Annotated in this window: 56 protein-coding genes, 1 tRNA gene and 1 other RNA gene (2 of these 58 only partly in view); 25 read left to right on the top strand and 33 right to left on the bottom strand. The window is 65.8% G+C overall.

The annotated features are described in order from the left end of the window. The 5 genes from GWK50_RS10635 to folC all read right to left on the bottom strand — a co-directional run. Positions 1 to 918 carry the 5' portion of an O-succinylhomoserine sulfhydrylase gene (locus tag GWK50_RS10635; RefSeq protein WP_162016484.1) on the bottom strand. It extends 294 nt beyond the left edge of the window, so 918 of the gene's 1212 nt are visible here — the first part of the coding sequence; it begins with the start codon at positions 916 to 918; its stop codon lies beyond the left edge, outside the window. A 57-nt stretch (positions 919 to 975) separates the two neighbouring features. Then, on the bottom strand, positions 976 to 2484 hold the full coding sequence (purF, locus tag GWK50_RS10640) for an amidophosphoribosyltransferase (RefSeq protein WP_162016485.1): 1509 nt from the start codon (positions 2482 to 2484) through the stop codon (positions 976 to 978). A gap of 28 nt (positions 2485 to 2512) precedes the next feature. Further along, complete coding sequence (locus GWK50_RS10645) at positions 2513 to 3001, bottom strand: CvpA family protein (protein ID WP_162016486.1); 489 nt, start codon at positions 2999 to 3001, stop codon at positions 2513 to 2515. A gap of 7 nt (positions 3002 to 3008) precedes the next feature. Beyond that, complete coding sequence (locus GWK50_RS10650; RefSeq protein WP_162016487.1) at positions 3009 to 3827, bottom strand: SPOR domain-containing protein; 819 nt, start codon at positions 3825 to 3827, stop codon at positions 3009 to 3011. 289 nt (positions 3828 to 4116) lie between these two features. Further along, positions 4117 to 5439: a bifunctional tetrahydrofolate synthase/dihydrofolate synthase gene (gene folC / locus GWK50_RS10655; protein ID WP_162016488.1), complete on the bottom strand. Its 1323-nt coding sequence runs from the start codon at positions 5437 to 5439 to the stop codon at positions 4117 to 4119. A gap of 47 nt (positions 5440 to 5486) precedes the next feature. On the opposite strand from folC, the gene GWK50_RS10660 reads away from it, so the two are divergent. The 4 genes from GWK50_RS10660 to argG all read left to right on the top strand — a co-directional run bounded on the left by GWK50_RS10660 (position 5487) and on the right by argG (position 8479). Then, positions 5487 to 5864, top strand: a complete 378-nt coding sequence (locus tag GWK50_RS10660) for an ArsC family reductase (RefSeq protein WP_162016489.1) — start codon at positions 5487 to 5489, stop codon at positions 5862 to 5864. Between the two features lie 118 nt (positions 5865 to 5982). Then, entirely contained in the window at positions 5983 to 6627 is a 645-nt protein-coding gene (locus GWK50_RS10665) for a glycine zipper 2TM domain-containing protein (RefSeq protein WP_162016490.1), read from the top strand. 170 nt (positions 6628 to 6797) lie between these two features. Beyond that, a complete protein-coding gene (locus GWK50_RS10670) occupies positions 6798 to 7115 on the top strand; it encodes a pyrimidine/purine nucleoside phosphorylase (protein ID WP_162016491.1) in 318 nt (105 codons plus the stop codon). A gap of 26 nt (positions 7116 to 7141) precedes the next feature. Beyond that, positions 7142 to 8479, top strand: a complete 1338-nt coding sequence (argG, locus tag GWK50_RS10675) for an argininosuccinate synthase (RefSeq protein WP_162016492.1) — start codon at positions 7142 to 7144, stop codon at positions 8477 to 8479. 113 nt (positions 8480 to 8592) lie between these two features. On the opposite strand, the gene murB is transcribed toward argG, so the two are convergent. Further along, positions 8593 to 9666, bottom strand: coding sequence for a UDP-N-acetylmuramate dehydrogenase (gene murB / locus GWK50_RS10680; RefSeq protein WP_162016493.1), 1074 nt, complete (start codon positions 9664 to 9666; stop codon positions 8593 to 8595). Positions 9667 to 9732: 66 nt separating this feature from the next. Between murB and GWK50_RS10685 the strand changes: the two genes are divergently transcribed. From GWK50_RS10685 to GWK50_RS10695, 3 genes are read left to right on the top strand one after another with little or no spacing between them, the layout of a single operon-like run. Next, positions 9733 to 10218: a YajQ family cyclic di-GMP-binding protein gene (locus GWK50_RS10685; RefSeq protein WP_162016494.1), complete on the top strand. Its 486-nt coding sequence runs from the start codon at positions 9733 to 9735 to the stop codon at positions 10216 to 10218. 26 nt (positions 10219 to 10244) lie between these two features. Next, complete coding sequence (locus GWK50_RS10690) at positions 10245 to 10898, top strand: TIGR02281 family clan AA aspartic protease (RefSeq protein ID WP_162016495.1); 654 nt, start codon at positions 10245 to 10247, stop codon at positions 10896 to 10898. After that, positions 10898 to 11893, top strand: coding sequence for an HD domain-containing phosphohydrolase (locus GWK50_RS10695; RefSeq protein WP_162016496.1), 996 nt, complete (start codon positions 10898 to 10900; stop codon positions 11891 to 11893). The genes GWK50_RS10690 and GWK50_RS10695 overlap by 1 nt, the downstream gene beginning before the upstream one ends. 13 nt (positions 11894 to 11906) lie before the next feature. On the opposite strand, the gene GWK50_RS10700 is transcribed toward GWK50_RS10695, so the two are convergent. The 7 genes from GWK50_RS10700 to GWK50_RS10730 all read right to left on the bottom strand — a co-directional run bounded on the left by GWK50_RS10700 (position 11907) and on the right by GWK50_RS10730 (position 16850). Continuing rightward, a complete protein-coding gene (locus tag GWK50_RS10700; RefSeq protein WP_242455351.1) occupies positions 11907 to 12893 on the bottom strand; it encodes an LD-carboxypeptidase in 987 nt (328 codons plus the stop codon). Positions 12894 to 12995: 102 nt separating this feature from the next. Further along, positions 12996 to 13310 (bottom strand): CcdB family protein, encoded by a 315-nt coding sequence (locus tag GWK50_RS10705; RefSeq protein ID WP_162016498.1) that lies wholly within the window; start codon positions 13308 to 13310, stop codon positions 12996 to 12998. A gap of 6 nt (positions 13311 to 13316) precedes the next feature. Further along, on the bottom strand, positions 13317 to 13601 hold the full coding sequence (locus GWK50_RS10710; protein WP_242455352.1) for a type II toxin-antitoxin system Phd/YefM family antitoxin: 285 nt from the start codon (positions 13599 to 13601) through the stop codon (positions 13317 to 13319). 72 nt (positions 13602 to 13673) lie between these two features. After that, positions 13674 to 15065 (bottom strand): tRNA adenosine(34) deaminase TadA, encoded by a 1392-nt coding sequence (tadA, locus tag GWK50_RS10715; protein ID WP_162016499.1) that lies wholly within the window; start codon positions 15063 to 15065, stop codon positions 13674 to 13676. 57 nt (positions 15066 to 15122) lie between these two features. Then, complete coding sequence (locus tag GWK50_RS10720) at positions 15123 to 15347, bottom strand: hypothetical protein (protein ID WP_162016500.1); 225 nt, start codon at positions 15345 to 15347, stop codon at positions 15123 to 15125. A gap of 1 nt (position 15348) precedes the next feature. Then, positions 15349 to 15978, bottom strand: coding sequence for an FMN-binding negative transcriptional regulator (locus GWK50_RS10725; protein ID WP_162016501.1), 630 nt, complete (start codon positions 15976 to 15978; stop codon positions 15349 to 15351). A gap of 50 nt (positions 15979 to 16028) precedes the next feature. Beyond that, positions 16029 to 16850 (bottom strand): type IV pili methyl-accepting chemotaxis transducer N-terminal domain-containing protein, encoded by an 822-nt coding sequence (locus GWK50_RS10730; protein ID WP_162016502.1) that lies wholly within the window; start codon positions 16848 to 16850, stop codon positions 16029 to 16031. A gap of 150 nt (positions 16851 to 17000) precedes the next feature. Here GWK50_RS10730 and moaA point away from each other — a divergent pair, with 150 nt between their 5' ends. From moaA to GWK50_RS10750, 4 genes are all read left to right on the top strand, one after another. Then, complete coding sequence (moaA, locus tag GWK50_RS10735; protein ID WP_162016503.1) at positions 17001 to 18137, top strand: GTP 3',8-cyclase MoaA; 1137 nt, start codon at positions 17001 to 17003, stop codon at positions 18135 to 18137. 9 nt (positions 18138 to 18146) lie between these two features. Next, positions 18147 to 18803 (top strand): molybdenum cofactor guanylyltransferase MobA, encoded by a 657-nt coding sequence (mobA, locus tag GWK50_RS10740; protein ID WP_162016504.1) that lies wholly within the window; start codon positions 18147 to 18149, stop codon positions 18801 to 18803. A 248-nt stretch (positions 18804 to 19051) separates the two neighbouring features. Further along, positions 19052 to 19615, top strand: a complete 564-nt coding sequence (locus tag GWK50_RS10745) for a c-type cytochrome (protein ID WP_242455353.1) — start codon at positions 19052 to 19054, stop codon at positions 19613 to 19615. A 39-nt stretch (positions 19616 to 19654) separates the two neighbouring features. Beyond that, the gene (locus tag GWK50_RS10750) at positions 19655 to 20323 is read left to right on the top strand and encodes a hypothetical protein (RefSeq protein WP_162016506.1); all 669 of its coding nucleotides are present in this window, start codon (positions 19655 to 19657) and stop codon (positions 20321 to 20323) included. 6 nt (positions 20324 to 20329) lie between these two features. Here GWK50_RS10750 and GWK50_RS10755 read toward each other — a convergent pair whose 3' ends face one another. Continuing rightward, entirely contained in the window at positions 20330 to 21712 is a 1383-nt protein-coding gene (locus GWK50_RS10755; RefSeq protein WP_162016507.1) for a phenylacetate--CoA ligase family protein, read from the bottom strand. Positions 21713 to 21994: 282 nt separating this feature from the next. Between GWK50_RS10755 and GWK50_RS10760 the strand changes: the two genes are divergently transcribed. Beyond that, positions 21995 to 23794, top strand: coding sequence for an alpha/beta fold hydrolase (locus GWK50_RS10760; RefSeq protein WP_162016508.1), 1800 nt, complete (start codon positions 21995 to 21997; stop codon positions 23792 to 23794). Positions 23795 to 23852: 58 nt separating this feature from the next. Here GWK50_RS10760 and GWK50_RS10765 read toward each other — a convergent pair whose 3' ends face one another. The 4 genes from GWK50_RS10765 to GWK50_RS10780 all read right to left on the bottom strand — a co-directional run bounded on the left by GWK50_RS10765 (position 23853) and on the right by GWK50_RS10780 (position 29544). After that, complete coding sequence (locus GWK50_RS10765; protein ID WP_162016509.1) at positions 23853 to 26948, bottom strand: efflux RND transporter permease subunit; 3096 nt, start codon at positions 26946 to 26948, stop codon at positions 23853 to 23855. A 21-nt stretch (positions 26949 to 26969) separates the two neighbouring features. After that, entirely contained in the window at positions 26970 to 28133 is a 1164-nt protein-coding gene (locus GWK50_RS10770; protein WP_162016510.1) for an efflux RND transporter periplasmic adaptor subunit, read from the bottom strand. 172 nt (positions 28134 to 28305) lie between these two features. Continuing rightward, positions 28306 to 28752 (bottom strand): ribonuclease HI, encoded by a 447-nt coding sequence (gene rnhA, locus GWK50_RS10775; protein ID WP_162016511.1) that lies wholly within the window; start codon positions 28750 to 28752, stop codon positions 28306 to 28308. Further along, entirely contained in the window at positions 28753 to 29544 is a 792-nt protein-coding gene (locus GWK50_RS10780) for a methyltransferase domain-containing protein (protein WP_162016512.1), read from the bottom strand. It abuts the gene before it with no gap. Here GWK50_RS10780 and gloB point away from each other — a divergent pair. Next, a complete protein-coding gene (gene gloB, locus GWK50_RS10785) occupies positions 29543 to 30319 on the top strand; it encodes a hydroxyacylglutathione hydrolase (RefSeq protein WP_162016513.1) in 777 nt (258 codons plus the stop codon). The genes GWK50_RS10780 and gloB overlap by 2 nt on opposite strands. Next, a complete protein-coding gene (locus GWK50_RS10790) occupies positions 30316 to 31848 on the top strand; it encodes a transglycosylase SLT domain-containing protein (protein WP_162018084.1) in 1533 nt (510 codons plus the stop codon). The genes gloB and GWK50_RS10790 overlap by 4 nt, the downstream gene beginning before the upstream one ends. A 24-nt stretch (positions 31849 to 31872) precedes the next feature. Here GWK50_RS10790 and GWK50_RS10795 read toward each other — a convergent pair whose 3' ends face one another. From GWK50_RS10795 to dnaX, 6 genes are all read right to left on the bottom strand, one after another. After that, positions 31873 to 32025 (bottom strand): DUF3096 domain-containing protein, encoded by a 153-nt coding sequence (locus tag GWK50_RS10795; RefSeq protein ID WP_162016514.1) that lies wholly within the window; start codon positions 32023 to 32025, stop codon positions 31873 to 31875. Positions 32026 to 32097: 72 nt separating this feature from the next. Next, the gene (locus GWK50_RS10800) at positions 32098 to 33144 is read right to left on the bottom strand and encodes an ABC transporter substrate-binding protein (RefSeq protein ID WP_162016515.1); all 1047 of its coding nucleotides are present in this window, start codon (positions 33142 to 33144) and stop codon (positions 32098 to 32100) included. A 175-nt stretch (positions 33145 to 33319) separates the two neighbouring features. After that, on the bottom strand, positions 33320 to 33742 hold the full coding sequence (locus GWK50_RS10805) for an MAPEG family protein (RefSeq protein ID WP_162016516.1): 423 nt from the start codon (positions 33740 to 33742) through the stop codon (positions 33320 to 33322). A 238-nt stretch (positions 33743 to 33980) separates the two neighbouring features. After that, positions 33981 to 34571, bottom strand: a complete 591-nt coding sequence (gene recR / locus GWK50_RS10810) for a recombination mediator RecR (RefSeq protein WP_162016517.1) — start codon at positions 34569 to 34571, stop codon at positions 33981 to 33983. 159 nt (positions 34572 to 34730) lie between these two features. Next, positions 34731 to 35063, bottom strand: a complete 333-nt coding sequence (locus GWK50_RS10815; protein WP_162016518.1) for a YbaB/EbfC family nucleoid-associated protein — start codon at positions 35061 to 35063, stop codon at positions 34731 to 34733. A 40-nt stretch (positions 35064 to 35103) separates the two neighbouring features. After that, positions 35104 to 37104: a DNA polymerase III subunit gamma/tau gene (gene dnaX, locus GWK50_RS10820; RefSeq protein ID WP_162016519.1), complete on the bottom strand. Its 2001-nt coding sequence runs from the start codon at positions 37102 to 37104 to the stop codon at positions 35104 to 35106. Between the two features lie 224 nt (positions 37105 to 37328). On the opposite strand from dnaX, the gene ffs reads away from it, so the two are divergent. From ffs to GWK50_RS10835, 3 genes are all read left to right on the top strand, one after another. Beyond that, positions 37329 to 37425: signal recognition particle sRNA small type (gene ffs / locus GWK50_RS10825), an RNA gene on the top strand. A gap of 56 nt (positions 37426 to 37481) precedes the next feature. Then, entirely contained in the window at positions 37482 to 39047 is a 1566-nt protein-coding gene (locus GWK50_RS10830; protein ID WP_197905002.1) for a L,D-transpeptidase family protein, read from the top strand. A 16-nt stretch (positions 39048 to 39063) separates the two neighbouring features. Further along, the gene (locus tag GWK50_RS10835; protein WP_162016520.1) at positions 39064 to 39621 is read left to right on the top strand and encodes a DUF882 domain-containing protein; all 558 of its coding nucleotides are present in this window, start codon (positions 39064 to 39066) and stop codon (positions 39619 to 39621) included. Between the two features lie 39 nt (positions 39622 to 39660). On the opposite strand, the gene plsY is transcribed toward GWK50_RS10835, so the two are convergent. The 3 genes from plsY to GWK50_RS10850 form a co-directional block, all read right to left on the bottom strand. Next, positions 39661 to 40350 carry a glycerol-3-phosphate 1-O-acyltransferase PlsY gene (plsY, locus tag GWK50_RS10840; RefSeq protein ID WP_162016521.1) on the bottom strand — a complete coding sequence of 230 codons (690 nt, stop codon included), beginning with the start codon at positions 40348 to 40350 and terminating at the stop codon, positions 39661 to 39663. 89 nt (positions 40351 to 40439) lie between these two features. Then, positions 40440 to 40943 (bottom strand): Cys-tRNA(Pro) deacylase, encoded by a 504-nt coding sequence (gene ybaK / locus GWK50_RS10845; RefSeq protein WP_162016522.1) that lies wholly within the window; start codon positions 40941 to 40943, stop codon positions 40440 to 40442. Positions 40944 to 41013: 70 nt separating this feature from the next. Beyond that, the gene (locus GWK50_RS10850) at positions 41014 to 42075 is read right to left on the bottom strand and encodes an aldo/keto reductase (RefSeq protein WP_162016523.1); all 1062 of its coding nucleotides are present in this window, start codon (positions 42073 to 42075) and stop codon (positions 41014 to 41016) included. A 130-nt stretch (positions 42076 to 42205) separates the two neighbouring features. On the opposite strand from GWK50_RS10850, the gene GWK50_RS10855 reads away from it, so the two are divergent. The 5 genes from GWK50_RS10855 to GWK50_RS10875 all read left to right on the top strand — a co-directional run bounded on the left by GWK50_RS10855 (position 42206) and on the right by GWK50_RS10875 (position 48230). Continuing rightward, positions 42206 to 43129 carry an alpha/beta hydrolase gene (locus GWK50_RS10855; RefSeq protein ID WP_162016524.1) on the top strand — a complete coding sequence of 308 codons (924 nt, stop codon included), beginning with the start codon at positions 42206 to 42208 and terminating at the stop codon, positions 43127 to 43129. A 151-nt stretch (positions 43130 to 43280) separates the two neighbouring features. Further along, positions 43281 to 44385, top strand: a protein-coding gene (prfB, locus tag GWK50_RS10860) for a peptide chain release factor 2 (protein WP_162016525.1) whose coding sequence is annotated in 2 segments (ribosomal slippage) — positions 43281 to 43361 and positions 43363 to 44385 — 1104 coding nt in all. Because the reading frame shifts where the segments join, the coding sequence is not laid out codon by codon here. Between the two features lie 11 nt (positions 44386 to 44396). Then, positions 44397 to 47123 (top strand): aminopeptidase N, encoded by a 2727-nt coding sequence (pepN, locus tag GWK50_RS10865; protein WP_162016526.1) that lies wholly within the window; start codon positions 44397 to 44399, stop codon positions 47121 to 47123. 11 nt (positions 47124 to 47134) lie between these two features. Then, positions 47135 to 48142 carry a class 1 fructose-bisphosphatase gene (locus tag GWK50_RS10870; RefSeq protein ID WP_162016527.1) on the top strand — a complete coding sequence of 336 codons (1008 nt, stop codon included), beginning with the start codon at positions 47135 to 47137 and terminating at the stop codon, positions 48140 to 48142. Positions 48143 to 48154: 12 nt separating this feature from the next. Beyond that, positions 48155 to 48230, top strand: a tRNA-Thr gene (locus tag GWK50_RS10875). A gap of 167 nt (positions 48231 to 48397) precedes the next feature. On the opposite strand, the gene GWK50_RS10880 is transcribed toward GWK50_RS10875, so the two are convergent. Beyond that, positions 48398 to 48640: a hypothetical protein gene (locus GWK50_RS10880; protein WP_162016528.1), complete on the bottom strand. Its 243-nt coding sequence runs from the start codon at positions 48638 to 48640 to the stop codon at positions 48398 to 48400. 240 nt (positions 48641 to 48880) lie between these two features. Continuing rightward, complete coding sequence (locus GWK50_RS10885) at positions 48881 to 49405, bottom strand: hypothetical protein (protein WP_197905003.1); 525 nt, start codon at positions 49403 to 49405, stop codon at positions 48881 to 48883. Between the two features lie 44 nt (positions 49406 to 49449). On the opposite strand from GWK50_RS10885, the gene GWK50_RS10890 reads away from it, so the two are divergent. Continuing rightward, positions 49450 to 49974 (top strand): FKBP-type peptidyl-prolyl cis-trans isomerase, encoded by a 525-nt coding sequence (locus GWK50_RS10890; RefSeq protein WP_162016529.1) that lies wholly within the window; start codon positions 49450 to 49452, stop codon positions 49972 to 49974. 39 nt (positions 49975 to 50013) lie between these two features. Here GWK50_RS10890 and GWK50_RS10895 read toward each other — a convergent pair whose 3' ends face one another. The 4 genes from GWK50_RS10895 to coaBC all read right to left on the bottom strand — a co-directional run bounded on the left by GWK50_RS10895 (position 50014) and on the right by coaBC (position 52842). Continuing rightward, complete coding sequence (locus GWK50_RS10895) at positions 50014 to 50514, bottom strand: glycine zipper 2TM domain-containing protein (RefSeq protein ID WP_242455354.1); 501 nt, start codon at positions 50512 to 50514, stop codon at positions 50014 to 50016. Between the two features lie 142 nt (positions 50515 to 50656). Further along, entirely contained in the window at positions 50657 to 51106 is a 450-nt protein-coding gene (gene dut / locus GWK50_RS10900; RefSeq protein ID WP_162016531.1) for a dUTP diphosphatase, read from the bottom strand. Continuing rightward, complete coding sequence (locus GWK50_RS10905; protein ID WP_162016532.1) at positions 51103 to 51600, bottom strand: hypothetical protein; 498 nt, start codon at positions 51598 to 51600, stop codon at positions 51103 to 51105. The genes dut and GWK50_RS10905 overlap by 4 nt, the downstream gene beginning before the upstream one ends. Before the next feature lie 30 nt (positions 51601 to 51630). Further along, positions 51631 to 52842: a bifunctional phosphopantothenoylcysteine decarboxylase/phosphopantothenate--cysteine ligase CoaBC gene (gene coaBC / locus GWK50_RS10910; RefSeq protein WP_162016533.1), complete on the bottom strand. Its 1212-nt coding sequence runs from the start codon at positions 52840 to 52842 to the stop codon at positions 51631 to 51633. Positions 52843 to 52943: 101 nt separating this feature from the next. Here coaBC and GWK50_RS10915 point away from each other — a divergent pair, with 101 nt between their 5' ends. Continuing rightward, positions 52944 to 54599, top strand: coding sequence for a CTP synthase (locus GWK50_RS10915; protein ID WP_162016534.1), 1656 nt, complete (start codon positions 52944 to 52946; stop codon positions 54597 to 54599). An 11-nt stretch (positions 54600 to 54610) separates the two neighbouring features. After that, positions 54611 to 55437, top strand: the 5' portion of a protein-coding gene (gene kdsA / locus GWK50_RS10920; RefSeq protein ID WP_162016535.1) for a 3-deoxy-8-phosphooctulonate synthase. Its footprint extends 31 nt past the window's final position; the window shows 827 of its 858 coding nt (coding positions 1-827); the start codon lies at positions 54611 to 54613; its stop codon lies off the right edge, out of view.

The raw sequence follows: 55437 nt of genomic DNA on the forward strand, positions 1-55437 counted from the left end.
CTGCTGGCGCATCGCCAGAGCATGCTGCGGGTGCGAGGTCAGACCGGGGTAATACACCCGCGCCACCTGCGGTTGGGCTTCGAGCCACTGCGCCAGCGCCAGGGCATTGGCGCTCTGGGCTTCCATGCGGATGCGCAGGGTTTCCATGCCCTTGAGCACCACCCAGGCATTGAAGGGCGAAAGGTTGACGCCTGCGCTGCGGATCAGCGGCGCGAGCTTGTCGTCGATGATGGAACGCGGGCCGCAGACGGCGCCCGCCATCACCCTGCCCTGGCCGTCCAGGAACTTGGTGCCCGAGTGGATGACCAGATCGGCCCCCAGCATGGCAGGCCGCTGCAACGCGGGGGAGGCAAAGCAGTTGTCCACGGCCAGCAGCACGCCCGCATCGTGGGCAATCGCGGCCAGCTCGGCGATGTCGCACAGGTCGGTCAGCGGGTTGGTGGGCGTCTCGGCAAACAGCAGCTGGGTGTTGGGGCGCAGGGCTGCCTTCCAGGCGCTGCTGTCGGTCTGCGGCACAAAGCTGGATTCCACGCCGAAACGCGCCAACTCCCCACCAATGAGCTTGATGGTGGAGCCGAACATGGACTGCGAGCACACCACATGGTCCCCGGCCTTGAGCAAGCCCAGGCACATCAGCAAGATGGCCGACATGCCGCTGGCCGTGCCGATGGCCGACTCCGTGCCCTCCAGTGCTGCCAGGCGCTGTTCAAAGCTGGTGACGGTGGGGTTGGAGGTGCGGGTGTAGGTGTAGCCGTCCTCCTCGCCCGCAAAGCGGCGCGCGGCGGTTTCGGCATCGGGCTGAACAAAGCTGCTGGTCAGGTACAGCGCCTCGGAATGTTCACCATAGACGCTGCGCGGCAGCGCCTGGCGCACCGCCAGGGTGTCGGGGTGCAGGTCTTGTGGCTGGGCTGGGTTCATGCGGAAAAGCCTTGTGGGGAACCGGGCGCACCCCAAGAAGGCACGCCCGGTCCGTTGTCAATGTTCGTAAGCATTGGGCAGGGCCAGGCGCGAGGTGTCCTCTTCGCCCTCCTGCGCCTGTTGGGCACGGCCTTCGTTGAGCTGCTGGATCTGCTCAGGGCTCACGTCCCCGGTCACGTACACGCCGTCAAAGCAGGATGCATCAAAGCCCGATAGACGTGGGTTGAGCGATCCGATGGCCTTCTTCATGGCTTCGACATCCTGGTAAATCAGGGCGTCGCAGCCAATGATCTGGCGCACTTCGTCGAGCGTGCGGCCATGGGCCACCAGCTCGCTGCTGGTGGGCATGTCGATGCCATAGACGTTGGGGTAGCGCACCGGAGGGGCGGCACTGGCCATGTACACCTTGCGCGCCCCAGCCTCGCGCGCCATCTGCACGATCTCACGGCTGGTGGTGCCACGCACGATGGAGTCGTCCACCAGCAGCACGTTGCGGCCCTTGAATTCGCTGCCGATGACGTTGAGCTTCTGGCGCACCGACTTCTTGCGCACCGCCTGCCCCGGCATGATGAAAGTGCGGCCCACATAGCGGTTTTTGACAAAACCCTCACGGTAGGGAATGCCCAGCAACTGCGCCAGTTGCATGGCGCTGGGGCGGCTCGATTCCGGAATGGGGATGACCACGTCGATTTCGTTCGGCGGCACGGTGGAGATCACGCGCTTGGCCAGCGTCTCGCCCAGGTTCAGACGCGCTTGGTACACCGAGATGCCATCGAGCACCGAGTCAGGACGTGCCAGGTACACAAACTCAAAAATGCACGGATGCAGGCTGGGCTGCTGCGCACATTGGCGCGCGTGGACCTGGCCGTCGAGCGTGATGAACAGAGCCTCGCCCGGCTCCACGTTGCGCTCGAACTGGTGCCCCGTGCCCTCCAGCGCCACAGACTCGCTGGCCACCATCCAGGTGCCATCGCCGCTGCGCCCCATGGCCAGGGGACGGATGCCGTAGGGGTCACGAAAGGCCACCATGCCATGGCCTGCGATCAGGGCGATCACGGCATACGAGCCCCGGATGCGCTTGTGCACCGCCTGCACGGCCGCAAACACATCGTCGGGCTGCAAGGGCACGCCACGGCTGGCCATTTCCAGTTCGTGGGCAAACACGTTGAGCAGCACTTCCGAGTCGCTCTCGGTGTTGGTGTGGCGGTGGTCGATGCTGAACAGCTCGGCGCGCAGGGCCTGGGCGTTGGTCAGGTTGCCGTTGTGCACCATGACGATGCCAAAGGGCGCGTTCACATAGAACGGCTGCGCTTCCTCTTCGCTGAAGGCGTTGCCCGCCGTGGGATAGCGTACCTGCCCCAGGCCCGCGTTGCCCGGCAGAGCGCGCATGTTGCGGGTGCGGAACACGTCACGCACCATGCCCTTGGCCTTGTGCATGAAGAACTTGCGGTCCAGCTGCGTGGCAATGCCAGCCGCATCCTGGCCGCGGTGCTGCAGGAGCAGCAGAGCGTCATAGATCAACTGGTTGACGGGGGACGTGCTGATCACGCCGACGATTCCACACATAGTTGCCTTCCATCCCAAAAAATCCGCATCACGCGGGCAAATGCCTGCCCAGCTCCTGCGGCAACAGCGGCTTGAGTTCCTTGACCCAATCCGACAGCAGCACCGCGCTGCGCGCCTCCTGCCACCAGGGCGCCTGGTCCAGTCCGGTCAACCCGGCCATGACTACCAACACCAGCAGGATCAATACCCCACGCAACACACCAAACACAGCACCCAGCGTCCGATCCACCGGACGCAGGCCGATGGCCTCGACGAGCTTCTTGCCCAACCAGGCCAAGAATCCGCAGGCAAACACCGTGACGATGAACACCAGTATGAACCCGGCGGCATAGCGCACGGTTTCCTGTGCCTCGTCAATGGGCAGCAGGGCCGCCGCATCCTGGGCAAACCACTGCGCCACCACAAAGGCCACGACCCAACCCGCCAGCGACAAAAACTCGTACACCAGCCCGCGCCAGGCACCCATCAGCATGGATGCCAGCAACAGGGCCACAAAAATCCAGTCCAGGGCCGCCATGCGCGCGTCACAACTGCAGGATGGACACCGGCAGGTTCAGCGCCTTGATCTTTGCAGCAGCCTTGTCGGCCTCGGCACGGCCCTGGAACGGCCCCACGCGAACCCGGATGCGCTTGCCGTCGGCCGTCTCCACCACCTGGGTGTAGGTCTTGATGCCCGCACGCTCCAGTTTGAGGCGCACCTCGCGGGCCTTGTCAGCCTCGGCGTAGGCACCGATCTGGGCGATGAAACGCCCCTCGTCGGCTGCCGTGGGCTTGGCGGGTACGCTGCGCCCCTCCAGCAGCGCGCGGGCGCGCTCGGCCTCATCGGTCGCGCTCGGACGCGCGGGCTCGGCCACCCTGGGTTGCGCAGGCTGTGGCGGTGCAACTTCAGGCTTGCGCGCCGGTGCCGATGCGGGCTGGAAAGCAGGTGTCGCCACAGTCCGCGCTGGCGTGGACGCCGGTGCGGCAGCAGTCGCAGGTGCAGGTGCGGACGCCGCTTCTGGTGCGCGGGCAGGCGCCACCGCAGGTGCTGCACTGGCAGGGGCAGCCGCCGCCTCCTGGGCCGAACCACCCTGCGCCGACGGTGCGACCAAGGGCGCGACCCGATTGCGGTCCGGGATTTCGATGGGAATATCGACGGGAATCGGCCTTGGCTGGCTATCGAACAGCAGCGGAAAGCCCACCACACCCAGCAACACCAGCACGGCCGCACCGATCAACCGGTGCCTGGCCCGGCGACGCATGGTTTCGATGCTCTCTGCGGGCGCGGCCCGGGAGGATCGGGCCGGTTTGGCCTTGACTTCCTGCCCCTTCTGGCCGGGCCACCGAAACTTGAAAAACGCCATGAGCTTTAGAACTTGTCCGTAAATTATTTGGTGCCGCGCAGCGCTCTTTTCGGGATGGGATGCAAGGTGCGGTGCGCAGCCCATAGCCCCGCTATGGGCAAGCGCCGCAACGCCGCAGACCGCCCGAAAAGAGCACTGCCCTTCGGGTTGGGGCGAAATCGGGCGATTTCGCGCCCTTGCCGCTTGCATGGGCCGCCAGCCCATGCGGCGCGCCAAGACCTCGAACTCATACCGATTGCGCTCCAACGTGGCATCAAATAATTTACGGACAAGTTCTTAGAACGCAGTGTCAGGCCAAGTGCTTGGCCTGCAGTCGGGGCATGCCGTCCAGCAGCACCCCACCCACCGTGTAGAAGGAGCCAAAGACCACAATTCTATCAGCGGGGTCTGCCTGGACGAGCGCCGCCTGCAGCGCGTCTGCCGGGTTGGCATGGGTGCTGCAATGCACTTCGCGGCGGCCGCCGGCCACCATTTGCAAAGCATTCCACTTTTGCTGCAAGGCCGCCGCAGATTCGGCCCGGGGCGTGGGCAGGTCGCAGAAGTACCAACGGTCCACGATGGGGCCGATGCGCGCCAGCATGGGAGCCAGGTCTTTGTCTGCCATGGCGCCGAACACCGCATGCGTGGTCGGGAAAAAACCCATGGCGTCCAGGTTGGCCGTCAATGCAGCTACCGAGTGGGGGTTGTGCGCTACATCCAGCACCAGTACCGGCTGCCCTGGGAACACCTGGAAGCGCCCAGGCAGTTCCACCACCGCCAGGCCATTGCGCACGGCCTGCGCCGTGATGGGCAGACGATCGCGCAGGGCCTCCAGTGCAGCGAGCGCCCCCGATGCATTGATCAACTGGTTGGCCCCCCGCAGCGCTGGATAGGCCATGCCCGAATAGCGCCGCCCCCGGCCGGCCCAGCCCCACTGCTGCTTGTCGCCCGAAAAATTGAAGTCCTGCCCAAACCGCCAGAGATCGGCACCGATTTCCCGTGCGTGGTCAATCACGCTTTGGGGCGGCATGGGGTCGCTGACCACCACCGGCCGACCCGTGCGCATGATGCCGGCCTTCTCGCGCCCGATGCTCTCGCGATCCGGCCCCAGGTATTCCACGTGGTCGATGTCGATGCTGGTGATGACCGCGCAATCCGGGTCCACCACATTGGTCGCATCCAGCCGCCCGCCCAGGCCCACTTCCAGAATGGCCACATCCAGCAGACTGTGGCTCATCAGGCGCAGGATGGCCAGCGTGGTGAACTCGAAATAGGTCAAGGCCACCTCATCACCCCCCTGGGTGCGGGCACGCTCCACGGCCTCGAAGTGTTCCAGCAGACTATCAGCCGTCACGATGTCGCCATGGATGCGGCAGCGCTCCTGGAAATGCACCAGGTGCGGAGACGAATACACGCCGGTGCGGTAACCGGCCTGCAAGGCCACGGCTTCGATCATGGCGCAGGTCGAGCCCTTGCCATTGGTGCCCGCCACGGTGATGACCGGGCAATCAAAACGCAGCGCCATGCGGCGCGCCACCTCGCCCACGCGCTGCAGGCCGAGGTCTATGGAGTGGGGGTGCAGGCGCTCACAGTGGGCCAGCCAGCCTTCGAGGGTATGGATCTTGGTGTGCATACAGCCTGGGATTGTCGCCCAGCCCGAAGCTGGAGCATGATGGAGCCATGAAAATCACCCTTTTTGGCATTCCGAACTGCGACACGGTCAAGAAGGCCCGCGCCTGGCTGACGGCCCAGGGCCTGGACTACCAATTCCACAACTTCGCAACACAAGGCGTCCCCGCCGAACACCTGCAGCGCTGGGTGGCGCACTGCGGCTGGGGGACGGTGCTCAACCGTCGCGGCACCACCTGGCGCAAGCTGAGCGCCGAGGAGCAAGCCAGCGCAAAAGACGCCGCCAGCGCCCAGGTGCTGATGCAGCAGCACCCCAGTCTCATCAAACGCCCGGTGGTGGAGTGGCCGCTGGCCCAAGGGCCGCTGATCACGGTGGGATGGGACGCCCAGGCATGGGCCCAACACGCCAGCGCAATGCAAAACGTCTGAAACCGCACAGTTTCTTACGTATCTTTACCTGGAAACTGCCCGTCCGATACCTTGCACCGATAAACTTTTCTACAGTCTGGCGCGTTATGGAGTCGGACCCGTTTCCCTGGAGAACCCCATGAAAAAAGCCATCGCCTTCACCGTTTTGGCGGCCACCGCCACACTGGCCAGCGCACAGGAACAAGCCCGCGTGCTCTCGGCCACCCCCATCGTGCAGCAGGTAGCCATCCCGCGCCAGGTGTGCACCAACGAGACGGTGTACACCGGCCAGCGCACCACCGGAGGCGGCGCAGTGCTCGGCGCCATCGCGGGCGGCGCCGCTGGCAACGCCGTGGGCAAGGGCAGCGGCCGCGCAGCAGCCACGGCCATTGGCGTGATCGGTGGCGCCGTGCTGGGCAACCACATCGAGGGCCAGGGCCGCCCCCAGTATGAGAACGTACAGCGCTGCGGCACCGAAACCTATTATGAAAACCGCACCGTGGGCTACAACGTGGTGTACGAGTATGCAGGCCGCCAGTATTCCACCCAGACCGCCACCGATCCTGGGCGCTACATCACCGTACAGGTGCAGCCCACGAACCAGCCCGCCCCCTACGGCCAAAGCGGCTATGTGCAGCCAGGCGTCGTCAGCTCGCCTTACACCAACTATCCCCAGCCTGGCGTGACGGTCATTGAGTACGGATACGAAAACGACCCCTACCGACCTCGCCATCCCCACTACCCGCCGCACAATCACTACAACAACAATCCCTACGATCGCTGATCCATCCAGCTTCGTTTTCTCTGAGGGCCAGGCAGGGCCCTCTTTTTTTGCCAAGGTGCTGTGGGCTTTGGCCTGGGCCGGACAAACCGGTCTGGAATGCATCCGGGTCACGGCGGTCATAGCTGTCACCTAGAATGCAGGGTTTATCCCCGTTCCAGCAAAGAACTCCCATGACCACCGAAAAAATCGACGGCGTCAGCGTCACCACCAAGGCCAATGTGTACTTTGACGGCAAATGCGTGAGCCACGGCATCACCTTTCCCGATGGCACCAAAAAGTCGGTCGGCGTCGTGCTGCCCGCCACGCTGACGTTCAACACCGGTGCACCTGAAATCATGGAATGCGTGGCTGGCGCGTGCGAGTACAAGCTCGCGGGCAGCGATGCCTGGGTCCAGTCCAGCGCGGGCGACAAGTTCAGCGTGCCCGGCAATTCCAGCTTTGACATCCGCGTGACCGAGGCCTACCACTACATCTGCCATTTCGGCTGAAACACTACCGAACCGGATTCCTGCACATGGCAACCATCCTCCAAAATCTTCCCGTCGGCCAAAAGGTCGGCATCGCCTTCTCCGGCGGCCTCGATACCAGCGCCGCACTGCGCTGGATGAAGAACAAGGGCGCCCTGCCCTACGCCTACACGGCCAACCTGGGCCAGCCCGACGAGCCCGACTACGACGCCATCCCGCGCAAGGCCATGGAATACGGCGCCGAGCAGGCGCGCCTGATCGACTGCCGCACGCAACTGGCCCATGAAGGCATTGCCGCACTGCAGGCCGGCGCCTTCCACATCAGCACCGCCGGCGTGACCTACTTCAACACCACGCCGCTGGGCCGCGCCGTCACCGGCACCATGCTGGTGTCGGCCATGAAGGAAGACGATGTCCACATCTGGGGCGACGGCTCCACTTTCAAGGGCAACGACATCGAGCGCTTCTACCGCTACGGCCTGCTGACCAACCCCTCGCTGCGCATCTACAAGCCCTGGCTGGACCAGCAGTTCATCGACGAGCTGGGCGGCCGCGCCGAGATGTCGGCCTTCATGACCAAGGAAGGTTTCGGCTACAAGATGAGCGCCGAGAAGGCCTACAGCACCGACAGCAACATGCTGGGCGCCACGCACGAAGCCAAGGATCTGGAGTTTCTCAACAGCGGCATCCGCATCGTCAACCCCATCATGGGCGTGGCGTTCTGGAAGCCCGAGGTCGAAGTCAAGGCCGAGGAAGTGTCCGTGACCTTCAACGAAGGCCAGCCCGTGGCCCTCAACGGCAAGGAGTTCAACGACCCCGTCGAGCTGATCCTCGAAGCCAACCGCATCGGAGGCCGCCATGGCCTGGGCATGAGCGACCAGATCGAGAACCGCATCATCGAGGCCAAGAGCCGCGGCATCTACGAGGCCCCCGGCCTGGCGCTGCTGCACATCGCCTACGAGCGCCTGGTGACCGGCATCCACAACGAAGACACCATCGAGCAGTACCGCATGAACGGCCTCAAGCTCGGCCGCCTGCTGTACCAGGGCCGCTGGTTCGACCCGCAAGCCATCATGCTGCGCGAAACCGCCCAGCGCTGGGTGGCGCGCGCCATCACCGGCACCGTGACGCTGGAGCTGCGCCGTGGCAACGACTACTCGCTGCTCAACACCGAGTCGCCCAACCTGACCTACGCGCCCGAGCGCCTGTCGATGGAGAAGGTGGAAGACGCGCCGTTCTCGCCCGCCGACCGCATCGGCCAGCTCACCATGCGCAACCTCGACATCGTGGACACGCGCGACAAGCTCATGACCTACGCCAAGTCCGGCCTGCTGACGCTGGGCCAGGGCTCGCCGCTGCCGCAACTGGGTAATGACGACAAGTAAGCCCTGCACCCCGCGCACCCATGAAAAAGACCGCCTTCGGGCGGTTTTTTTTATGGTCTTTTTGCCATTCAACGCTTATCCAGCAAGCGTTAGTAGCTATTAAATTTATAGCATCACAAAACCACCGGCTCTGGCTCCAGCCGGATACCAAAGCGCTCATAGACGCTGGTCTGGATGGCGCGGGCCAGGGTCATGACCTCGCCGCCGGTCACACTGTCGGCGCCCTGCCCCCGGTTGACCAGCACCAGCGCCTGCTTTTCATACACACCGGCCTTGCCCACGGTTTTGCCCTTCCAGCCGCAGGCGTCAATCAGCCAGCCCGCCGCTAGTTTGATGCTGCCGTCGGGCATGGGGTAGTGCACGATCTTGGGATCGCGCGCGATGATGTCCTGGCACTGCTCTGGGGTGACGGTGGGGTTCTTGAAAAAGCTCCCGGCGTTGCCCAGTACGGCCGGGTCGGGCAGCTTGGCACTGCGGATGGCGCACACCCAGTCAAAAATCTGCTGCGCCGTGGGTTCGGCAATGCCCGTCTCCTGCCGTTTGCGCTCCAGATCCAGGTAGCCCAGCTCGGGGCGCCAGGCGCGCGGCAGGCGCAGACGCACGTGGGTGATGACGGCCCGCCCCGCCAACCCCATGCCACGCGGCAGTTGCTCGCCGCTGCCCGGCTGGGCCGGGGGGTGCTTGAAAACCGAATCGCGGTAGCCAAAGGCGCACTGCGCGGCATCGAGCGTGAAGGTCTGGCCCGTGGCCAGATCGAAGGCGGTCAGGGAATCAAAGCGGTCCTGCAGCTCCACCCCGTAAGCGCCGATGTTCTGCACCGGGGCGGCGCCCACCGTGCCGGGAATCAGCGCCAGGTTCTCCAGCCCCGGCCAACCCTGCTGCAGGGTCCAGGCCACCGTGCCATGCCAGGGCTCGCCCGCCGCCACTTCCACCACCCAGGCGTCGGGGGTTTCCTGCACCAGGCGGCGCCCACGCAGCTCCATCTTCAGCACCGTGGTTTTCACATCGCCCGTGAGCACCACATTGCTGCCCCCGCCCAGCACAAACACCGCCTCGCCCGCCCGCACGGCGGTGTGGTGCCAATCCACCAGATCCTGCAGGCTGCGCACGCGCACCAGGGTTTCGGCACGGGCCACGATGCCAAAGCTGTTGTAGGGCTGTAAAGAGACGTTTTTCTCGACTAACATTGCCTCCATTGTCGCACCCGCCTTTGCAGGCGGTGCTGCGTTGACTTTTCCTATTGCTGTTCTGCCATGCCGTCTTTTGATACCGTTTGTGAAGCCGATTTTGTCGAAGTGAAGAATGCCGTGGAGAACGCGGCCAAGGAGATCGGCACGCGTTTTGACTTCAAGGGCACGTCTGCCGCCGTCGAGCTCAAGGACAAGGAGATCACACTCTTTGGCGATGCCGAGTTCCAACTCACCCAGGTCGAGGATCTGCTGCGCAACAAGCTCACCAAGCGCAACGTGGACGTGCGCTTTCTCGACATCGGCAAGCCCCAGAAAGTTGGCGGCGACAAGGTCAAGCAGGTGGTCAAGGTGCGCAACGGCATCGACAGTGAGCTGGCCAAGAAGATCCAGCGTCTCGTCAAGGACAGCAAGATCAAGGTGCAGGCCGCCATCCAGGACGAAAAGGTGCGCGTCACCGGCGCCAAGCGCGACGACCTGCAGGCCGTGATGGCGCTGATCCGCAAGGAGATCGCCGACATGCCGCTGTCGTTCAACAACTTCCGCGACTGACAGCGCACCACCCCGGGAGCCCCTCCATGCCGCAGCGCCCTTCTCTTGTTCGGTCTGCCCTGCTGCTGGGGCTGGGCCTGTGGTGCAGTGCTGCGGCCCAGGCGGCCCCGGCCGTCTCGCTGGCTGGGGTGCTGGGCGGCAAGGCTCTGCTCGTGGTCGATGGAGCGCCGCCCAAGGGCGTGGCACCGGGCCAGACCCACCAGGGGGTGAAGGTGGTGTCGGTCAGCCGCGATGCCGTGGTCGTCGATATCAACGGCGCCAGCAGCACTTTGCGGCTGGGCGAGTCGCCGGTGAATGTAGGCGGCTCCGGCGCGGGCCGCCGCATCGTGCTCAAGGGCGACAGCCGGGGGCATTTCGTCAACCAGGGCATGATCAACGGGCGCATCATGCAGTTCATGGTGGATACCGGTGCCACCACCGTGTCCATCGGCCGCCCGGACGCCGAACGCATGGGTCTCAAATACCAGGGCGGCCAGGTGGTGAACATGAACACCGCCAACGGCGTGACCCAGGGCTGGCGCATGCGGCTGGACTCGGTCCGCATCGGCGATGTGGAAGTGCTCAACGTCGATGCCATCATCACCCCGCAGGCCATGCCCTACGTGCTGCTGGGCAACAGTTTTCTGGGTCAGTTCCAGATGACACGCACGAACGACCAAATGGTGCTGGAAAAGCGCTGATGCCTACCTCTGCCCCCCTGCGCCCCACCCACGACGACGAGTACGAGGACCTGCTCGGGCTTTGGGGCGATCTGGAGTCGGGCCTGTCGGTGCTGCTCTCGCGCCCGCAGGACGTGGTGGACTTTGGCGCCAAGGTGCGCCAGTTCGACCAATGGCTGCAAGACCTGGTGGCGCACGACATCGACAGTGCGCTGTACCTGATGTTCCAGCTCGCGGCCACGTCCACCGTGGGCTACAGCACATCGCATGCACTGGTATGCGGCACGCTGTGCCACATCATGGCGCGCGAGTTCGGGCTGCCCGTGACCGAGCGCAACGCGCTGGTGCGCGCGGCGCTGACCATGAACATCGCCATGACCCGCCTGCAGGACGAACTGGCCGCGCAGCGCGAGCAGCCCAGCCCAGCGCAAAAAGAGGCCATCAACGCGCACCCGCACCGATCACAGGATCTGTTGGTGCAACTGAACATCACCAACGGCCTGTGGCTGGACCTGGTGGGCCAGCACCATGAGCGGGTATCCGAGCGCGACCCCCTGCACAGCCTGAGCGAGGTGGACCGGCTGACGCGCATCCTGGGCACCATCGACCGCTATGCCGCCATGATCAGCCCGCGCAAGTCCCGCCCAGGGCGCAGCGCCACCGACTCGGTGCGCGCCTTGGTGGAAATGGACCAGCGCGACGAGGTCGGCCTGGTGTTGGTGCGTACCGTGGGCCTGTGCCCACCAGGCTCCTTCGTACGCCTGGACAACGGCGACATTGCCGTGGTACTGCGCCGCAGCGCCAAGCCCAACCTGCCCCTGGTGGCCAGCATCGTGGATCGCGGTGGCAAGCTGCTGACCGAACCCCGGCTGCACCAGACGATGGAAGGCAAGCCCCGCATCCAGTCGGCCCTGGCACGCAACGCGGTGACCGTGGAACTGAACCACCGCACCATGGTGCGCCTGGGTCTCTTTGCCGCCATGCCCGAACTAACGACCCAGCCCGCTGCGCTGTAACCCAGCGCTTCACTCAGTCCAGGTGCCCCCAGTAAATCAAGGCATCGCGCCCCTGTACCGACAGATCGACCTGGGCCCCCACAGGCAGCAATACTTTGGTAGGCACATGGCCATAGGGCAGGCCCGTGAGCACCGGAATGCTCAACTGGCTGCGCAGCCAGTCCACCACGGTCTGCAGCTTGAAGCCCTTGTCGTGCGGCGCCAGCCGGTAGTTGCTGAACTGGCCCAGCACCAGCGCCTTTTGCCGCGCCAGCACACCGGCATGCAGCAGTTGCGTGAGCATGCGCTCCACCCTGTAGGGGTGCTCGTTCACGTCCTCGACAAACAGAATGCCACCGTCCACCTGCGGAAAGTACGGCGTACCCACCAGCGCGCACAGCACGGCCAGGTTGCCCCCCCACAGGATGCTCGATGCAACCTCGAACTCGGGCAGCGGCGCTTCAGGCGTACCTGCGGCCCGCCGCTCCTTGGGCATGCGCCAGCCAGCGCCCTCGCCGTGGCCGGTGAGCAGGTCGTCAAAACAGGCTTCCATGATGTCGTCAGGCCCCTCCTGCACACCAAAGTCGGCGCCCAGCGCGGGGCCGGCCCAGGTCAGGGCGCCGGCCTGCGCCAGCACGGCACACTGCAGCGCGGTGAAGTCGCTGATGCCCACAAACTGCGTGCCCTTGTCCACCGCCCGTGCCACGGCAGCACAGTCGATGCCCGGCAGGATGCGCGTGAGGCCATAGCCTCCGCGTGAGATCAGCGCCACATCGGCGCCGCTGGCGGCTGCCCGGTGGATGGCGGCCAGGCGCGTGGCATCGTCGCCCGCAAAGCGGGTGTGCTGTGCCAGGGCGTCGGGGTCGATCTCCACCTCATGCCCCAGTGCCTGCAGGCGTTTGACACCCCGACGAAAGGCCGCCTTGTCGCGCACGGCGCTGGAGGGCGAATAGATGTAGATGTGCTTGGGGCCGTGGTCGTGGCCGCAGCCACAGGCGGCATGTTCGTGGTCGGAAGACAAGGCGTTCGGGCCCTGCGCGGGCCCGCTCCGTGGATGCTCAAAGGCGGAAGTATTCCACAGCCTCAGGCACATCCTCTAAACCACAGGCTCTGGCACCGCGAGTCAGATACCAGACAACACCGCATCCATGGCAGCGACCAAAGTACTGGCCTGCGTTGCCACGTTGTCTACCGAGCATCGCAACTGCTTGACTGGCAAAGGCGCCGCAAAGTGTGCCAACGCATGCAGACGCTGACCGTTGACGGTGATGACCGGACACAGTGCGGTCGGCACCTTGCCCGGAAAGTCGAGCACGGCCAGCGGCACGGTCAGTCGGGTAGCCAGCGCATCAAGCAAATCACTCTGGATTACGACCACGTAAGGGATGCCGCTGGCCCCACTGGCGCTGGGGTTGGGAAAAACGTCGTACTGGGCCATCGACAATTACCAAGGCCGCAGGTCGGCACCCGGAATACCCAGTGTGTCGACACGGGCGTTCTGGTTCGCCAGCCACTCGCCAAAATCGGCTTCAAACGCCTTCTTGCGCGCAGCGAGATCGGCCTTACCCACGCTGGAGCGCAGGGCTTGGTAGAGTTCGACGCTGAGAATCACGGTATCGAGGTGACCCGCCTTTTCCACAAAAACTGGTTCGCGCTTGGCTTGGGCGCAGAGGCTGCCAAAACGGTTTTTGGCTTCGGTGGCTGTAACGCGCATGACGAACTCCTTCAATAGTTGGCCATTTTAGCCATCGTTGTTGAAGTAGCACCCAGTGGGGTAGGTGATGCACCCCCAATGCCATGGTCAAAGCCGAAAATACTCCAAAGCCTGCTGCGCAATCGACGCGCCGTGCTCCTGCACGAAATGGCCTGCCTGCGGCAGCACCACCAGTTCGGGCGCGCCGCGCACGGTGTGTTGCAGGCGCTGCATCACCGGCACGCCCAGCACAGGGTCCCGTGCACCAGCAAAAAACAGGCTGCGGCCAGCCCAGGTGTTCTGCCAGAAATCGCGCGCAGCCTGGGAGAGCGCTGCGCCCGGCGCCTGGGGGTGATCGGGCACGAGGCGGGGGAAGGCACGCAGCGCAGCGCGGTGGCCCGCGTCGGGGAACGGCGCATCGTAGGCCGCGCACTCGGCCGCGCTCAGTTGCGGGTTGCCGCGCGCCTGCAAGCGGCCCACGCCGAACAAGGGCTTGTCGGCGCACATGGCGCGCCAATCCAGAAAGCCCTGCGAAAGCGGCTCCTCGCCAGTGGCCAGCAGTGTGTTCATGGCCAGCAGGCCGACAAAGCGCTCAGGCATCTCCATGGGCAGCGTCAGGCCCAGGATGCCACCCCAATCCTGCACCACCAACACCACGTTGTGCAGGTCCAGCCGCTCCACCAGCTCCAGCAGCACCTGGCGGTGCCCGTCAAAGCTGTGGGCACGTTCCTTCTTGGGCTTGTCGCTCTTGCCATAGCCGATCAGGTCGGGGGCAACGACGCGGTGGCCGGCCTGCACAAAGACCGGCAGCATGTGCCGGTACAGGTAGCTCCAGGCCGGGTTGCCGTGCAGGCACAGCCAGGTGATGGGCGCATCGCGCGGGCCTTCGTCGAGGTAGTGCAGGCGCCAACCCGCCAGCGCGGGCAGGTCGCTCACGTAGTGTGGTGCCCAGGGGTAGCCGGGCAGGTCGGCAAAGCGCGCCTCGGGCGTGCGCAGCGCATCGTCGCGCAGTGGGTGGGCGGCCAGCGCCTGGCTGCGCTGTTGCTGGCGGCGGGTGCGGAAGAACTGGGCCAGCAGCGCCCCGCATTCCTGGGCCAGCACCCCGCCCTGCACCTGGGTGTGGTGGTTGAGCAAGGGCTGGGCAAACAGATCCACCACCGATCCGGCCGCGCCGGTCTTGGGGTCTGCGGCGCCGTACACCACGCGCGGCAGCCGCGCGTGCAGGAGCGCACCGCTGCACATGGCACAGGGCTCCAGCGTCACATAGAGCGTGCAGTCCTCCAGCCGGTAGTTGCCCAACTGCTGCGCCGCCGCCCGCAGAGCGAGGATTTCGGCATGGGCTGTGGGGTCGTGCCCTGCCACCGGGGCGTTGCGGCCAGTGGCAATCAGCTGGTCGCCACGCACCAGCACAGCGCCCACAGGCACCTCGCCTGCTTGCGCTGCAGCTTGCGCCTGCGCCAGAGCCAGGCGCATCCAGTGCTCATCTTGCACAAGGTTCATTGCTATTATTTTGATAGCTGCTTGCGCTTATTTTATAAGCGCCAGAAGCCAATTTTTTCAATATTCGACCGACGCTGGGCGTGCCTGCTGCATGGCCTGGTCGAGCGCCTTGCGGTACTGCTCCTGCACCTGCTGGGCCTGCGCAGGTGTGGTCACTGTGGTGGGCATGTCCGGCAGCGGCGCCACAGGTGCCACGGCGGGAGGCGGCAGGGTTTTGCGCGTGAGCAGTGCCACCACGGCCAGCACCACCAGCAATGAAATGAGCCCCAGGGCTGCTCGCATGTCACTCCTCCTGTGCGGGCACCATGCCCAGCGTTTCCATCCATTGCGCCAAAGCCTGCGCATCCGGCCCACCCTGGCGGTAGGCGGCATGCAGGGCGGCGTGCGACTCCTTGCGGTGCTGGTTGAGCTTGAGCTTGCATTGCAACCCGGTCACATGCAGTTCAAAGGCCACGATGCCCGCCATCATCTTGTGTGCAAACGCCTCACCCAGGGCACGCCACTGCGCGGCATACGGGGGTTCGTGATCGCCGATCAGGGCCTTGAGCAGGGCATCTTTGGCCGTGGGCTCCTCCACCATCTCAGCGCGCACCCGGCAGTGCACCGCCAGGTAGTTCCAGCTGGGCACACGCTGAAGGTCAGGGTACACAGCGGGTGAAAGGTAGGCGTGCGGCCCCAGAAAAGCCACCAGCGCCTCGGGGCGCTGTTGCAGATAGCGCCAGTGCGGATTGCCACGCGCGCAATGGCCCAGCAGCACACGCTGATCGCCGCGCACCTGCAAGTGCAGGGGAAGATGGGTGATGAAGGGAAAGCCCTCGTCGTCGGTGGAGACCAGGCTGGCCAGCGGGTGTGCCCGCATCAATGCATCGGCATGCGCGCCGTCGGGGCTTTGGAATTGGGCAGGCAGGTACATGATGGAGTCCGCGTCGGGCCTCCACTGTACCTCTGCAAGACAGTGCCCGATCAGCCCAGAACGTCTTTGAGCGCTGCGTCGTACTGGTTGGTCAGCTTCTCCAGCACTTCCACCAGACGCTCACTGGTGGTGGCCACCGTTTCCAAGCCCTTGTCGTCGGGCTTGCGCAGGATGGCCGTTTCAAAAAAGAGCCATTGGGCCTGGCCCAGTTCCAGTTCATTGCGGATGGCAGGCGTGCTGATTGGCGCTGCCTTGAGGGTTTCAAATCCCTTCTTGAATTCAGCGACGTCAGCTTTCATCTGATCCTGCAAACCCTTGCCGTCCAGTTTGGCCGCAGTCAAAAAGTAATCTCGGGCAATCCGTTGGGACAATGCGCGCTGACGACCTGCCACGTTGATCAGTTTGGCCGAGCCGACCTTTGCCACCTTTTCAAAGACCTCTGCCGTCGCATTGGTCGCAGCCATCACCTTGTCTGACTGCATCGTCACCGCAGATACGGTCTCTCGGGTCGGGGGAAGCACCGCCATGGCATCGGAAGCCTCGGCCAGCTTCTTGATGTCAGCAATACGGCTTGCCAACTCAGCAGGCAGCGGTGCCGTGGACAACTCGTCAAACCCTTTGCGCACCTGCTGACGCACATCCAGCAAGACCTTGTTGGAAAACTCCGGCAGCACGCCCAGCAGGATCTGGCAATAGGATTTGGCCAGTCGCTGCGACAGAACCCGGTTACGCACCGTGCGGTTGAAGGCCGTGGACAACGCCAGCTGCGCCTGCGCCTGGCCCATCATGGGAGTCAGCGCCAGAATGGTGGCCGACTGAAGGACCATGCGCCGGGACAGACCGCCGACAGCGCTGCATTCAATAGTTTTCATATATAGCCACCATTAAAAAACGAACGTATTGTGCAGTACAAACCCTAGTGAAATTCTTGATTCACGTCAGTTTCTCTCATCGTATTGCGAATCTTTTCGGTCATTGCATCTGGCCTGGGAACCTCAGGGTAAATACTGCAAAATCCCCCCATGTCTGAACGCGTCATCCCCTTGGTGGATCAGCGAACCGCAGCCTTGGCAGCCCGGATACCCGCTATGCCCGTTGCGCCTACCGGCCTGCTGACCGATGCGCGGGGCCGCCCCCTGCGTGACCTGCGCATCAGCGTGACCGATCGGTGCAACTTCCGCTGCAACTACTGTATGCCCAAGGAAGTGTTCGACAAAGGCTACCCATACCTTCCCCACAGCGACCTGCTGAGCTTTGAAGAAATCACGCGCCTGACCTCCGTTTTCCTGGGCCATGGCGTGCGCAAGATCCGGCTCACGGGGGGCGAACCGCTGTTGCGTCGCAACATCGAGGCGCTGATTGCGCAGCTCGCCGCCCTGCGCACAGTGGACGGCAACCCGCCTGAAATCACGCTCACCACCAACGGCTCCCTGCTCGCCCGCAAGGCCCGCGCGCTGCGCGAGGCGGGCCTTCAGCGTGTGACGGTGAGTCTGGATGGTTTGGACGACGCCGTGTTCCAGCGCATGAACGATGTGGGCTTCCCGGTGGCCGATGTGCTGGAGGGCATTGATGCTGCGCGCCACGCAGGCCTGCACCCTGTCAAGGTCAACATGGTGGTCAAGCGTGGCACCAACGAGCACGAAATCCTGCCCATGGCCAAACACTTCAGAGGCACAGGCGTCATCCTGCGCTTCATCGAGTACATGGACGTGGGCGCCACCAATGGCTGGCGCATGGACGAGGTGCTGCCGTCGCACGAACTCATCCGTCGCCTGCGCGCCGAACTCCCGCTGGTGCCGCTGGAGCCCAGCGCACCGGGTGAAACCGCTGAACGCTGGGGCTACGCCGACGCCCACGGCCAGCACGACCCTGCGCTGGGCGAGGTGGGCGTCATCAGCAGCGTGACCCAGGCCTTTTGCGGCGACTGCAACCGCGCCCGCCTCTCGACCGAGGGGCGCCTCTACCTGTGCCTGTTTGCCGACAACGGCTACGACCTGCGCGGTCTGCTGCGTGCGGGTGCCAGCGACCAGGATCTGGCCAGCGCACTGGGCGCCATCTGGCAGGGCCGCAGCGACCGCTATTCGGAGTTGCGTGCCAGCCTGGCACCCGACCTTGGCCAGGCCAAACGGCGCATAGAAATGAGCTACATCGGTGGCTGAGCACTGCGCATGATCACCCCCGACAACATCACGGGCCTGGTGCTCGCTGGTGGGCGGGGCTTGCGCATGGGTGGCACCGACAAGGGCCTGCAGGTGCTGGCCGGCAAGCCCCTGGCATTGCATGCGCTGGAGCGGCTGCGCCCCCAGGTGGGCGCCCTGCTGGTCAATGCCAACCGCAACACTGCGGCCTATTCCACTTTTGGTGTACCGGTGTGCCCCGACACGGTGGAGGGATTTGCCGGACCGCTGGCCGGCTTTCTGGCCGGGCTGGCGCAATGCCGTACGCCCTGGCTGCTCACCGTGCCTTGCGACAGCCCACGCTTTCCCACCGATCTGGCGACACGCCTGGCCGCCGCTGCCCTGTCCCAGGATGCGGAGATCGCCATCGCACTGGCCACCGACCACGAAGCACCCGACGCGGCCCTGCGCCCCCAGCCCGTGTTCTGCCTGCTGCGCTCCAGCCTGCAGGACAGCCTGCAGCGCTTTGTCGCCGAAGGGGGCCGCAAGGTTGGTGCATGGACGGCGCTGCACCGCTGCGCCACCGTGCCATTCAACCAACCCGGTGATGACCCACACGCGTTCTTCAACGCCAACACACTGGATGAACTGCGCCTGCTGAGCCAAGCGCAGGGAGATGCAGGCAACAGGCACAGGCCTGGCCATTGACTCGCCCTCTGTCCACTGGGTCCGGCGCAGCCAAAGGTCGCCGCGCCGATGAAACCGCACATTGTTTGATTTAACCCCAGAGTCTTGCCTATGACCCAACCGTCTTTCGACCTAGAATGACCATTTTTAAAATGTGGTTTATTGCTATGGTCAGACGTGTTCACATGGTTTTGGCAATGGCCTTGGTGGCCTGCACAGCGTGGCAACCAGCATCCGCCCAATCCGCCCGGGCCCGAGCGACCGCCAAGGTGGATCTCGATAGCCGTTTCGCCGAAGTCCAGGCCCAGCCCAAGTTGGCCGACGATCTTTACAAACTGGGTCGCAAAGTGGCCGCCGTGTGTGCCAATTGCCATGGTGACGGCGGCAACAGCACCAAACCCTCCGTGCCCAACCTCGCCGGGCAGAACCCCGCCTACCTCTTGGAGCAACTGCGCCAGTTCGCCGATGGCCGACGCCGCAACGAGTTCATGGAAGGCATGATCCGGGCCATGAATGCCGACGAGAAGATCGGCATGGTGCTGTACTACTCGGCCCAGGAGGTGACCCACAAGCCTGCGGCCAACGCGGAGATGGCCGCCAAGGGCCAGGGCATTTTCAGCAAGAACTGCTTCCGGTGCCACGGCGATGCCGGGCGGGGCAGCGACCAGATTGCGCGCATTGCTGGCCAGCAACCCGACTACCTGAGTCTGACCCTCAAACGCTACCGTGACGGTGCCGAGGTTCGCGCCAACTCCATCATGACGCCCAATACCAAGCACCTGACCAACGCCGACATCGACGCCGTGGTGGCCTACGTGTCGTCGATGCCCTGAGACACAGCGGCGCCCTTGGCGGTGGGAGACAATCACCGCATGGATTCACGGCATCTTCCTCTTCTTCGACTTGCTGGGCTGGTGTTGGTCATCGCCGGTCTGGTCGATATCGCAGCCCTGGCCTACAGCCTCAGCCAGGGCACCAACTACCCCGCAGGATGGGGCCTGTTCGCCTTGGCAAGCGGCGCGCTGGTGTTTCGGGGCAGCCTGCTCGCGGCGTTCGTGGTGCGCTGGGTGGCCTGCCTTGCACTTGCGGCCAGCACGGCATTGCTCCTGGGCATGCCCATGATGCAGCCCTTCAGCCTCACCTTCACGCAGCTGCGCCTGAACCAAGGCCCAGACCTGGACTCGGTGGCCATCACAGCCGCAGTGCTGGCGCTGCTGGCCTGGCTGGTGTGGCAGCTGGGGCGCGCGCCCATCCGTGCCGCACGCCACAGTGCAGGCCTGCCGCAGCGCTCCATGCTCGTCCCCGTGCTGGCCGGCGTGGCCATGGTCATGGTGCTGGCCGTTTTCCTGGTCACCATGCGGATCGGCACCACGGCCAACAACGCCAAGATCCTGGCCGAGCAGAAGGTGGGGCCAGGCTACCGCTTCCATATCAGCTCATTGCGCAGCAGCCAGGGCGACAATGGCAAGTCGGTGGTTGGAGTGGTCATCGCCTGGAAGGAAGATGACATCCAGCGCATCCCCGTGCACTGGCTGGAGTGAAAAGGGTCAACAGGCCACGATGCGGCACGCCTTGCCGCTGCGCCCCCTGGGCACACTGTGGCCCAGCTCGGTACGCACCTGGATGGGCGCCAGCCCCTGGCTGGCGGCGTAGCCTTTGAGCGCCGCACGGCAGCGCGCCGCAGCGGCCCGCCCCTCTTCGCCGCGCAGGGGCAGGCGCAGCAACAGCGTGCTGGCATCGATCTGACGCAGGTGAAAGTCGAACACGCCCGCGCCCTCCTCCAGCACCGTGCTCAGCGCCAAGGGCAGCAGCGTGGCCGTGCCGCCATCGCTGCGGACCATGCGCAGCGGGTCGTCCTGGCGGCCACGCACCTCGATCACCGGCAAGGGGGATCCGCAGGCACAGGATTCGCCCCGCAGCACCACCTGGTCAGCCAACTCGTAGCGAATGAGCGGCTGCACCTGGTTGGCCAGGCTGGTCAGCAACACGCTGCAGGCAGGCTCGCCCGGTGGCACGGGGCGGTGCTTTTCGTCCACCGGCTCCAGGATGACCCAGTCGGCGTTGAGGTGCATGTGCCCATGCACGCATTCCCAGCCCATGGCCAGAAACTCCGAGGCCCCGTAGCTGTTGCGCAGCACCCCACCCAGCCCCTGCAGAATGTGCGCGCGCACCGCCGGGCTGAGGGTTTCACCACCGGTCCAGATCTCGCGCGGCGCAATGTGCAGGCGCCCCTCCAGCGCCTCTTGCGCGAGCAAGGCCGCTGCTGTGGGGTAGGTGATGAGCACCGTGGGCGCAAAGGCATTGAGCCCATCCACCAGTTGCGCCGTGGGGACCTGGATGGAAAAGCTGCGCGTGGTGGCCGCTATCCAGGGGTTGATGCTGCGCAGGCGCTGCAGCGACACCATGCTGGCGAAATGCCCGCCCGTCGCGCCCACAAAGGCATGGCGCTCGGACAGGTGCAGCGGGTCCATCCAGTGTGCCAGCGGGCGCGGCTGGCAACGGCGCAAGGCTTCCAGCGCGTCGTACACGGCCATGGCATGGCCATCCTGCACAAAAATGCCCGGCATCCCGGCAGTGCCCGAACTCTCCCACACCATGTAACGGCCCAGCCAGGGCTCGGCAATGCGCTCGGGGTCGGCGGTGAGTTCGCGCAGCTCGTCAAGATGCAAGCGCGGGTCGGTCACCCAGTCATCGAAGCGCTCCATGAGCTGACCGCGCGTGACCACCGGCAGATCCTGCAGCTGCGTACTGGCGCTGGCCCGGGTGCCCAGGTGCTCCTGGTAAAAACGCGACCCACGCAGCGCGTTGTCCAACATCTGGGCCAGCCGGTTGCGCTGACGTTGGGCAATGCCGACGCGGCCACTGCGCTGTGCCGCCACCACGTCCATCGAAATCAGCGACAAGCGCAGCAGGTCAAACACCGGCGTCATGCGCTGGCCTTTGCACCTGCGGCGCAGGAAGGCCGCAGCGTGCCAACGGGGGGAGGAATCGGCAGGGGCATCGGCGGAAGTGCTCCAAGGAAATGCAGGCGCCATTTCGGGGCGCGGCGCCATGAACCCACCCATGACCACCACGACCCATCCTGCATCATAGAAAGCATGGCCCTTGGCAGCAATGGATGTCCTGCGGTTCCGCGCGGTCGTCATTGACCTGTGTCACGGACAGGTCGGTGTCGCGGCGCACAATGGATGATGTCCTCTCCAGGAGACCCCATGCCCCGCAAGCCCTCCTCCGCCCCTGCATCCACGCCCCCTCAGGCACCGCACCGCGCTGCTCGCGCTCCCCGCCCGGCAGAGACACCCACCCAGAAGCTCGACCGCCTGGCGCAGGCCGCCGCAGCACCACTGACCGGTGGGCTCTCGCCGGTGTCGCTGGGGCTGGCCGCTGCCGACTGGGCCTGGCACCTGGCCCTCTCGCCGGGGCGCCGACTGGAGCTGGCGGCACTGGCCCTGCAGTTGGGACGCCAGCACCTGGCGGAAGGCTGGGCACCGGGCGACGAATCCCCTCCCCCCGATGAAGACCCGCGCTTTCGGCACGAGGCCTGGGCACAGTGGCCCTACCGCCAGTGGCGCGCGGGCTTTCGCGCTGCCGAGACCTTCTGGAGCGAAGCCACGCAAGTGCCCGGCATGACCACGCACCACGCCCAGCTCACCCACTTCTTTGCCCGCCAGTGGCTGGACATGCTGGCCCCCGCCAACTGGCCCGCCACCAACCCCCTGGTGCACCAAGACCTGTGGCACAACGGCGGTGCCCACCTGCGCCAGGGCCTGCAGAACTGGCTTGCCGACGCCACCGGCACGCCCGACGACAACGCGCCGCCGCAGCGCTTTCGCGTGGGACACGACGTGGCCGTCACTCCCGGCAAGGTGGTCTACCGCAACGCGCTGATCGAGCTGATCCGCTACACACCGCAATCCGCCAAGGTGCACCCCGAGCCCGTGCTCATCGTGCCGTCGTGGATCATGAAGTACTACATCCTCGACCTGTCGCCACACAACTCCATGGTGCGCTACCTGGTGCAGCAGGGGCATACGGTGTACATGCTGTCCTGGCGCAACCCGGACGCACGCGATGCCGAACTCACCATGGACGACTACCTGCGCCTGGGCGTGCTCGATGCCCTGCAGGCCGTGGGCGTACAGCACGGCGCCGATACGCCCGTACACGCCATGGGCTACTGCCTGGGCGGCACGCTGCTGGCCATCGCCGCCGCTGCACTGGCCAGGCCCCAGGGCGTGGCCGGACAAGACCAGTTGCCGCCGTTGCGGAGCCTCTCGCTGCTGGCCGCGCAGACCGATTTCTCCGAGCCCGGCGAGCTGGGCCTGTTCATCGACGAGGGCCAGATCGACTGGCTGGACCACACCACCCGCGGCCAGGGCTACCTGTCGGGCAAACAAATGGCGGGTTCCTTCGAGTTTCTGCACTCGCGCGACCTGGTGTGGGCGCGGCGCATGCGCGAATACCTGCTGGGCGAGCGCGACCAGCCCAACGACCTGATGGCCTGGAACGCCGACACCACACGCATGCCCGCGCGCATGCACCACGAATACCTGACCGACCTGTACCTGAACAACGCCCTGGCGCGCGGCAGCTACCGCGTGGAAGGCCGCCCTGTGTCGCTGGACGACCTGCACCTGCCCGTGTTTGTGGTGGGCACGCAGCGTGACCATGTCTCGCCCTGGACATCGGTGTACAAGCTGCACCACCTGTGCGACGCCGAGATCACCTTTGCACTGACCAACGGCGGACACAACGCAGGCATCATCTCCGAACCCGGCCACGCCGGCCGCCACTACCAATGGGCCACCCGTCCCGCGAACGGCCCCTGGACCGAAGCGGCGGACTGGGCCGCCAGCGCGCCACGGCACGAGGGTTCCTGGTGGAGCGCCTGGCAGGCCTGGCTGGCCGCCCGCTCCTCGGCACCGCAACCCGCAGCCCAAATACCCAAGGCCAGCGTGCTGTGCGACGCACCAGGCACCTATGTGCTGCAACGCTACCGCGAGAAAAATTAGATCAAATCAGCCCACAGGGCAATAAATACGGGCGCAAGCAGCTATCAAATAAATAGCATCAATGTGGCATCCCCGCAGGCTGCACCTGTGCATTGCGCGGCCCTGGCACGGCTCCCCGTGCCAGCAAGGCATACATGGTGGGCACCACAAATACGGTGAGTAACGTGCCCAGGCCCATGCCGCCCACGATGACCCAGCCGATCTGCATGCGGCTCTCCGCGCCTGCACCATGGGCCAAAGCCAAGGGGATGGCGCCCAACACCATGGCGCCAGTGGTCATGAGGATGGGGCGCAGACGCTGGCTGGAGGCCTGCACCAGCGCATCGACCATTTCCAGCCCCTGGGCACGCAACTGGTTGGCAAACTCGACGATCAGGATGCCGTGCTTGGTGATCAAGCCCACCAGCGTGATCAGGCCGATCTGCGAATACACGTTGAGCGACCCCCCGCCCCATTTGAGCGCCAGCAGCGCCCCCAACATGGACAAGGGCACCGAGAGCAAGATGACCAGCGGGTCGATGAAACTCTCGAACTGCGCCGCCAGCACCAGGTAGATGAACACCAGCGCCAGCACAAACACCACGCCCAGCGCCCCTTGCGAACTGCGGAATTCACGCGAGATGCCGTTGAGCTCTGTGGTGTAGCCCGGCTTGAGCACCTGGGCGGCCGTGCGGTCCATGAAGGCCAGCGCCTCGCCCAGCGAATAGTCGGGCGCCAGGTTGGCGGTAATGGTGGCCGAACGGCGCTGACCAAAGTGGTTGAGTTCGCGCGGGCTCACGCTCTCCTGCACGCTGACCAGGCTGGACAGCGGCACCATGGCATCGCCGCGCCCACGCACATGGATGGCATCGATATCCTGCGGCGTGCTGCGGCTGCCGCCCTCGGTCTGCACGATCACGTCGAACTGTTCGGCATCGCGCTTGTAGCGTGTGACGGTGCGCCCCCCCAGCATGGTCTCGATGGCACGCGCCACCACGTCCACATTCACGCCCAGATCGGCCGCACGCTCCCGGTTGACGCTGATGCGCAGTTCAGGCTTGTTCAGGCGCAGGTCCACGTCGGGCGAGAGGATGCCGGGGTTCTTGGCCACCTCGGCCAGGATGCGCGAGACCGCAGCATGCAGATCCTCGTAACTCTCCGAGGTCTGCACCACAAAGTTGAGCGGCCGGGAGCGAAAACCCTGCCCCAGTGACGGCGGCGTGACGGGAAACGCGCTCACCCCCGGCAGGCTGCTGATGCGGCCCTGCATCTCGCGCGCCAGTTGCAGGGTGCTGCGCTGGCGCTCCTCCCAGTCCACTGCGCGATAGACCACACTGCCTTGCGACACGGTGGGATTGCCCACGTTGGCGTAGATGCGGTCGAACTCGGGGTAGTCGCGGCCGATTTTCTCCAGTTCACGCGCATAGCGGTCGGTGTATTCCAGCGTGGCGCCGTCGGGCGCGCTGAAGCTCGCCAGGACGGTGCCCCGATCTTCCAGCGGCGAGAGCTCCTGGCGCATGGTCGGCCAGATCAGCGCAATCGCCACCGCACAGGCCAGCATGACCGCCAGCACCAGCCAGCGCGCCTGCAGCAGCGCACCAGCACGGGCCGTGAGCACCCAGCGCAGCAGGCGGCCGTAGCCATGGGACAGGGCCGTGAGCCAGCGCTCCATGCTGCGGTCGAACCAGCCGGGCTTTGGGTTGTGGCGCAGCAGCAGCGAGCACATCATGGGCGAGAGCGTGAGCGCGACAAAGCCCGACACCAGCACCGCCCCGGCCAGTGCCAGCGCAAACTCGATGAACAGGCGCCCCGTGCGCCCCGGCGTGAAGGCCAGCGGCGCATACACCGCCACCAGCGTGAGCGTCATGGCGACAATGGCGAAGCCGATTTCACGCGCGCCCCGAATGGCTGCGCTGAAGGGCTCCATGCCCTCCTCGATGTGGCGGAAGATGTTCTCCAGCATGACGATGGCATCGTCCACCACCAGCCCAATGGCCAGCACCAGCGCCAGCAGCGTGAGCGTGTTGATGGAGAACCCGGCCAGGTGCATGAGCGCAAAGCTGCCGATCAGGCTGACCGGAATGGTCACGATGGGAATGATGGATGCGCGCACCGTGCGCAGGAAGACAAAGATCACCAGCGCCACCAGCACCACCGCCTCCACCAGGGTGGTGAACACGCTCTGGACAGAGCGGTCGATGAAGCGCGAGTTGTCGTTGGCGATTTCCACCGTCACCTCGGGCGGCAGGTCCGCCTGGAGCTGGGGCAGCATGTCGCGCACGCCCTTGGAGATGTCCAGCGGGTTGGCCGTGGTCTGGCGGATCACGCCCACCGAGATGGCCTCGCGCCCGTTCAGGCGCACGCGGCTGCGGTCGCTGGCCGGGCCCTCTTGCACGCGCGCCACATCGCCCAGGCGCACGGCAAAGCCGTTCACGCTGCGCACCACGATGTTGGCAAACTCCTGCGGCTGCGCCAGGCTGGTCTGCGCGGTCACGCTGAACTCGCGCTCCATCGACTCGATGCGCCCGGCAGGCAACTCCAGGTTGCTGCGGCGGATGGCGTCCTCCACGTCCTGCGGTGTGAGCCGGTAGCCTGCCATGCGCTGCGGGTCCAGCCATACGCGCATGGCGTAGCGGCGTTCGCCGTAAATGGGAACGTCGGCCACGCCGCTCACGGTCTGCAGCCGGGGCTTGACGATGCGCACCAGCAGGTCGTTGATCTGCAGCGGTGAAAGCGTGTCGCTGCTGAAGGCCAGCCACATCACGGGCACGGCGTCGGCCTCGACCTTGGCGATCACGGGCTCATCCACCCCATCGGGCAGACGGTTGCGCACGCGGGAGGTGCGGTCGCGCACCTCGGCGGCGGCGTTGTCGGCGTCCTTTTCGAGCCGGAAGCGCACGCTGATCTGGCTTTGCTCGGCACGGCTGAGCGAGGTGATGACATCGACCGCGTCGATACCAGCGATCGAGTCTTCCAGCGGCTTGGTGACCTGCGCCTCCATCACCTCGGCCGAGGCCCCGCCGTAGCGAACGCTCACGGTGACCACGGGCTCGTCGATGCGCGGGTACTCGCGCACCGACAGACGATTGAAGCTCACGGCGCCAATCAAGAGCACCAACAGCGACAGCACGGTGGCCAGCACCGGGCGACGAATGGAGATTTCAGCCAACTGCATGGGGCAGGTGCTCCGGCGCCGTCAACGGCCTGGTGCCTGGGCAGCGCTGGCCGCCGGGGCTGCGGGACGTGCCTCGGGCTGCGTCGCGGCCAAGCGCACCGGCGTTCCGTCGCGCTGCAGCCGTTGCTGGCCTGCAGTCACCACCTGGTCCTGCAGCGCCAGGCCCTGGAGCACCTCGACCATGCCCTCGCGGCGCTGACCCAGTTGCACGCTGGTGCGGCGTGCCACCCAGCCCTGGCCCGAGGCATCGGCCTCCAGCCGGTACACATAAGGGCTGGTGCCCTGGGGCACGATGGCCTCCTCAGGGACGACCAGTGCCTGCACCGGGGCACCCAACACGGCGCTCACCCGCGCAAACATGCCGGGGCGCAGAACACCCTGGCGGTTGTCCAGCCCGGCGCGCACCGCCACCGAGCGGCCATTGGCATCGATCTGCGGGTCGATGGCCAAGACCTGCGCCTCAAAACTGCGGTCGGGCAACGCGTCCAGCTCCACCCTCACGGCCTGGCCCGTGCGCACTTGCGTCTGGTAGCGCTCGGGCAGACGAAAGTCCACCACCATGCTGTCGATGTCTTCGATATTGACGATGTCGGCCCCGTCCTTGAGGTAGTCGCCCACATGCACATTGCGGATGCCCGCCATGCCATCGAATGGCGCCACGATGCGCAGGCGCGCCACCTGGGCCTGTGCCAACGCGAGCTTGGCCTGTGCCACCTGCAGGCTGGCAGCGCTTTCATCGAGCGAGCGTTGGCTCACAAAGCCCTGCGCCACCAGCTCGCGGTTGCGCTGGTGGTTGGCCTGGGCAATGGACAGCTCGGCCTGCGCCTGCTGCACCTGGGCCTGGGGCAACTGGTCGTCAAACTGCACCAGCACCTGCCCCTTGCGCACACGCGCACCGTCGCTGAAGTGGATGTGCGTCACCCGCGCGCTGACCTCGGGCCGCAGCACCACGCTGCGGCGAGAACGCAGGCTGCCCACGGCCTGGGCCTCGTCGCCCAGGGCCATGCTGCGCACGGTGGACACTTCCACCGCCACGGGTTGCGCCGGCCCCGAAGCGCCGGCACTGCGGGTGGGTGCGCCCAACTTGGCGGGTGTTGCAGGTTTTTGCAGCCACCATGCGGCCCCCAAGGCAGCGGTCAAGCCGCAGGCAGCGAGTACAAGGGTTGTGGTTCTGGAGAAGGCCATGGAGTTGTTCTGGGGAAGCTGGCTCGCAATGGGAAGCGCCCGAGCAATGTACCAGTGCTGCGCCGCAGCAACTGCTGCCCGGCCACCTCACCCCCAGGCAAGGCCGCGGAATTTACCCAGGCTTTACACAAGGGCCCACAGCTCGAGCTGCAAGCGCACTGTTCGCACCGGCTCAGCGCCCCAACGCCTGCTCCACGCCCCGGTTGGCTAGCGCATCGGCGCGCTCGTTGCCAGGATCGCCCGAATGGCCCTTGACCCAGCGCCAGTCAATGCGGTGGCCGCTGCCCTGCACCAGGGCATCCAGTCGCTGCCACAGCTCGACGTTCTTCACCGGCTGGCGCGATGCGGTGCGCCAGCCCTTGGCCTTCCAGCCGTGGATCCACTCGGTGATGCCTTTGCGCACGTACTCGCTGTCGAGGTAGAGCTGCACATCGCAAGGACGCTTGAGCGCCGAGAGCGCCTCGATCACCGCCATCAGTTCCATGCGGTTGTTGGTGGTGCCCAACTCGCCGCCAAAAAGCTCTTTCTCCACCGCACCCGAGCGCAGCAGCACGCCCCAGCCACCGGGGCCGGGGTTGCCTTTGCAGGCGCCGTCGGTGTAAATCTGTACCTGGTTCACTCAATGTCCTGTCTTGTGGTGTTTGCCGCTGCGGCGCACCAGCGGCACGGCAGCTGCGGCACGCGGGCGCGCACTGCGCCAGGAGGGTTCCAGCAGGCGCATGCCATGCACGCGCTTGATGCCCACCATGAAATAAGCGGCCCCGAGTATCGGCCAAAGTCGATCACCCACATCGTCCATCCAGGCCGTGCGCTGCAGCCAGGGCTCGGTGCGCACGGCAGGGCGGTAGCAACCGTACTGCACGGCGTCCAGCTCGAAGTTCAGCAGCCGCAGCCAGTCGCGCAGGCGCCAGGGGCCAATGAATTCGCCCACATCGGGCAGGAACAAGCGCCCCCGCCCGCCCGTCAGGCGCCGATAAAGGTGCTGGCGCTGCTGGCGCAACCCCCACAGGCTGACCGGGTTGAGCCCGGTGATGACCACCCGGCCTTCGGGCACCAGCACGCGCGCCACCTCGCGCAGCGCGGTGTGCGGGTCCTGGCTCAGTTCCAGCGCATGCGGCAGCAATACCAGGTCCAGGCTGTTGTCGGGAAAGGGCAGTGCCGCAGCGTGCGCCAGCAAATCGGGCGCCGGGCTCTCATCGCTGCCGGGCTCGGGCCATGCATCCAGCGCACGCCAGCGGTGGGGCATGCGGTTGGCGCGCAGGCCGTCCAGCAGGGGCATGCCCACCTGCAGGCTGTGGTAGCCGAACATGTCGGCCACAGCCTCGTCGATGCGCGCCTGCTCCCAGGCCAGCAAGTAGCGCCCAGGCGGAGATTCGAACCAACGGTGCATACCTATAATTTGATCGCTCATGAACCTGCTTGCGTTGCCCGCCTTTGCTGACAATTACCTCTGGCTGCTGCACGACGCGCACGAGGCCGTGGTCGTGGATCCCGGCCAGGCCGAGCCCGTGCTGCAGGCGCTGCAAGAACGCGGATTGCGCTTGCAGGCCATTCTAGTCACGCACCACCATGGCGATCATGTCGGTGGCGTGGAAACCCTGCGTCAGGCCACGGGCGCCACCGTGTACGGCCCCGCACGCGAGGCCATTCCGGCCCCGTTCGTGCCCCTGGCCCAAGGCCAGACGGTGCAGGCGCTGGGATATTCCTTCACGGTGCTCGACGTGCCTGGCCACACCGCTGGGCACATTGCCTACTTCTGCGCCCAGGCCGAGGGCGGGCCACTGCTGTTTTGCGGCGACACTCTCTTCTCGGGCGGTTGCGGTCGCCTGTTCGAAGGCACCGCCGCGCAAATGCAGGCCTCTCTGGACCAGCTTGCCGCCCTGCCTGACGACACGCGGGTATGCTGCGCCCACGAATACACACTTGCTAACCTGAAATTCGCCCGCGCCGTGGAACCCGGCAATGGCGAACTGCTCCACTACAGCGCCCAGTGCGAGACCCTGCGAGCACAGGGCCTGCCCACGCTGCCCTCGCGCATGACTCTCGAAAGGGCGATCAACCCTTTCCTGCGCACCCGCGTGCCCACCGTGGCAGCGGCTGCGGCAGGTTTTGCCCCCTCTACCGACACCCGCGATGCAGCGGCCGTACTGGCCGCGCTGCGCGAATGGAAAAACGGATTTCGATGAAGCTCTTCCACATTGCCTGCCTGGCGGGCCTGCTCTGGCTCTCGGGCTGCGCCACCCAGGTGGGCACCCCCGGTGCAGCCAGCACCCCCGGCAGCGACAGCACCACCGCCACGACCACCGCCCCTGCATCCGAAGCAACACACACACCGCAGTACCCCGCGGGGCCGTTGCTGCCCATCGCGCCGGCGCGGGCATCGCGCCTGGAGGTGATGCCGCTGTTCACTCCCTCGGACCTGTGGGACCGCATCCGGCGCGGCTTTGCCATGCCCGACCTGCAGCATCCGCTGGTACAGGACCGCGAGCAGTGGTATGCCAATCGACCCGACTACATGCAGCGCATGACCGAGCGCTCGCGCAAGTACCTGTTCCACATCGTCGAGGAACTGGAACGCCGCAACATGCCCACCGAGCTGGCGCTGCTGCCCTACATCGAAAGCGCCTTCAACCCACAGGCCGTGTCCTCGGCCCGGGCGGCCGGCATGTGGCAGTTCATGCCCGCCACCGGCAACTACTTCGACCTCAAGCAGAACGCGTTCCGTGACGACCGGCGCGACGTGCTCGCATCCACCCGTGCAGCGCTGGACTACCTGCAAAAGCTCTACGGAATGTTTGGCGACTGGCACCTGGCCCTGGCCGCCTACAACTGGGGAGAAGGCAGCGTCGGCCGCGCCATCGCGCGCAACCAAAAGGCAGGGCTGGGCACCAGCTACACCGACCTGACCATGCCCACCGAAACACGCCTGTATGTGCCCAAGCTGCAGGCGGTGAAGAACATTGTGGCCAACCCCGAAGCCTTCCGCACCGAGTTGCCACTGATCGAAAACCACCCCTACTTCCAGACGGTGGACATCACGCGCGACATCGACGTGGCACTGGCGGCCCGGCTGGCCGACGTGGAGCTATCCGACTTCAAGGCACTCAACCCTTCCCTGGACAAGCCCGTGATCCTGGCCGCAGGCACGCCCCAGATTCTGCTGCCCTGGGACAACGCCAAGGTATTCGAGCGCAACCTGGCCGCCTACAAGGACGGCCAATACGCAAGCTGGACGGTCTGGACGCTGCCCTCCACCATGAGCACCGCCGAAGTGGCCCGCCGCGTGGGCATGGACGAAACCGAGCTGCGCAACATCAACCGTATCCCCCCGCGCATGCGCGTCAAGGCGGGGTCGGCACTGATCGTGCCACGCTCGGCCACGACGCGCACCGACGTAGCCGAGCATGTGGCCGACAACGGAAAACTGTCACTCGCACCCGACGTGGTCACCCGGCGCAGCGTGGTGCGTGCCCGCAAGGGCGACACCGTGAGCAGCCTGGCCAAGCGCCACCGCGTGAGCGCGGCCAGCCTGGCGGATTGGAACGACGTCAAGACCAGCGCCGCCTTCAAGGCCGGACAGGAAGTCGTATTGATGCTGCCTGTCCGCATGCAAGCCAGCCGCGACACCCAAGCCAGTGCCGGCAAGCGCTCGGCTGGCAAGAGCTCCGCGCGCGTCACGCGCGAAAGCAAACCGTCCAGGAAAAAACGGCGCTGAACGCCCCAAAATGTGCGCTGACGCCTACCAGCGCCATTGGTGCAGCCCAAGCAGACCCAGCACACCGACAAGAATGAGGTACAGCGCCACAATGGTGCTGAGCAAGCGCGGAAACACGAGAACGAGAATGCCCGCCACCAGGGCGATCAACGGGCCGAGACTGAGGTGAATGGTCATGGCTGCAAGCGGTGCAAAAGGCCGCAAGCATACGCCAGGATCAGGTCACCGCGCGAGGTGCGGGGCACGCCCTCAGGCGCTGTACTTCTGTTTGGCCTTGCGCGCAAACTCCTGCGTGTAGCTGCGCGCCAAATCGCTCTGGCGCACAGCCATTGCCGGGTTCAAGACCGACAGCGCGCGCAGCGCTGTGCGCGGTGCATCCTCAGGCATCAGCCCATCGGGAGACATCGCATCGCGCGCACGCGCCAGTGCCGCCAGGAAAAGACTGCGTTCGGCCAACAAGCCCGAGGTCGGCACATGCTTGACCACATCGGCGGGTTCGGCGGTCTGCAACCACTTGAGTGCATGCACCAGCCCATGGACCAGCGCCTGCGCTTGCGCTCCCCGCCCCTGCACAAAACCGGCAGGCGCCAGCAGGCAGGTTCCTGGCAGGGTGCCGCCAAACACGGCCTGCGAGCCCAGCAGACCGCGCGCATCGGCCACGATGCGCACCTCGCCCTGGTGCTCCAGCAGCGCCAGCACCGCGTCGGAATGGCACAGCGCCTGCACCTGGCCCGTGCGCAGCGCCTCCTGGGCGCGTTCGCCCTCGCCCACCGCCACGAAGGCGACCTCGGTCCCCTCCACCCCGGCCTGGTTCAGCGCCAACACCGCCATGGCATGGCCCAGCGAGCCAAAGTCGGCAATGCCCACACGGGCATGCCTCAGATCCGCCACGCTGCGATGGGTCGGCGCTGCCTTGGAGGAAACCGCCAAGGCCATTTGCGGCACGCGCGTCTGCAATACCAAGGAACGCAGACCTTGCGGAACCGCGGCCGTGGGCAAGGCATGCTCAAAGCCCACCGCCGCCACATCGGCCACCCCCTGTTTCAGTGCCTGCAGGGCCAGCATGTCACTGGCGTAGTCCAGCGTGGTGACCTCCAGGCCCTCCAGGCGGAAAAAATCCAGTTGCTCCGCCACACTCAAGGGCAACTGCCGCAAAGGCTGGGCGCTGCGCGCGCCCACCGCCACCGTGATACGCCCCAGTCCGGCAGCCTGCGCGCGCAAGACCGGGCCCATCCCCACAAGGGACAGGGCACAGAGCGCGCCCAGGGCGCGGCGGCGAGACGGCAGGCCATGCATGGCGATGGAACCACAGAAAATTGTTGCGACGCAGCAATTTTCACCGGCACGGCTGAACCGCGCATCAGGGATGTCCCGTGAGGGAATATACGTACTCAGGCTGAGCCACCCTCAAGGGCCGAGACCGACGCTGGCTTGGCGCCGCGCTGGCCCAAAACGACGAGACGACAGGAAGTCAGCGATAGCCGAGAAAGAAAATCGCGATGTTGACCGCAAACGCCCCGCCCCACACCATGCTGCGGGCCAGGGGCATGTCGGCCACATACATCAGGATGTAGAACATGCGCAGCAGCACCCACAGCAGGGCCAGCAGGTCCAGCGCCGTCTGACCGGCACCGAGTTGGTGGGCGATGATGACCGCCCCCATGAAGAACGGCAGCGCCTCGAAGCTGTTGGCCTGCGCCGCATTGGCGCGTGCCGATGCCCCGTTTTGCCGCGCCAGCCAGGCACGCGGCTCATGGTTGTCGTACCCGCCTTGCGAGCGCTTCTTGCCAAAGCCGGCGCGCTTGGCAATAAGCGAGCACGCCAGCGGCAGCAGCACCGCCACAAAAACGCACCAGTAGGCCACGGTGAACGGCATCCAATGGGTATTGTTCATAGCAAAAATGGCCTCCAGCGCCCTATTTATCAACGCAAACAGCTACAAAATTAATAGCGAAAATCATCAGGCTGACTTTACCGGTCCCGCAGTCGCCAAAACTGGCACTCTCCAAACCAGGGCTCCCGCGCAAGGGCCGCCAGCATTCCCACGTGCGGGCGCCGGGAGCGTCCCCCTCTCGAATCGCGCAGCGATGCCAGAGAAGGGGGAAGGCGCGAAGCGCAGGGGGGTGCCCCCCTCACCGCCTATCCGCCAACGCATGCGCAATGGTGCCCAGGTCCACATATTCCAGCTCGCTGCCCACGGGCACGCCGCGCGACAGGCGCGTGACGCGTAGCCCGCGTGCGCGCAAGGCCTCGCCCACGACGTGGGCCGTGGCCTCGCCTTCGGCAGTGAAGCCGGTGGCCAGGATGACCTCCTGCACCACACCGTCGCTGGCGCGTTCCAGCAGGGCCTGCACGCCAATGTCGCGCGGGCCCACGCCGTCCAGCGGCGACAGCCGGCCCATGAGCACGAAATACAGGCCATGGAATGCGCCGGTGCGCTCCATGGCGGACTGGTCGGCCGGCGTCTCGACCACGCACAGCCGCGTGGCGTCGCGCCGTGCATCCAGGCAGGTGGCGCACACGGGCGCCTCGGTAAAGGTGTGGCAGCGCTCGCAATGGCGCACTTGGTCCACGGCATGCTCCAGCGCCTGCGCCAACTGGCGCGCGCCCGCGCGGTCATGCTGCAGCAGATGAAACGCCATGCGCGCCGCCGACTTGGCCCCCACCCCCGGCAACCGCCGCAGGGCCTGGATCAGTGCGTCAAGCGAATGGGTGTTGGACATGGTGGTTGCAGATATCTGCGTTTCATACCCCGCCCTCAAGGGCGTAGCGAGCGGGATGGGCCGCTAGGCGGACGGAGCACAGCAACCGGAGCGACCTTGCGGGTCGTGAGGATTGCGAGCACCGCCCAACGACGCGGACCGCCCGCGCAGTAGCCAGCATCAGAAAGGGAATTTCATGCCGCCGGGGAGGCCTGGCATCCCTGCGGTGATCTTGCCCATCTTCTCGGCCGAGGTTTCCTCGGCCTTTCGCACCGCAGCGTTGAAAGCGGCGGCCACCAGATCTTCGAGCATGTCCTTGTCGTCCTGCAGCAGGCTGGGGTCGATGGTGACGCGCTTGACGTCGTGCTTGCAGGTCATCACGACCTTCACGAGGCCCGCACCGGACTCGCCTTCCACCTCGACGTTGGCCAGTTCGTCCTGGGCCTTCTTGAGGTTGTCCTGCATGGCCTGGGCCTGCTTCATGAGTCCAGCGAGTTGTCCTTTGTTGAACATGGAAAAACCTTTCGTTGAATGGGTAGGAAAAGAGAGAGGTTCAGAGCGGCAGCACGCTGCCCGGAACGATGCGCGCATCGAACTCGCGCACCAGGGTCTGCACGAAGGGGTCGTTCTGCACCACTTCCAGCGCGCGCTCCTGGCGGGCGTTCTGCCGCGCAGTGTTGCGCAGCGCGGGGCTGTCGGACACAGGCCCCAGCTCCACGCTGATGTCTTGCGCCAGCCCTGCAGCCTCCAGCGCGGCGCGCAGGCGTTCGCGCGTGCCGCTTTGGTTGAGCGATTCGCGCTCCACGCGCAGCAGCCAGTGCCCGCCGTCGCGCGCCACCAGCTGGGACTGCAAGGCCAGCTCACGCACCAGCGCAGCAATGGCATCGCTGGCCACCAGCTGCTGTACGGCGGCATACCAGACCTCGCCCTCCTCGGTGGGCACCAGGCGCCGGGCAGCGGGCGCGCCCCCGGGCTCAGCGGGCCGGGGCTGCAGGCGGGTGCTGTCCTGGCGCGGCTCACGCACGGGGATGGGGGCGACACGCGGCGCGCCCTGCGTCACCTGCGGGGCAGGCTCAGGTGCTGCGGGCTGCGCTTGCGGCGCAGGGGCCAGGGCCTCGGGGTGGCGCACAGGCAGGCTGCGCAGGGGCGCGGACACCATAGCCTCTGCCTGCGACGGGATCGGCTGGGCAGGGACGGCCTGCGGTGCGGAAGGTGTCTCAGTGGCCCGCGCCTCGCGGGTGGGCACTGCGGGCGGCACCGGGGCGACAGATTCTGCGCCGGGCTGCTCAGGCAGGTCGTTTGCTATATTTTTGATAGCTGATTGCGCAATGAATTCGGGCGCTTTGACCGTTTTGCTCTCAAAATTCTGCAAAGCCGCCGCTGCGCTGGCGCTAGCCGCTGTGGCGCCATTCTCAGCAGGTTTCAGTGTTTTTTTTTCTGCCGCGCCCCCTGGGGCTTTGAAGGGCAGCAGGCGCAGCAGCACCATGGTGAGCGCAGCGTATTCGTCGGGCGCAAGGCCCAGTTCGGCGCGGCCGTGCAGGCAGATGCTGTAGAGCAGTTGCGTCTCATCGGCGGGCAGCAGGGCCGCCAGGCGCTGCACCTCGGCCGCCTCGGGGTCGCTGGCGTCGCCGCTGTCCAGACCTGGCACGGCCTGCAGCACGGCCATGCGCTGCAGCACAGTGACCATTTCCTCCAGCGTGGAGGCGGCAGACAAACCGTTCTGCCGCAGGGTTTCGACGGTATGCACCACGCTGCGGCCATCGGCCTGGGCCAGCGCTTCGATCAGGCGCAGCACATGGCTGCGGTCCACGCTGCCCAGCATCTGGCGCACGGTGGCTTCTTCAAGGCTGCCACCGCCAAAGGCAATGGCCTGGTCGGTGAGCGACAGCGCGTCGCGCATGGAGCCACGCGCGGCACGCGCGAGCAGGCGCAGCGCCTGGGGCTCGGCCTGCACCTGCTCGGTGGCCAGCACCTGGGCCAGGTGCTCCAGCACCGTCTCGGGCGCCATGGGCCGCAGGTTGAACTGCAGGCAGCGGCTGAGCACGGTGACCGGCACCTTCTGCGGGTCGGTCGTGGCGAGCACGAACTTGAGGTACTCGGGCGGCTCCTCCAGCGTCTTGAGCATGGCGTTGAAGGCCGTGTTGGTGAGCATGTGCACTTCGTCGATCATGAAGACCTTGAAGCGCCCCTGCACCGGCTTGTACACGGCCTGCTCCAGCAGGCCCTGCACCTCGTCCACGCCGCGGTTGGAGGCGGCGTCCAGCTCGGTGTAGTCGGGAAAGCGCCCACTGTCGATGTCGGTGCAGGCCGGGCACACGCCACAAGGCGTGGCGGTGATGCCGCCCTGCCCGTCAGCGCCCTGGCAATTGAGCGACTTGGCCAGAATGCGCGACACCGTGGTCTTGCCCACGCCGCGCGTGCCCGTGAACAGATAGGCATGGTGCAGCCGCTGCTGCGTGAGCGCATTGGTCAACGCCTGCACCACATGCTGCTGCCCCACCATTTCGGTGAAGTTGCGCGGGCGGTACTTGCGGGCGAGCACGAGGTAAGACATCCGCGCGATTCTACGGCCCATGGCCTGGAAGGTTTTGGCATGGCGTCCACCACCCTCTACTGCACTTTGTCGCTCCACCATACTTGCAACACTGGCGCGCACCACGCGAGAGATGCCGCGCAAGGGCCGCCCCGCAGCGCTGGCATCGTCCCCCTTCCCGAATTGCGCAGCAATTCGGGAGAAGGGGGAAACGGCGCAGCCGTTCAGGGGGTAGAATGCTGGATGACGGGCCTCCCCGCATGGTGAAGCGGCCAACCGGGTCAGGTGGGGAACCAAGCAGCCCTAACTGTGGAGCCAGTGCCGGGGGTAAGGCTCGTCACCTTTTTTGTGTGCGTTGCCCAGGCGGCGGCGCCTTCTGGTGAACGCGACTTTGCACGATGCGTTCTTCTCCCACCCGTATTCCCTCTTCCCTTCTTTCACGCGGTCTGGTGGCCTTGTGGCTGGCCTGCCTGGGCCAGGCCGCGTGCGCCGGCGTCTTCCTTGACGGTGGGCGCCCCACCCTCGCCGCACGGCAGGCCACCGAAGTGCTGGCCGATGCCGGCGCCGAGGGCCTGGTACCCGAGGATTACGACGCCGAGACACTGGCCCTGGCCGTGGCCAGCGCTGCCCAGGGGCCGGCTCTCGCCGATCCTCAAGCCGAGCAACTGGATGCGGCACTGACCGCCGCACTGCACCGCTATCTGGCCGACCTGCACACCGGCCGCATCGACCCGCGCCAGATCCGTGCAGAGTTCACGGCCTTGCCAGCGCGGGACTTCGACCCCGCGGCCTACTTGAAGGCGGCACTGGCCGCCCCGCACTTTGCCGACGCCCTGCGCGCCGCGGCCCCTCGCGTGCCACTGTATGCCAGCCTGCGCGCCCTGCTGGCGCACTACCGCACGTTGGCCGACCATCCGGCCTGGGCCACGCCCCTGCCGCCACTTCCTGGCAAGCGCAAGCTCGAACCCGGCCAGCCCTGGGCCGGCCTGCCGCAGCTCACCCAACGACTCGTGGCACTGGGCGACTTGCCGGAAGGCACGCAGCCCACACCCACCTACGACACCGCGCTGCAAGAAGGCGTCAAGGCTTTCCAGCAGCGCCACGCGCTGGCGGCCGATGGCGTGGTGGGCCGGGGCACGCTGGCCCAGATGGAGGTGGCGCCCGCCCAGCGCGCGCGGCAGATCACGCTGGCCATGGAACACCTGCGCTGGACACCGCTGCAACTGGCGCCCCGCATGATCGTGGTCAACGTGCCGGAATTCGTGCTGCGCGCCTATGAGGTGCGCGACGGCACCGTCTCCGTGGCCCTGACCATGAACGTGATCGTCGGCAAGTCCGTGAAGACCCACACCCCCCTGTTCGACGAGCCCATGCGCTTCATCGAGTTCAGCCCCTACTGGAACGTGCCCCCGTCGATCGCCCGCGAAGAGACCGTACCCCGCCTGCGCCGTGACAGCGCCTACTTCACGCAGCAGGGTTTCGAGTTCGTCAACGGCAGCGGCCAGGCCGTCACCGACCTCTCGCAAGACCATCTGAACGCCGTGATGCAGGGAACGATGCGCCTGCGCCAGCGGCCCGGTCCGCGCAATGCGTTGGGAGACATCAAGTTCGTGTTCCCGAACCACAGCAACATTTACCTGCACCACACGCCGAGCACCCAGCTCTTTGCGCGCGAGCGGCGCGACTTCAGCCACGGCTGCATCCGTGTGGAAGACCCCGTGGCCCTGGCCCGCTTCGTGCTGCAGGACGACCCGGCCTGGACGCCCGAGCGCATCCGCGAGGCCATGGGCCAGGGGAAATCGCACACCATACGCCTGCCCCAGCCCATACCGGTGGTGCTGGCCTACAGCACTACCATCGTCAAGAACGGCAGGCCCCATTTCTTTGCCGACATCTACGGCCACGACCAGTTGCTCGACCAGACCCTGCGCCGCAACGCCCAGGCACGGCGCCAGGCCCGCTGAACGATACTTGGACCCCATGACCCCACCGCAGCCCTCCCCACGCCGCCGCTTTCTGGGCCACTGCGCCCAGTGGCTGGCGGCGGGCACGGCCCTGCCGCTGGCCACCCCTTCGCTGGCCGCCCTGCCCGGTGCGCGCCATCTGGCGCTGGACCATACGCACACCCGCGAGCAGATTGCGCTGGTGTACGCCCTGGGCGACACCTTTCTCACGCCAGCGCTGGCCAGCCTCAACCACTTCCTGCGCGACCACTACAGCGGCGAGGTGGGCCCGATGGACCCGCAGCTCTTCGACCTGCTGCACCGGGTACAGCAAGCGCTGGGGACACAACAGCCCTTCGAGGTGATTTCCGGCTACCGCAGCCCCGGCACCAATGCCACGCTGCGCAGCACCCGCGAGGGCGGCGTGGCCAAGCACAGCCTGCACATGGACGGCAAGGCCATCGACGTGCGCTTGCCCGGCGTGCCGCTGGCCGATCTGCGCGATGCCGCGCGCTCACTGCGCGGCGGCGGCGTGGGCTTTTATCCGCGCGAGCAGTTCGTGCACATCGACACCGGCCGCGTGCGCCACTGGTAACCCGGCCCGCACAGCGCCACAGCGCCACAGGGCCTGGGCTCAGTGGCGCTTGTGCTTCTTGTGCGGCGCCTTCACCGCGGCCACAGCGGGTGCACCCTTGTCCTTGCCTTTGCTGCCCAGGCGCGACTCCTTGCCCTGCATGAGCCGGATGATGTTCTCCTTGTGGCGCCAGACCAGCAATGCGGCCATCACCACGATGGCGCCGGTGACGGGGCGTTCCGCATTCCACAGCAGGCCCGAGGCCAGCACATACACCACCGGCGACAGCACCGCCGCCGACAGCGAGGCCAACGACGAATAGCGCGACATGGCCGCCACGGCCAGCCACAACAGGCCCAGCACCAGCCCCAGCCAGCCGCTGATGCCCACCAGCACGCCCAGCGCCGTGGCCACGCCCTTGCCGCCCTCGAAGCGGAAGAACACCGGCCACAGGTGGCCCAGGAAGGCCGCCAGACCGACCAGGGCCAGCGTGAAGTCCCCCAGCCCCCAGGGCTCGCCAAACCAGCGCACCAGCACCACAGGCAGCCAGCCCTTGACGGCATCAAGCAGCAGTGTGACCACCGCCGCCGCCTTGCTGCCCGAGCGCAGCACATTGGTGGCGCCAGGGTTCTTGCTGCCGTAGGTGCGCGGATCGTTCAGCCCCATGGCGCGGGAGACGATGACGGCAAACGACAGCGAACCCAGCAGGTAGGCTGCCAGCACGGCGAGTACGGAATAGACAACGGACACGAAACACTCTCCTGAATTCAGCGACGCGCCGCGAGGCTGCGGTACGGTGCGGGCGCCATTCTGCCAGCCCGGCGTGGCACCCAGCCCGGTCAATCCACCAGCGCGCACTGCACGGGCGTGGCACCCAGCAGGCGCACGCAGGCCTGCGGGTCCATCTGCACCAGGTAGCCCCGGCGCCCGCCGTTGATGGCGATGCGCGGCAGTTGCAGGATGCTTTCCTCGATATACACCGGCATGTCGCGCCGCGTGCCGAACGGCGAGGTGCCGCCCACCAGGTAACCACTGTGGCGCTGGGCCACCTCGGGCGTGCAGGGCTCGACCGACTTGGCGCCGATCTGGCGCGCCAGGTTCTTGGTGGAGACCTTGCGGTCGCCGTGCATGAGCACGATCAGCGGCTTGGCGTCCTGGTCCTGCATCACCAGGGTCTTGACCACATGGTGCTCGTCCAGGCCGAGCTGGCGCGCGGATTCGGCCGTTCCGCCGTGCTCCACGTAATCGTAGGGATGGCCGGTGAACGCCACCTTGTGGGCCTTGAGCATCTGCGTGGCCGGGGTTTCGCTCACATGCGCGGTTTTGCCTTCTTTTTTGGCCATGTTTACTATTGTTTTGATAGCTGTTCGCGCTTTACCAATAAGCGCTTGAGGCCCATTTTGCCATCAACCCTCAAAGCGCCGGGTCGCCCAGCTCCCAGCGGATGGCGTCAATCTGCGCCAGCAGCTCGGGCGACAGTGGCGTGCCCCAGGCATCCAGGTCCTCGTCGAGCTGCGCAAGCGAAGTCACGCCGATGATGGTGCTGGCCACCTGCCACTTGGTGTAGCAGAACGCCAGCGCCATGCGCGTGGGCGTGAGGCCGTGCTCGCGCGCGAGCTGGTTGTAGCGGCGCGCCGCCTGCAGCGCCTCGGGCCGGCCCCAGCGCTGCTTGCGCACCGATTCGTAGCGCGCCATGCGTGCGCCCTCGGGCGCACCGGGGCCAGTGGTGCCGCTGGCGTCGAACTTGCCCGTCAGCAGGCCGAAGGCCAGCGGCGAATAGGCCAGCAGCGACACGCCGAGGCGGTGGCAGGTTTCATCCAGCGCGTTCTCGTACGTGCGGTTGAGCAGGCAGTACGGGTTCTGCACCGAGGCCACGCGCGGCAGGCCATGCTGCTCGGCCAGGCGCACAAATTCATGCACGCCGTAGGGTGTTTCGTTCGACAGGCCGATGGCACGCACCTTGCCCGCCTTGACCAGGCCCGCCAGCGCGTCGAGCTGCTCGTGGATGGGCGTCTGCGAAGTTTCCTTGGACGGGTCGTAGTAGCGCGTGCCGAAGGCGGGCACATGGCGCTCGGGCCAGTGGATCTGGTAGAGGTCGATCACGTCGGTTTGCAGGCGGCGCAGGCTGCCCTCGCACGAGGCCACGATGTCGGCCGCCGTCATGCCTTTGCCCTCCCGGATCCACGGCATGCCGCGCGAGGGGCCAGCCACCTTGGTGGCCAGCACCACCTTCTGCCGCTGGCCGGGGTGCTGCGCGAACCAGCGGCCCAGGATGGTTTCGGTGGCGCCAAACGTCTCGGCACGCGCGGGCACGGAATACATCTCGGCCGTGTCGAGGAAATTCACGCCGCGCCCGCAAGCGCGGTCGAGTATGGCAAACGCATCCGGCTCGGCCACCTGCTCGCCAAAGGTCATGGTGCCCAGGCAGATGGGGGAAACGTTCAGGCCACTGTGGCCCAGGGAGACATTCTTCATAGGGGCGTAGGCAAAGAGCGAGATCGGGCCAGTTTACGGGGCATCGGCGGCGCCTGCAGCGTCACGCGTGCGACAACCCACCGGGACCAGGCAGATATACACAAAGCATTTGCTTGGTAATAATCCACCCATGTACCAGGAACTCCAACCCGCGCGCAGCGAATTCGTCCCCATCCGCCAACTGAACTACCACGTGCGCCTGTGGGGCCCTGCCACCTCGGACCTGCCGCCGCTGGTGCTGGTGCATGGGTGGATGGACGTGTCGGCGTCGTACCAGTTCGTGGTCGATGCGTTCTCGCAGGCCTTTGCTCAGGGCCGCCGCATCATCGCGCCCGACTGGCGCGGCTTTGGGCTCACGGCACCGCCCGTGCCCACGGACCACTATTTCTTCCCCGACTACCTGGCCGACCTGGACCAGTTGCTGGACCATTACGCACCGGGCACGCCGGTCGATCTGGTGGGCCACAGCATGGGCGGCAACGTGGCCATGTTCTATGCCGGTGCACGGCCCGCACGCGTGCGCCGCCTGGTCAACCTGGAGGGCTTTGGCATGCCCGCCAGCAAACCCACCAAGGCCCCCAAGCGCCACGCCGAGTGGATGGACGAGCTCAAGGCCCTGCAGCGCGGCGAGATGGCCCTGAAAACCTACGACAGCGCCGACGGCGTGGCCCGCCGCCTGATGAAGACCAACCCGCGCCTGCCCCAGGACAAGGCCCAGTGGCTGGCCCGGCACTGGGCGCGCCCCAATGCTCAGGGGCAGTGGGAAATCCTGGGCGATGCCGCACACAAGATCACCAACGCCATGCTGTTTCGCCTGGAAGAGGCCCTGGCGCTGTACGCCGCCATCACCGCGCCCACGCTCAGTATCGAGGCCAGCGACGACAGCCTGGGCCTGTGGTGGAAGGGCCGCTACACGCTGGAGGAATACCACCAGCGCCTGCAAAGCGTGCCCGACTGCCGCATCGCGCGCGTCGAAGACGCAGGCCACATGCTGCACCACGACCAACCGCAGGCCGTGGCCGCATTGATCGAGGGTTTTCTGCAATCCAAGTAAAAAAGGCCTCTAGCGCCCTTAGATAGGGCGCTAGTAGCTATATTTTTGATAGCATCATTCACCCAGAGCGTGCCTGCGCGCACTGCAAGCCCAGGAGCGGCCCGCGCATGAGAAAATCGCGGGTTATTCAGAACACTCAGGATTGCACACCATGGAAGCAGAACGCATCAACCAGATCGGCAACACCCTCCAGGACTTGGCCACGCGCACGGCCGAGTTACGGAGGTATCTTTGACTTCGATGCCAAATTTGAACGCCTGCGCACGGTAAACGCCTCGCTCGAAGACCCCTCGGTCTGGAACGACCCCAAGAAAGCCCAGGAGCTGGGCAAGGAGCAGAAGTCGCTCAACGGCGTCGTGCTCACGCTCGACAAGCTCACACGCGAGCTGGCCGACAACGCAGAACTGTTCGAGATGAGCAAGGAAGAAGGCGACGACGCGGGCCTGCAGACCATCGAGGCCGAGGCCGAGAAACTGCGCCCGCTGGTGGAGGAGCTGGAATTCCGCCGCATGTTCAGCAACGAGGCCGACCCGCTCAACTGCTTTGTGGACATCCAGGCCGGCGCTGGCGGCACCGAGGCCTGCGACTGGGCCAGCATGCTGCTGCGCCAGTACCTCAAGTACGCCGAGCGCAAGGGCTTCAAGGCCACGGTGGAAGAAGAAACCCCCGGCGATGTGGCCGGCATCAAGAGCGCCACCATCAAGATCGAGGGCGAGTACGCCTACGGCCTGCTGCGCACCGAAACCGGCGTGCACCGCCTGGTGCGCAAGAGCCCGTTCGACAGCTCGGGGGGGCGCCACACCTCGTTTGCCTCGCTGTTCGTCTATCCGGAGATCGACGACTCCATCGAGATCAACATCAACCCCGCCGACGTGCGCACCGACACCTACCGCGCATCGGGCGCGGGCGGTCAGCACATCAACAAGACCGACTCGGCCGTGCGCCTGACGCACATGCCCACCGGCATCGTGGTGCAGTGCCAGGACGGCCGCAGCCAGCACAGCAACCGTGACGTGGCCTGGCAACGCCTGCGCAGCCGCCTGTACGACTACGAGCTGCGCAAGCGCCAGGAAGAGCAGCAAAAGCTCGAAGACACCAAGACCGATGTGGGCTGGGGCCACCAGATCCGCAGCTACGTGCTGGACAACAGCCGCATCAAGGATCTGCGCACCAACGTCGAGATTTCCGCCACGCAAAAGGTGCTGGACGGTGACCTCGACGCCTTCATCGAAGCCTCGCTCAAGCAAGGCGTATAAGAAAGCAACCCATGCCACACCTGCGTGACGGGCAGGCGGCCCCTGCCGCCATCTTCCGTGCCGACTACCAGGCGCCCGCCTGGTGGATCGACAGCGTGGAACTCACCTTCGACCTGGACCCGGCCAAGACCCGCGTGCTCAACCGCATGCGCGTGCGCCGCAACGCTGCCGTGCCCGCGCAGCCCCTGCGCCTGGACGGCGAGGACCTGAACCTGGCCCGTGTGCTGGTGGGTGGTGCAGGCACCAGCTTCAAGATGGAAGGCCAGCAGCTTGTGCTGGAAAACCTTCCCGAAGGCACCGAGCCGGTGGAGCTGGAGATCTTCACCACCTGCGCCCCCGAGAAGAACACCCAGCTCTCGGGCCTGTACGTGAGCCAGGGCGCCTTCTTCACGCAGTGCGAGGCCGAGGGCTTCCGCCGCATCACCTACTTCCTGGATCGGCCCGACGTCATGGCCAGCTTCACCGTGCTGCTGCGCGCCGACAAGGCCGCGTACCCGGTGCTGCTGTCCAACGGCAACCTGGTCGAGCAGGGCGAGCTGGACGGCGGGCGCCACTTCGCCAAATGGGTTGATCCGCACAAGAAGCCCTGCTACCTGTTCGCCCTGGTGGCGGGCACGCTGGTGGCGCGCCAGCAGCGCATCGTCTCGCGTTCGGGCCAGGAGCATTTGCTGGAGGTGTATGTGCGCCCCGGCGACCTGGGCAAGACCGAACACGCCATGAACTCGCTCATGGCCAGCGTGGCCTGGGACGAGGCGCGCTTTGGCCTGCCGCTGGATCTGGAGCGCTTCATGATCGTCGCCACCAGCGACTTCAACATGGGCGCGATGGAGAACAAAGGCCTCAACATCTTCAACACCAAGTACGTGCTGGCCAGCGAAGCCACGGCCACCGATGCCGACTTCGCCCACATCGAAAGCGTGGTGGGGCACGAGTACTTCCACAACTGGACGGGCAACCGCGTCACCTGCCGCGACTGGTTCCAGCTCAGCCTGAAGGAAGGCCTGACCGTCTTCCGCGACCAGGAATTCAGCATGGATCTGGCGGGCAGCCCCTCGGCGCGCGCCGTCAAGCGCATCGAGGACGTGCGCGTGCTGCGCACCACGCAGTTCCCCGAAGACGCCGGCCCCATGGCCCACCCGGTGCGGCCCGACAGCTACATCGAGATCAACAACTTCTACACCGTCACCATCTACGAAAAGGGTGCCGAGGTGGTGCGCATGCAGCACAACCTGGTGGGCCGTGAGGGCTTCGCGCGGGGCATGAAGCTCTACTTCGAGCGCCACGACGGCCAGGCCGTGACCTGTGACGATTTCGCCCAGGCCATTGCAGACGCCAACCCTGGGTCTGAGCTGGCCCAGCGGCTGGAGCAGTTCAAGCGCTGGTACAGCCAGGCCGGCACGCCGCATGTGCGCGCCACGGGCCAGTACGACGCCGCAGAGCGCCGCTACACCCTCACCCTCACGCAAAGCTGCGCGCCCACGCCGGGCCAGCCCAGCAAGGCGCCCTTCGTCATCCCGGTGGAGCTGGGCCTGCTCACGCAGGACGGACGCGCCCTGCCCCTGCAACTCGATGGCGAAGCCGCCCCCGGCACTACCACGCGCACCGTGGTGCTGGCCGATGAGAGCCTGCAGCTCACCTTCGTGAATGTGGACAGCGCCCCCGTGCCCTCGCTGCTGCGGGCTTTTAGCGCCCCGGTGGTGCTGGACTGCGACTACAGCGATGCCGCGCTGCTGACCCTGCTGGCGCACGACAGCGACGCCTTCAACCGCTGGGAAGCGGGCCAGCGCCTGGCACTGCGCATTGCTATCAAAACAATAGCTGATAGCGCAATACAGACGGGCGCTGAAGGCCAAATTGATCAAAACATTCTGCCCGACAACTTCGTTCAGGCCATGCGCGGCGTGCTGCGCCACCCTGGGCTGGATGCTGCGTTCAAGGAGCTGGCGCTCACCCTGCCCTCGGAAACCTACATCGCCGAGCAGCTGGATGTGATCGATCCGCAGCGCGTGCACGCCGTACGCGAGGCCATGCGCCTGCAACTGGCCCTGGCGCTGCAGGACGACTGGCAGTGGGCCTACGAGCAACACCAGCAGACGGGCGCCTACCGGCCCGACGCGGTCTCTGCCGGACGCCGCGCCCTCGCAGGCATGGCCTTGTCCATGCTGTGCCTGGCCGCGCGCACCACGGGCGACCAGGTCTGGCCCGGCAAGACCTACCAGCGCTTCAAGACCGCAGGCAACATGACCGACCGCTTCAACGCCCTGGCCGCCCTGGTGGGCAGTGGCAACGCGCTGGCGGCACCGGCGCTGGAGCGCTTCCACGCACTCTTCAAGCACGAACCGCTGGTCATCGACAAGTGGTTTGCACTGCAGGCCGGCAGCCCCGACCGCGGCGGCAACGTGCTGCCCACGGTGCGCCAGCTCATGCAGCATGCGGACTTCAGCCTCAAGAACCCCAACCGCGCGCGCAGCCTGATCTTCAGCTACTGCAGCGCCAACCCTGGCGCCTTCCACCGCCGGGATGCAGCGGGCTACGTGTTCTGGAGCGAGCGCGTGATCGAGCTCGATGCCATCAACCCGCAGGTCGCAGCACGCCTGGCCCGCGCCATGGACCGCTGGAAGAAACTGGCTGAACCCTGGCGCACCGCCGCCCGTGAAGCCATCGCCCGCGTGGCCGCACGCGAACACCTGAGCAATGATGTGCGCGAGGTCGTCACCCGCGCACTGGCCGACGAATAAGGAGAACCCGTATGGCAAAACGCATCAGCCTCACCCGCTACCTGGTGGAACAGCAGCGCGTGGCAGGCCACATCCCCTCTGAACTGCGCCTGCTGCTCGAAGTGGTGGCCCGCGCCTGCAAGAGCATCAGCCAGGCCGTCAACAAAGGCGCCCTGGGCGGCGTGCTCGGCAGCGCCGACAGCGAGAACGTGCAGGGCGAGATGCAGAAGAAGCTCGACATCATCGCCAACGAGGTGCTGATCGAGGCCAACGAATGGGGAGGCCACCTGGCCGCCATGGCCAGCGAGGAAATGGAAGGCATCTACGTGGTGCCCAACCGCTATCCCAAGGGCGAATACCTGCTGCTGTTCGATCCCCTCGACGGTTCATCCAACATCGATGTGAACGTGAGCATCGGCACCATCTTCAGCGTGCTCAAGATGCCGGAAGACGACCGCGGCGTGGACGAAGGCGACTTCCTGCAGCCCGGCAGCCACCAGGTGGCCGCGGGCTACTGCGTCTATGGCCCGCAGACCACGCTGGTGCTCACCGTGGGCGACGGCGTGGCCATGTTCACGCTCGACCGCGAGCAGGGTTCGTTCGTGCTGACCCAGGAGAACGTGCGCATTCCCGAAGACACCAAGGAATTCGCGATCAACATGAGCAACATGCGCCACTGGGACGAGCCCGTGCGCCGCTACATCGACGAATGCCTGCAGGGCAAGGAAGGGCCACGCGGCAAGGACTTCAACATGCGCTGGATCGCCAGCATGGTGGCCGATGTGCACCGCATCATGACGCGCGGCGGCATCTTCATGTACCCCTGGGACAAACGCGAACCCAACAAGCCCGGCAAGCTGCGCCTGCTGTACGAAGCCAACCCCATGGGCTGGCTCGTCGAGCAAGCCGGCGGAGCCGCCACCAACGGCCGCCAGCGCATCCTCGACATCCAGCCCACCCAGTTGCATGAACGCGTCAGCGTGATCCTCGGCTCAAAAAATGAGGTCGAGCGCGTGACAAGCTACCATTCCACGCTATAATTTCAGGCTTACGCCGGTGTAGCTCAGTCGGTAGAGCAGCTCATTCGTAATGAGAAGGTCGGGTGTTCGATTCATCTCTCCGGCACCAAGTCAGTAAAGAAAACCCCGCTATCTATTCGATAGCGGGGTTTTTTCTTTGGCCACGCAATGTCGTCACACTGACAAGCCAAAAAAAAAGCCCCGGCCTGTGAAGGTCGGGGCTGGAGTGTCATCGGCACACACCCGTCGGGGCATGTGCCAAACACTCGTCTGTGCTTACTTGGCGGCTTCGGAAGCTGCTGCGGGAGCAGCCGGTGCTGCCTCGGATGCTGCAGGAGCGGCGGCAGGTGCAGAAGCTGCTTCTGCAGCAGCGGAAGCGGCCTCGACGGCAGGAGCGGCCGGTGCTGCAGGAGCGGCAGCAGGTGCGGGCGCGGGAGCAGGTGCCGGCTCTTCCTTCTTGCCACAGGCAGCCAGGGCGGCAGCAGCGATCAGGGAAGCGATGACGAGGGACTTGTTCATTTCAGGTTTTCCTTGAGGAGGGTCAAAAAAACGAAGATCAGGTATTTCGACTGATTTCAGCCAAAATTTGCTTTGGCAGTACGTTGATACAGGCCAAAGCGCTATCAAAAAATCAGCTGGCGATTGTATTGCGAATTCGTCAATAGTGAAAAACACCAATCCGCATACACCCTGGGCTGCATTGCCTATAACTGACGGGGGCCTGACATGGTTGACATGATTTCCACACAAACCACGGACTCACAGCCCCAGGGTGGTCGCCGGAAATCCCGGAGCGCTCTTGCTGCGCACCCACTCCCCCAACACCTCTTGCAACAGCACCCGGCGCGAGGGCTCTGTTCCCGTCACACCCGCACAGCGGTCAGGGTCCAGACGATGAAGAACCCACTGCGGGGACCAGATGGCACTGGGAATGTCCAAAGGGTCGGCCGCTGGGCAGGCGCGGCAAGTCAGGATGTGGTCCCAGGTGGTACGCCATCGCACCAACCGGGCGTGGCGTCGAATCACCTCGTTGTAGTTGCAGGCCAGAAAGGTGAGGCGTCTGCCGCCACGGGCCCACTCCTGCAGCGATTCGATCACCGCACGCTCACCCAGCGGCCAGTCATGAAAATCGGCATCGCTCAGGATGATCTCGCGCCAACCCTCACGGGCAGCAGTTGCCAGCGCATCGCGCACCAACTGCTGAAAGGCCTCGCGCCCACTGAAACGCCCCTCCGGGAGCATCTGTACTGCGTTGCTTTGAGGGGGCTGCGGATCGATGGTCATGGTGCACTCCGGGCATGGATGGGCCAAACTGCGACAATTCTCGTATGGAAATCAAACATCAATGTGTAGTGGCGCTGACTTGGGTGCTCAAGGACACCCTCGGCGAAGAGTTGGACGTACTCGACGATCCGGTTGAGTTTCTGGTGGGTGGCAACGATCTGCTCGCGCGCATCGAGGAAGCACTGCAGGGCCACCGCGTGGGCGATACGCTGGCACTGCACCTGGAGCCGGAGGATGCGTTTGGCGACTACCAGGATCAGCTGCTGTTTCTGGAGCCGCGCTCACTGTTTCCGGACAGCCTTGAAGAAGGCATGACCATTGAGGGCCACGCCCTGCCTGCGGGCTGCAATGCCGATGCGCCGCGCGATGTGCTGTACACCGTCAGCGAAATCTACCCCGAGCACGTGGTACTCGACGGAAACCATCCTCTGGCGGGCATCGCCCTGCGCCTCCAACTGAAAGTGTGTGCCATACGGGAAGCCACGGTGGATGAAGTCGGGCGCGGCACCGCAGGTACCGGGTTCTTTCGCGTACAGCCTCAGGCACCGGGCAGCGCATCACTGCACTGAACCAGACCACGGGCAATCCAGCACCGGTCTGGCCCCGGCTCAATAGCGCGATATCTGGCCATTGACCATGCGCACGGGATCGCCCACGCGCAAGTCGCCGACGGAAGGCACGTCATACACCCGTTGCCCACCACGGTCGAGCCGGATGGTGATGCGGTAGGCCCCCTGGGCAGACTGATTGCGCTCTTCAATGGCGTTGCCAGCCACCGCCCCGCCCACCACGCCCACGGCCGTGGCAGCGGCGCGGCCACTGCCCTTGCCGATCTGGTTGCCAATCAGGCCACCGACCACGGCACCAATGACGGCGCCAGCCCCGGTGGACTGCCCCTGGTGATAGCCCTGCAGCCACTGAATGTGGGTGACACGCCCATACTCCGTAGCGGCTGGTGCATGCGCAGGGTAACCGCCTTGATAGGTCCCTTGAGGGTAAGCCTGCGGGGCCGGGCGCTGGTGCGCACAAGCAGACAAGAGCCCGGCCGCGACAGCTGCGCAGACAAGCGCGCTGGCGCGCGCACGCCGATGGTTGTGGGGTTGATTCAAGCGAACCTCCTGGTGAAAGAATGGACTGTCAATACAGCCATTGAACGCCTGTCCAGCCATACCCCACTGCCGGGCGACAGCCGGACTGCCCGTAAGAAGCCGCCCCACCCCGCCGTACGAACCGTCCTACAGGCGCCGATGTTCAACGCGAACCGGTGGAGCCGTAGCCCCCCTCGCCACGCGCGCTGGATTGGGAAAACTCGCTGACCACGTTGAACTGGGCCTGGACCACCGGCACGATGACCATTTGCGCCAGGCGCTCCATGGGCTCGATGGTGAAGGCCTGGTCGCTGCGGTTCCAGGCGCTGACCATGAGCTGCCCCTGGTAATCACTGTCGATCAGACCCACCAGATTGCCCAGCACAATGCCATGTTTGTGGCCCAGGCCAGAGCGCGGCAGGAGCAACGCCGCGTAGCCCGGGTCGCACAGGTGGATGGCAATGCCGGTGGGCACCAACTGCCATGCGTTGGGCTGCAGCGTGAGTGGAGCATCCAGGCAGGCCCGCAAATCCAGGCCCGCACTTCCCGGTGTGGCATACGCTGGCAATTGATCCGCCATGCGCGGATCCAGTATCTTGACGTCAATCTTCACTTGCGTTTTCCTGCGTTCTTTTGCTGCGCCAGATCGGCCAGCTGTTTCTTGAGTTGCGCTAGGCCTTGGTCTGCGTTCGCAACCCCTGGCAGCGTCAGGACGGTGCGCACCATGCTCGCCACCCGGCCCAGGCCCCACCATACGAAGGCCGTGGCAAACAGCCCCCACCAGGAGCCCTGTTCCAGCACGAAGAGCATCAGCACCTGCACCACCACCGACAGCAGCAGCACACCGCGCACCGCACGCACGACTCGGGACAAAGGCTCCCACACCGAGTACGGTCCGGGCGCCACAGCCTTGCCCGGCACAGCACCCACGGCCTCCGTACGCTTGCCCGGCCCAGCCTTGGGATTTGGCCGCGTGGCCGGACTGGAAGCCTGCAGCAAACGCCCTGCGGACTGAGCACCAGGCACTGCACCGCTGAGCCGCTCCACATAGGCAGCAAAGTCGCCGTGGGGCGGGGTATCCCATTCGGGCTTGGGTGCTATGGACATGGTCTGCCTCCTGTCGAACCCACAAGGGGCTCAGGGCAATCGTTGGGCAATCTCCGCAACCAACTGGCGCGCCAGCGTGCGCTTACTGGCATGGGGCAATTCGCGGTGCCCCGTAGCATCGACCAGCAGCAGCGCATTGTCGTCCTGACCAAACGTCGCCGGGCCGATGTTGCCCACCAGCAGCGGCACGCGTTTGCGTTCGCGCTTGGCGCTGGCGTGCGCGAGCAGGTCGTGGCTCTCGGCCGCGAAACCGACGCAGAACAGGCTGCCGCTTTGGGCGCGCGGCGACTGCGCCACCGTGGCCAGGATGTCCGGGTTCTCGACGAAGCCCAGCACGGGGGTCTGTCCCGAGCCATCCTTTTTGATCTTCTGCTCGGCCTGCGTGGCCGGGCGCCAATCAGCCACCGCCGCGGTCGCTATGAAAACAGTAGCTGACTGCGCCCGTGGCTCGGTCGCCGCAAGCATTTCCTGTGCAGAACGCACATTCACGCGCTGCACACCGCGCGGCGTGGGCAGGTGCACGGGGCCCGCCACCAGCGTGACCTCGGCGCCAGCCTCGCGGGCCGCGCGGGCGATGGCAAAGCCCATCTTGCCGCTCGAATGGTTGGTGATGCCGCGCACCGGGTCGATGGCCTCGAACGTGGGCCCCGCCGTGACCAGCACCTTCTGCCCCGCCAGCAACTTGGGCGTGAAAAAGGCGATCACCTCCTCCAGCAGCTCCGCCGGTTCGAGCATGCGGCCGTCGCCGGTCTCGCCGCAGGCCTGGTCGCCGTTGCCCACGGCCAGCACCGTGGCGCCGTCCTGCGCCACCTGGGCCAGGTTGCGCTGCGTGGCCGGGTGCGCCCACATCTCGCGGTTCATGGCCGGCGCCAGCAGCAACGGCACGCGCTCCTGCGGGCGCGCCAGGCACAGCAGGCTCAGCAGCTCGTCGGCCCGACCCTGGGCCAGGCGGGCGATGAAGTCCGCGCTGCACGGCGCGATCAGAATGGCATCGGCCTCGCGCGAGAGGTTGATGTGCGGCATGTTGTTGGCCTCGCGCGCATCCCACTGCGAGCCGTACACGGGCCGGTTCGACAGCGCCTGCATGGTCACGGGCGTGATGAACTGGGCGGCCGCCTCGGTCATCACCACCTGCACGGTGGCCCCCTCCTTGATGAGGGCACGGCACAGCTCCGCCGATTTGTAACAGGCTACGCCTCCACTGAGGCCCAGGACGATGTGTTTGCCGGCAAGCTCTTTCATGGGCCGCAATTTAGCAGACAGAACCCCCATTCAAGGCACGCGGACGATGGCAGGACGGGGCCGCCATCTATAATCCCAATTTCCCACCACCTTAAAAAGACATGACCAAATTTGTCTTCGTCACCGGCGGTGTGGTGTCTTCCCTGGGCAAGGGAATCGCCTCAGCCTCCCTTGCCGCGATCCTCGAATCGCGCGGCCTCAAAGTCACCCTCATCAAGCTCGACCCGTACATCAACGTGGACCCGGGCACCATGTCCCCGTTCCAACACGGCGAAGTGTTCGTGACGGACGACGGCGCCGAAACCGACCTCGACCTGGGCCACTACGAGCGTTTCATCGAAACGCGCATGAAGAAGGCCAACAACTTCACCACCGGCCGGATCTACCAGTCGGTGCTGGAGAAGGAACGCCGGGGCGACTACCTCGGCAAGACGGTGCAGGTGATCCCGCACGTCACCAACGAGATCCAGGAGTACATCAAGCGCGGCGCCGGTGTCGGCACCGACGATGCCGTGGACGTGGCCATCGTCGAAATCGGCGGCACCGTGGGCGACATCGAATCGCTCCCCTTCCTTGAAGCCGTGCGCCAGCTCAGCCTCAAGCTGGGTCCGAACAACGCTGCCTTCGTGCACCTGACCTACGTGCCCTTCATCGCGGCCGCGGGCGAGCTCAAGACCAAGCCCACGCAGCACACGGTGCAAAAGCTGCGCGAGATCGGCATCCAGCCCGACGCGCTGCTGTGCCGTGCCGACCGCCGCATTCCTGAAGACGAGCGCGGCAAGATCTCGTTGTTCACCAACGTGCCCGAATGGGGCGTGATCAGCATGTGGGACGTGGACACCATCTACAAGGTGCCGCGCATGCTGCACGAGCAGGGCCTGGACGGCCTGATCTGCGACAAGCTGCGCCTGAACACCCCGCCCACCAGCCTCAAGCGCTGGGACGCGCTGGTGCATGAGACCGAGCACCCACAGGGCGAGGTCTGCATCGCCATGGTCGGCAAATACGTCGATCTGTCCGACAGCTACAAGTCGGTCAACGAGGCGCTGCGCCACGCCGGCATGCAGAACCATGTGCGCGTGAAGATCGACCATGTCGATTCAGAAACCATGGAAGGCCCGGACGCCGCAGAGAAGCTGGCCCGTTACGACGCCATCCTGGTGCCCGGCGGCTTCGGCCAGCGCGGCGTGGAAGGCAAGATCAACACCGCCCGCTATGCGCGCGAGCACAAAGTGCCCTACCTGGGCATTTGCCTGGGCATGCAGGTGGCCACCATCGAATACGCGCGCCACGTGGCGGGCCTCGAAGGCGCCAACAGCACCGAGTTCGACCCGGACTGCAAGCACCCCGTCATCGCCCTCATCACCGAATGGAAAGATGCGGACGGCAGCATCCAGAAGCGCGACGCCAGCTCCGACCTGGGCGGCACCATGCGCCTGGGCGCGCAAAGCTCCGACGTGGCCCCCGGCACGCTGGCCCACAGCATCTACGGCGACGTGGTGACCGAGCGCCACCGCCACCGCTACGAAGCCAACGTGAACTACCTCGACCCGCTGCGCAAGGCGGGCCTGGTGATCTCGGCGCTGACGCAGCGCGAGCACCTGACCGAGATCGTCGAGCTGCCGCACAGCGTGCACCCCTGGTACATCGGCGTGCAGTTCCACCCCGAGTTCAAGTCCACCCCATGGAATGGCCACCCGCTGTTCAACGCCTTCATCAAGGCGGCCGTCGAGCACCAGAAGGCCACCAAAGCCTGAAGGAACGCACCATGCAACTCTGCGGATTCGACGTCGGCCTCGACCAGCGCTTCTTCCTGATCGCTGGCACCTGCTCCATCGAAAGCCTGCAGATGTCGCTGGACGTCGCGGGCCAGCTCAAGGAGACCTGCACGGCGCTGGGCATTCCGCTGATCTACAAGGGCTCGTTCGACAAGGCCAACCGCTCGTCCGGCACCAGCCAGCGCGGCGTGGGGCTGGACGCAGGCCTGAAGATCCTCGATGAAGTGCGCCGCCAACTGCAGCTGCCCATCCTGACCGATGTGCACGAAGCCGCCCAGGTGGCCGAGGTGGCCAGCGTGGTGGACGTGCTGCAGACGCCGGCCTTCCTGTGCCGCCAGACCGACTTCATCCGCGCCGTGGCACAGTCCGGCAAGCCGGTGAACATCAAGAAGGGCCAGTTCCTCGCGCCCTGGGACATGAAGAACGTCATCGACAAGGCCCGCGCCGCCGCGCGCGAAGTGGGCCTGTCGGAAGACCGCTTCCTCGCCTGCGAGCGCGGCGTGAGCTTCGGCTACAACAACCTCGTCGCCGACATGACCAGCCTGGCCGAGATGCGCAACTCCGGCGCGCCCGTGGTGTTCGACGTGACCCATTCGGTGCAAAAGCCCGGCGGCCTGGGTGCCGTGAGTGGCGGCGCGCGCGAGATGGTGCCGGTGCTGGCCCGTGCCGGCGTGGCCGTCGGCGTGGCGGGCCTGTTCATGGAAACACACCCCAAGCCCGCCGAGGCCTGGTCGGATGGGCCCAACGCGGTGCCGCTCAAGCACATGCGGGCCTTGCTCGAAACCCTGGTGGCGCTCGACGACGTCACCAAAAAGAA

Source organism: Acidovorax sp. 210-6, from assembly GCF_010020825.1.
In the GTDB taxonomy this organism is placed as follows: domain Bacteria; phylum Pseudomonadota; class Gammaproteobacteria; order Burkholderiales; family Burkholderiaceae_C; genus Simplicispira; species Simplicispira sedimenti.

Excerpts from the sequence above, each read along its gene's own strand:
- purF (WP_162016485.1), bottom strand. The coding sequence starts at position 2,484 with ATGTGTGGAATCGTCGGCGTGATCAGCACGTCCCCCGTCAACCAGTTG.
- GWK50_RS10645 (WP_162016486.1), bottom strand. The coding sequence starts at position 3,001 with ATGGCGGCCCTGGACTGGATTTTTGTGGCCCTGTTGCTGGCATCCATG.
- GWK50_RS10650 (WP_162016487.1), bottom strand. The coding sequence starts at position 3,827 with ATGGCGTTTTTCAAGTTTCGGTGGCCCGGCCAGAAGGGGCAGGAAGTC.
- folC (WP_162016488.1), bottom strand. The coding sequence starts at position 5,439 with ATGCACACCAAGATCCATACCCTCGAAGGCTGGCTGGCCCACTGTGAG.
- GWK50_RS10660 (WP_162016489.1), top strand. The coding sequence starts at position 5,487 with ATGAAAATCACCCTTTTTGGCATTCCGAACTGCGACACGGTCAAGAAG.
- GWK50_RS10665 (WP_162016490.1), top strand. The coding sequence starts at position 5,983 with ATGAAAAAAGCCATCGCCTTCACCGTTTTGGCGGCCACCGCCACACTG.
- GWK50_RS10670 (WP_162016491.1), top strand. The coding sequence starts at position 6,798 with ATGACCACCGAAAAAATCGACGGCGTCAGCGTCACCACCAAGGCCAAT.
- argG (WP_162016492.1), top strand. The coding sequence starts at position 7,142 with ATGGCAACCATCCTCCAAAATCTTCCCGTCGGCCAAAAGGTCGGCATC.
- murB (WP_162016493.1), bottom strand. The coding sequence starts at position 9,666 with ATGTTAGTCGAGAAAAACGTCTCTTTACAGCCCTACAACAGCTTTGGC.
- GWK50_RS10685 (WP_162016494.1), top strand. The coding sequence starts at position 9,733 with ATGCCGTCTTTTGATACCGTTTGTGAAGCCGATTTTGTCGAAGTGAAG.
- GWK50_RS10690 (WP_162016495.1), top strand. The coding sequence starts at position 10,245 with ATGCCGCAGCGCCCTTCTCTTGTTCGGTCTGCCCTGCTGCTGGGGCTG.
- GWK50_RS10695 (WP_162016496.1), top strand. The coding sequence starts at position 10,898 with ATGCCTACCTCTGCCCCCCTGCGCCCCACCCACGACGACGAGTACGAG.
- GWK50_RS10705 (WP_162016498.1), bottom strand. The coding sequence starts at position 13,310 with ATGGCCCAGTACGACGTTTTTCCCAACCCCAGCGCCAGTGGGGCCAGC.
- tadA (WP_162016499.1), bottom strand. The coding sequence starts at position 15,065 with ATGAACCTTGTGCAAGATGAGCACTGGATGCGCCTGGCTCTGGCGCAG.
- GWK50_RS10720 (WP_162016500.1), bottom strand. The coding sequence starts at position 15,347 with ATGCGAGCAGCCCTGGGGCTCATTTCATTGCTGGTGGTGCTGGCCGTG.
- GWK50_RS10725 (WP_162016501.1), bottom strand. The coding sequence starts at position 15,978 with ATGTACCTGCCTGCCCAATTCCAAAGCCCCGACGGCGCGCATGCCGAT.
- GWK50_RS10730 (WP_162016502.1), bottom strand. The coding sequence starts at position 16,850 with ATGAAAACTATTGAATGCAGCGCTGTCGGCGGTCTGTCCCGGCGCATG.
- moaA (WP_162016503.1), top strand. The coding sequence starts at position 17,001 with ATGTCTGAACGCGTCATCCCCTTGGTGGATCAGCGAACCGCAGCCTTG.
- mobA (WP_162016504.1), top strand. The coding sequence starts at position 18,147 with ATGATCACCCCCGACAACATCACGGGCCTGGTGCTCGCTGGTGGGCGG.
- GWK50_RS10750 (WP_162016506.1), top strand. The coding sequence starts at position 19,655 with ATGGATTCACGGCATCTTCCTCTTCTTCGACTTGCTGGGCTGGTGTTG.
- GWK50_RS10755 (WP_162016507.1), bottom strand. The coding sequence starts at position 21,712 with ATGACGCCGGTGTTTGACCTGCTGCGCTTGTCGCTGATTTCGATGGAC.
- GWK50_RS10760 (WP_162016508.1), top strand. The coding sequence starts at position 21,995 with ATGCCCCGCAAGCCCTCCTCCGCCCCTGCATCCACGCCCCCTCAGGCA.
- GWK50_RS10765 (WP_162016509.1), bottom strand. The coding sequence starts at position 26,948 with ATGCAGTTGGCTGAAATCTCCATTCGTCGCCCGGTGCTGGCCACCGTG.
- GWK50_RS10770 (WP_162016510.1), bottom strand. The coding sequence starts at position 28,133 with ATGGCCTTCTCCAGAACCACAACCCTTGTACTCGCTGCCTGCGGCTTG.
- gloB (WP_162016513.1), top strand. The coding sequence starts at position 29,543 with ATGAACCTGCTTGCGTTGCCCGCCTTTGCTGACAATTACCTCTGGCTG.
- GWK50_RS10780 (WP_162016512.1), bottom strand. The coding sequence starts at position 29,544 with ATGAGCGATCAAATTATAGGTATGCACCGTTGGTTCGAATCTCCGCCT.
- GWK50_RS10790 (WP_162018084.1), top strand. The coding sequence starts at position 30,316 with ATGAAGCTCTTCCACATTGCCTGCCTGGCGGGCCTGCTCTGGCTCTCG.
- GWK50_RS10795 (WP_162016514.1), bottom strand. The coding sequence starts at position 32,025 with ATGACCATTCACCTCAGTCTCGGCCCGTTGATCGCCCTGGTGGCGGGC.
- GWK50_RS10800 (WP_162016515.1), bottom strand. The coding sequence starts at position 33,144 with ATGCATGGCCTGCCGTCTCGCCGCCGCGCCCTGGGCGCGCTCTGTGCC.
- GWK50_RS10805 (WP_162016516.1), bottom strand. The coding sequence starts at position 33,742 with ATGAACAATACCCATTGGATGCCGTTCACCGTGGCCTACTGGTGCGTT.
- recR (WP_162016517.1), bottom strand. The coding sequence starts at position 34,571 with ATGTCCAACACCCATTCGCTTGACGCACTGATCCAGGCCCTGCGGCGG.
- GWK50_RS10815 (WP_162016518.1), bottom strand. The coding sequence starts at position 35,063 with ATGTTCAACAAAGGACAACTCGCTGGACTCATGAAGCAGGCCCAGGCC.
- dnaX (WP_162016519.1), bottom strand. The coding sequence starts at position 37,104 with ATGTCTTACCTCGTGCTCGCCCGCAAGTACCGCCCGCGCAACTTCACC.
- GWK50_RS10830 (WP_197905002.1), top strand. The coding sequence starts at position 37,482 with ATGCGTTCTTCTCCCACCCGTATTCCCTCTTCCCTTCTTTCACGCGGT.
- GWK50_RS10835 (WP_162016520.1), top strand. The coding sequence starts at position 39,064 with ATGACCCCACCGCAGCCCTCCCCACGCCGCCGCTTTCTGGGCCACTGC.
- ybaK (WP_162016522.1), bottom strand. The coding sequence starts at position 40,943 with ATGGCCAAAAAAGAAGGCAAAACCGCGCATGTGAGCGAAACCCCGGCC.
- GWK50_RS10850 (WP_162016523.1), bottom strand. The coding sequence starts at position 42,075 with ATGAAGAATGTCTCCCTGGGCCACAGTGGCCTGAACGTTTCCCCCATC.
- GWK50_RS10855 (WP_162016524.1), top strand. The coding sequence starts at position 42,206 with ATGTACCAGGAACTCCAACCCGCGCGCAGCGAATTCGTCCCCATCCGC.
- pepN (WP_162016526.1), top strand. The coding sequence starts at position 44,397 with ATGCCACACCTGCGTGACGGGCAGGCGGCCCCTGCCGCCATCTTCCGT.
- GWK50_RS10870 (WP_162016527.1), top strand. The coding sequence starts at position 47,135 with ATGGCAAAACGCATCAGCCTCACCCGCTACCTGGTGGAACAGCAGCGC.
- GWK50_RS10880 (WP_162016528.1), bottom strand. The coding sequence starts at position 48,640 with ATGAACAAGTCCCTCGTCATCGCTTCCCTGATCGCTGCTGCCGCCCTG.
- GWK50_RS10885 (WP_197905003.1), bottom strand. The coding sequence starts at position 49,405 with ATGACCATCGATCCGCAGCCCCCTCAAAGCAACGCAGTACAGATGCTC.
- GWK50_RS10890 (WP_162016529.1), top strand. The coding sequence starts at position 49,450 with ATGGAAATCAAACATCAATGTGTAGTGGCGCTGACTTGGGTGCTCAAG.
- GWK50_RS10905 (WP_162016532.1), bottom strand. The coding sequence starts at position 51,600 with ATGTCCATAGCACCCAAGCCCGAATGGGATACCCCGCCCCACGGCGAC.
- coaBC (WP_162016533.1), bottom strand. The coding sequence starts at position 52,842 with ATGAAAGAGCTTGCCGGCAAACACATCGTCCTGGGCCTCAGTGGAGGC.
- GWK50_RS10915 (WP_162016534.1), top strand. The coding sequence starts at position 52,944 with ATGACCAAATTTGTCTTCGTCACCGGCGGTGTGGTGTCTTCCCTGGGC.